This is a genomic window from Pseudalkalibacillus decolorationis, assembly GCF_024609785.1.
In the GTDB taxonomy this organism is placed as follows: domain Bacteria; phylum Bacillota; class Bacilli; order Bacillales; family Fictibacillaceae; genus Pseudalkalibacillus; species Pseudalkalibacillus decolorationis.
Genome location: NZ_JANHJQ010000028.1, coordinates 1 through 57671 on the forward strand (window position 1 = coordinate 1; position 57671 = coordinate 57671).

Genomic DNA, 57671 nt, shown 5'->3' on the forward strand with positions numbered 1-57671 from the left:
GACGGGATAAGTGCTGAAAGCATCTAAGCATGAAGCCCCCCTCAAGATGAGATTTCCCATCGCGTAAGCGAGTAAGATCCCTCAGAGATGATGAGGTTGATAGGTCTGGTGTGGAAGCGTGGCAACACGTGGAGCTGACAGATACTAATCGATCGAGGACTTAACCATAAGTAACATCTTCGATGTTTCAATTCAAGAATGACGTTATCTAGTTTTGAAGGAATGTGGTTTTTCCACAACTTCATATGTCTGGTGACGAAGGCGAAGAGGTCACACCCGTTCCCATGCCGAACACGGAAGTTAAGCTCTTCAGCGCCAATGGTAATTGGGGGCTTCCCCCTGTGAGAGTAGGACGTCGCCGGGCCTCAAAGAGGTGAAACGAATAGTAATCGTTTCATCTCTTTTTTCTTGCGAAGAAAAGATCCGACTACCTAGCATACGAGGGCTGAGAGGAACGAAGAGGTCAAGGAAACAAAGGAGTGACGCCCGCAGCGTATGATATACGCGAGGACCGAAGCGAGTGCAGATGACGCCGAAATCTGACGTTCATCGCAGTCCGAAGGCGAACAAGGTAGAAACAAGCTACACTCGTTTCCACCAAGCTTATTTTAGAGTGAAAAGAACACGTAAGAGTTAGAATGGGGCAAAAAAATGAATAATCACTCTTTTTATTTGATTGGAGGCTAATTACTCCAACCAAAAACAGCCCTAACCACCTTAGTTAAGGAGGAAACGAGATAAACTCGTTTCTATCTTATACCTCATCAATGGCAAGGGTTGATACAAAGTAAAGCACCCAATATAATGGGTGCTTTACAGTCAATGAATAAGTTTTTCTTTTACCTTTGTTGGTATTTCTACTGGCTGGACTTCTTCCCATGTTTCCACATAAGCGCCTTTTGCTGCAACCCGCAAATAAGCATCCTTCCGAAGCTCTACCCGTATAGAAAGTTATTTGTTGAGTTTCTCCGTTTTCGGTATAACCTTCTAGTGTATAATAGTAGCCCCCAGGATTTTGCGGTTCCCCTTTTTCATTAATCTGCACATATACACCTTCTTTTTGAACAAGAGGGTTGATGCGATCGGATATTTCTTCTGGAAGGGTTAAAATTATAACACCCATAATTATGAACAGGAACACGATAGTTCCGATAATTTTTTTCATGCTTTTTCTCCTATCTCTTAGTAATTTGAGCTATAAAAGTATTTATATAAAAGAGAACAAGTGATAGGTATCTCATGCCTCTGTAAATTCTCGGTTACGTTTAAATTAATGAACTTGTTTATTTAAAATAGAAGCCATTCGTTTTCCATCGATGAAAGATTCAACAATGGCGGCTAACACTTGGACTGCTTTTTTCATATCCTCTTATCACTCCTTTATTTATGTCTTAATTTTATTGTAAAAAAATAAGGAGGTTGTAGCCATCGAATAGGGTTACAAGGGAATTACATTTTTGTAAGATAAGAAACTGTTCCCTAGCTTAGTTTTCTTTACACGTTAAGAAGTATAAAAATACTTTCTAGTGCAACTAAGGCTCAGCCGACGCCAAAGGCTTGGCCTCGCCAAGTTTTCTTTAGGTAGACATACACAATTTTTACAGTGTTATCATACATTTACGTTAGTAACTGTTTTCTAAAAATTAAATCATTTATGTATATTTTAAATCGTTTCTGGCCATACTTGTGATGGAGGTGGGAGAAGTGGAAGCTGCAAAGCAGTCTTTGGAAACATGTATGGTTTGTGATAAGAAGGCGGAAAAGGGGATCCATATCTTTCAACATTTTCTGTGCTGCAACTGTGAACAGAGGATGATTTCAACGGAAACAGATGATGATGAGTATCAATATTTTATAGAAAAGCTTCGAAAAATTAATCATGTATCATGTTAGACAGGTGAACCAACACCTGTTTTTTATTTGCATATAAAAGGTTAATCCATACAGGTTCGGTAACTAGAATTCAATAAATTCAATCCTATTCTTAGATAAGGGGACGTGGGGAAGGATTTTCTGCTAAAATAAACATAGATCTTTTTACACGTTAAGAAGGTATAAAGATACTTTCTATAGTATAAGCTCAGCCGGCGCCAAAGGCTTGGCTGAGCCAAGTTTTCTTTACACGTTAAGAAAGTATAAAAATACTTTCTATAGTATAAGTGCAACTAAGGCGATCGCCAGCGCTAAGGCTTGGCGCTAACCAAGTTTTCTTTAGAATTGGGATGGTTAGATGAAGTACGTAGAAACACCTCTGATCGATAGGCTTTGGCAGCATAATAAAGACGAGGCCTATTCCTTTCATGTGCCAGGTCACAAAAACGGTCAGCTTTGGCCTAAAACAGAGTGGGCACAAAATCTTCTTTCTCTTGATGTGACGGAATTGAGTGGACTCGATGATTTACATGATCCAACAAGTGTCATTAAAGATGCGGAGGATATGACTGCAAGATTATATGGTGCGGATTACAGTTACTTTTTAGTTAACGGGACGACCGTTGGTAACCTCGCGATGATTATGACTGCTTGTCCACAGGGGTCAAAAGTACTCGTCCAGCGAAACTGTCATAAATCAGTTATAAACGGGATTAACCTTTCTGGGGCAAAACCTGTGTACATAACCCCAGAAGTTGATCATAAAACAGGGGTTGCCACCGGGGTTACATATGAGCGAATAAAGTCTGCTTTTGAGCAGCACGGTTCTTTTAGTGCGGTTATATTAACGAATCCGAATTATTATGGGATGACGATTGATTTAACTAGTATCATTAAATATGTTCATCAAAAGGACATCCCAGTTTTAGTAGATGAAGCACATGGGGCCCATTTTGGAATTGGGGAACCCTTTCCACCGTCTGCACTAGAAATGGGAGCAGATGTGGTCGTCCAATCAGCGCACAAAACATTACCTGCGATGACGATGGCTTCGTTTTTACATATACATTCAAGCCGAATCAATCGTATGAGTCTTGAAAAGTATTTAAACATCCTTCAATCAAGCAGTCCATCCTACCCATTGATGGCTTCACTTGATTTTGCCAGAGCGTATCGGGAATCCATCGAAAAAGACGACCGAAAAGTCATTTTAAGAAGCATTGATACTTTTAGCGAATTGTTAAAAGGTATTCCACAATTAGAAGTGATACAAGGAAAGTCTCGCTATGATTGGTTAGACCCATTGAAGCTGATAATACAATCGAAGACTCACTTGTCTGGGTTTAAGCTACAAACCGTTTTGGAGGAGCAAGGAATTTATACTGAACTCGCAGATCCCTATAATGTGTTATTCGTATTACCATTAGCGCCTTTAAGAGAAGTTAGTGAGATCGTTGCACGGATGACTTGGGCTGTGAAAAATTATGATGTGATTGAATCTAAAACATGTAATGCTACTATTATGAACGGTTTTCCACATGTAACGGAGCAAATTCTAACTGAGCACCAGATTCGACAAAGGCGTAAAACCTACGTATCTCTTAAGGAAGCAACTGGAAAAATTTGCGCCGAAACCATTATCCCTTACCCACCAGGTATACCAATTCTTTTAGCGGGGGAGCGAATCATGAAAGCTCAGGTGGAGTACTTTCAATTACTTATAGAGAATGGCGCTCGATTTCAAGGAGCTAGTGTTCAGGGAAGGAAACTCCAAATTGTTGAATAAGTATATACGAATCATCAAGAAGTACACGGGAGGAACGAGATATGAACAAACCCTTATTTATAACGTTTGAAGGTCCTGAGGGAGCTGGAAAAACGACGATCATACAACAACTTAACAAGGAGTTGAAAAATCATTCCATTCCGTTTGTTTCAACACGGGAACCTGGTGGAATCGATATTGCTGAACAGATTCGCTCGGTCATTTTGAATCCTAAGAATACTGAAATGGACGGTCGGACTGAGGCGTTACTCTATGCTGCAGCAAGAAGACAGCACCTTGTTGAGAGGGTACTGCCGGCACTTGAAGAGGGAAAAGTTGTATTATGCGATCGATTTATAGATAGTAGTCTTGCTTATCAAGGGTTTGCACGAGGGCTTGGTATTGAAGAGGTATTCTCGATAAATCAATTTGCAACAGAAGATCGGATGCCTGACATGACGTTTTATTTTGATCTTTCACCAAAGGTTGGCCTCGAGCGAATTGAAAAGAATAACTTGCGGGAGAAGAACCGACTTGATCTTGAGAAATTGGACTTTCATCAAAAGGTTCAGCAAGGCTACCGGCAAGTATTAGACAGGTTTCCAGAGCGAATTGTTGTCATAAATGCAGAGCAACCGATCGATATGGTATATAACGATGTTTTGCAAGTGCTCAAAGAAAGGCTGTTCAAAGATTAACTAATAAAAAACCGTGCATATTTATGGATTTCAGTTCAGCGATCCATAGAACCAATATTCGTCACCTGTTATAATAGAAGAAAAAAGTTTTTTGAAAAAGAAGGATAATGAGTGAAAAAGGAAAAAGTTATAGTTATAGATGGAAATTTTGAAAGGAGCTATCGCTTATGAAGCTTGTGGTGGCGGTCGTACAGGATAAAGATAGCAGTCGTTTATCGGATGCTCTTGTGAAAAGTAATTTTCGGGCTACGAAACTTGCAAGTACAGGGGGTTTCTTAAAAGCGGGCAATACGACCTTCATGATGGGGGTTGAAGATCTACATGTTCAACGTGTTCTTGATATTATTAAGGAAAATTGTCAGAGTCGAGACCAGCTAGTAGCCCCAGTATCACCGATGGGTGGAAATGCTGATTCCTACGTTCCTTATCCAGTCGAAGTCGAAGTTGGAGGTGCTACTGTATTCGTCCTGCCGATTGAGCAATTTATGCAGTATTAGAGGGGGATCCTTATGAAAATCGGTCAAGAAATTAGGACGATGGCAGAGCAGAAGTTACAGGACGGAACGAAACCTTCTGTAAAAGCAGGACAGTTTAATTCAGTCGTGCAAGCTCAACATCAAAGGCTGCAAAATGAACAGTTAACGGCGTTATTGGTAAAGGTCGATCAACAGGGGCAACGACTATTGAAATCCCAGACACTTAGTGATCTTAGGGAATACAAACGCATAGTGAAACGGTTCATGAAAGAGGTAGTTGATTTTGGTATCCATTTAAAGAAATCCAGAGGCTGGAACGGACATGGCCATTTAGAGACACACCACTTGATTGAACGTATTGATGAGGAGCTTCTTTCTATTACAGATGACTTGATGAACAAAGAGACTAAAGCCATTGATCTGTTAGGGCGTATTGGAGAGGTCAAAGGGTTACTCGTGAATTTGTATACGTAGAAAAGAGTCGATATAGATGAATTGGAACACACTTTCCGAGAAACAACCGTATGTAACAAGACTTTTAACGAACAGCATGGATAAGCATCGTCTAGCTCATGCGTATCTATTTAAAGGAAATAAGGGGACGGGGAAGAAGCAAATTGCGCTTCATTTAACAAAGGGTTATTTTTGTAAAGTACGTGAATCTAGCGAGCCATGTGGTGAATGTCCTGATTGTAAACGTATTGATTCAGGCAACCACCCAGATGTTCATCTTATTGAACCAGATGGCCAATCGATTAAAATTGAGCAAATTCGTAAGCTTCAAAAGGAATTTTCCTACCTTGGTCTAGAATCGAAGGCAAAGGCATATATTCTCGAACATGCTGATCGGATGACGAACCAGGCTGCGAATAGTTTACTTAAATTTCTAGAAGAACCTGGGCAAAAAACCATCGCTTTGTTATTAACAGAAAACCCGCAACAGTTACTTGATACAATTATCTCTCGTTGCCAGGTACTCACGTTTGCTCCACAGTCACAAGGGCAATTGATCGATACCTTAATAAAGGATGAACACCCAGAACATCTTGTTCGTATAGCCTCAGCTTTAACAAATGATCAAAAAGAGGCAGTAGAATTGCTGCAAGATGAGTGGTTTGTACAAGCGAGAAAGAACGTGTTAAACTTGATGGAAGAGCTTGTTAAACGTCCACAGCGTGCCTTGCTCGTTCTTCAGGATTATTGGTACCCTCATTTCAAAGAAAAACAACAGATCGAGGTTGGTTTGGATCTGTTGTTGATTTGGTATAAAGATGTTTTCCTAACCCAATTGGATGAAAAACAATCGATTGTGTTTAAAGATCAAGAAAAGTTATTATCCGACCAAGCACTAAAAAGCTCACAAAATCGGGTTCGTGATCAGATGGTGCTCTTGTTAGAAGCCAAGCGGCGTCTTCAGGCAAATATGAACCTGCAATTGTTGATTGAGCAATTAGTGCTTAAATTGCAGGAGGGATAAACCTGTGTATGAAGTAATTGGTGTCCGCTTTAAAAAGGCGGGTAAAATATACTATTTCGATCCCGGGGATCTAGAAATCGAAGTCAATGCATTCGTGATTGTCGAAACAGCTAGAGGGATTGAGTTTGGAAAGACGGTTCTCGCGAAAAAACAAGTAGACGAGAATGATGTTGTTCTTCCACTGAAGAAAGTAGTCCGAATTGCCAACCCGAAAGATCAATTAGCGGTAGAAGAAAACAAGGAAGCCTCGAAGGAAGCTTTTGATGTATGTATAAGGAAAATTGAGGAACACGAGCTAGATATGAAGTTAGTTGATGTGGAATACACATTTGATCGAAATAAAGTCATATTTTATTTTACAGCAGATGGACGTGTAGACTTCCGGGAACTTGTTAAGGATCTAGCCTCTATTTTTCGTACTCGTATTGAATTACGGCAGATTGGTGTAAGAGACGAGGCAAAAATGCTTGGTGGGATAGGACCATGCGGCCGTTTACTATGCTGCTCAACTTTCTTAGGTGACTTTGAACCTGTATCGATTAAGATGGCAAAAGACCAAAATCTATCGTTAAACCCTGCAAAAATTTCAGGTTTATGCGGTCGGTTGATGTGTTGTCTGAAATATGAGAACGATGATTATGAGACAGCTAAAAAGGAGCTTCCGGACATCGGAGAAATTATTCACACACCTCATGGAAAAGGAAAAGTGGTTGGGCTGAATATTCTTGAACGCTTGGTCCAAGTAGATCTTTATGAGCAAGAACGCGTAATAGAATATACGCTGGATGAGCTCATGAATGAAGGCTCCGTTTCACAAGCTATAGAATAACGGGGTGAAACCGTGGACAAAAAAGAAATCTTCTCAAGAGTTAGTGAAATGGAAGAGCAGATTGGAAGTTTGTATAAACAGCTTGGAGATCTTAAGAGTCAGTTGGCTGCTCTTCTAGAGGAAAATCATCATTTAGATATCGAGAACCGGAATCTTCGAAGCCGATTAGATGGCGAAAAGAAGAGTATACCGACAAATGGCAATTCCGAAGGTTCTTTTGATGATTCCAGGCCGACACCAGATGTCGGTGAAGGGTATGATAATCTTGCTCGTTTATATCAAGAGGGCTTCCATATTTGTAATCTGCACTATGGAAGCATCCGAACAGAAGGAGATTGCTTGTTCTGTTTGTCATTTCTGAACAAAAAATAACCTGGACTGACTCACAAGGACCTGGCTCCTTCCATCGTAACCACATTTAGTAAAGAGTGTACACTTACTACGTGGTATAGGAATGCCGACTCCTTACATAAGAGTCAGTCTTTTTTTATGCTACTACACCACCTAGGAAGGAAATTAATCACTATGATTGATTTGTATGAGGACGAACGTATTGATTATATAGTGAAAAATAAGCTGAGAATTATTCAAAGTCCATCTGTGTTTACGTTTTCGTTAGATGCTGTATTACTGGCGAACTTTGTTTATGTCCCCATTCAGAAGGGTATGTTGCTGGATCTTTGCACAGGTACTGGAGCGGTTCCTCTGATCCTAAGTACACGGACCAAAGGGGTTATTAAAGGAGTCGAAATTCAAGAGAGACTTGCAAATATGGCAAAGCGAAGTGTGTCCTTAAACCAGCTGGATGAACGCATTCATGTTAAACAAATGGATATACTTGAATTTGAACAAGAAAACTCGGTTCAGTATGATGTTGTGACTTGTAATCCACCTTATTTTAATTCGAATGACCCGAAGGACCATAATGATAATCAACACTTAGCGATTGCCAGGCATGAGTTGTTCTGTACGCTTGAGGATGTGATTCGAATTTCTGGGAAAAAGCTTCGTGAAGGCGGAAAAGCAGCCTTCGTTCATCGTCCTGAACGTTTAATGGATCTTTTATCACTGATGCGTATTCATCGCCTTGAGCCCAAACGACTGCAGTTTGTTTATCCTAGGTATGGTCGTGATGCGAATATGGTTCTTGTTGAAGGGACAAAAGGCGGAAAACCAGAATTACGCTTGCTTCCACCGATCACCGTGTATAATGAGAAGAATCAATATACGGAAGAGGTACAGAGGTTATATGATGGAATATGAGCACTGTGTTTACATATTAGAATGTAATGATGGCAGCTTATATACAGGCTATACGAACAATTTAAAAAGACGAATTGATACTCATCAACAAGGAAAAGGAGCCAAATATACAAGAGGTCGTACTCCTGTTGAACTCGTATACGTTGAACGTTTTGAAACGAAAACGGAAGCGATGCAAGCAGAGTATCAGATTAAAAAGCTTCCAAGAGTAAATAAATTGGAAATAATTAATGTAAAGGAAAAGGAGGGAAAAGTCAATGTGGAGGCAGTCAAGCTATCAATCAAATGAGGAGTGTGGCACTCTCTATGTGATCCCGACCCCAGTTGGTAACTTAGAGGATATGACATTTCGGGCTATTAACTTATTAAAAACTGTACATTTAATTGCAGCCGAAGATACACGGCAAACGAAAAAGCTATGTAACCATTTCGAAATCTCGACACACCTACAAAGTTACCATGACCATAATAAATTAAAAAGTGGTGAGAAATTAATAAAGGTTTTGCAAGATGGCAATGACGTTGCCCTTGTTAGCGATGCGGGAATGCCGGGAATATCGGATCCAGGCTATGAGTTAATTGAGACATGTGTGAGTAGTGAAATCCCTGTTGTACCATTGCCTGGTGCGAATGCCGCCATACCCTCATTGGTTGCTTCGGGGCTTCCAACTGAGCATTTTTATTTTTACGGTTTCTTACCTAGGGATAAAAAGACGCGGAAGGGAGAATTGGAGTATTTGGCTAGGCTTCGAGATACGTTCATTCTTTATGAATCCCCTCATCGCATCAAAGAGACATTGAAGGAGTTAGTAACTGTTCTTGGGCCTGAGAGAAAAGCCTCAATAACTAGGGAATTAACGAAAAAGTATGAGGAAATCATTCGTGGTTGCTTGGAAGAGTTAAAGCAATGGTGTGAAACAGAAATGATTCGAGGAGAATTCTGTCTTGTAATTGAAGGCACTAGTGAAAATCAGAGTCAATCGAATATACTCTGGTGGGGTTCGCTCTCTGTTGAAGATCACGTCAAGCATTATATTGTTGAGAAAGAGATGTCAAGTAAAGCAGCGATCAAACAGACATCCGTTGATCGTAATCTTCCCAAGCGCGAAGTTTACCAAGCTTTTCATATCAAAGATTTATAACAAACTTTTATACTTTCTTTACTCACAAAAAAGTGGGCAACCCTTTCGGAAGCCCACTTTTAAATATGTTATTTTGTTTTCGCAACGTAGTCATTTAATTCGTTCATGATTTGTTCTGCACCTTCGCGGCTAAGGATAATCTTTCCACCAGCGATTGTCAGGTTGTCATCAGAAACTTCTCCAGTTACTTGGCAAGTCATATTAGGCTTGTACTTTTTAAGAACGATACGATCATCATCCACATAAATTTCAAGTGCATCCTTCTCTGCGATTCCAAGTGTACGGCGGAGTTCAATTGGAATCACCACACGACCTAGTTCATCAACTTTACGGACAATACCTGTAGATTTCATTTATAAAATTCTCCTCTCGTGATTTCATTGCCTTTGTCTTATCTCTATGTTATCGTCATTATTCGACAAAAACTATTATGACCTTATAATACCAGCGATTCCCAAACACGTCAATCATTTTCTTTTAACTGAAAACAATTGTAAAATTTGTAACAACCCACAACCCCTTTGTACTAAAGGTTTTACATATTAGTAGGGGGTTATCATTTGACGTAATAAAAATAAACAACAGTAAATATTACCCATTTAAATTACTATACAAAAACCAGGAAAGTTACATTTATTGACACGAATTCGTCATAATTCGACAAGTTTTTGTCGGATTATGAATCGACCATTAGGTATATTTCTAGGATAGCATAGTTATCCTGTAGGTATTTACATATATTGTTTTTCGTAGCATTATGTCATTTTATGTCTATGGAAAGAAAAAGATTGAACAAGGTTCGAATGTAAAATCGGATAACTTTTTTGAACACATAGTTTAGTTAATGATAAAATAAAGTCGGATTAAACGAATTGTAGAACAAATACCCTTTTAGGGTTAAACAATAAATGGAAAATTAAGGAGGCTTTTTTATGCCTAAGGAGAGCAAGTCGTTTTATATTACCACCCCAATCTATTATCCAAGTGGAAAGCTACATATTGGCCATGCCTATACGACGGTAGCAGGAGATGCGATGGCTCGCTACAAACGTCTTCGTGGATATAATGTCATGTATTTAACCGGAACAGATGAGCATGGGCAAAAAATCCAGGATAAAGCAGAGGAAAAAGGAGTACCACCAATTGAATATGTTGATGAAATCGTCGAAAGCATTCAGGAACTATGGAACAAACTAGATATCTCATATGATGACTTTATCCGAACAACAGAAGAGCGCCATAAGACCGTCGTTGAAAAAATCTTTCAGCGACTCATGGATCAGGGTGATATTTATCTTGATGAGTATGAAGGATGGTATTGTACACCTTGTGAATCTTTCTTTACAGACCTTCAGCTTGAGGATGGAAATTGTCCGGATTGTGGGCGACCTGTGCAAAAGGTAAAAGAAGAGTCTTATTTCTTTAAAATGAGTAAGTACGCGGACCGTTTATTGGAGTTTTACGAGGAGAACCCTCATTTTATTTTACCCGAGACTCGTAAAAATGAGATGGTTAATAACTTTATTAAACCAGGTCTAGAAGATTTGGCTGTATCCAGAACTTCATTCGACTGGGGGGTTAAGGTTCCGGAAAATCCAAAGCATGTAATATATGTGTGGATTGACGCCTTATCAAACTATATAACAGCGTTAGGTTATGGAACTAATCAGGATGAAAAATATCGTAAATACTGGCCAGCCGATGTACATCTCGTTGGAAAGGAAATAACAAGGTTCCATACGATCTATTGGCCAATTATCCTTATGGCACTGGACCTCCCTCTTCCAAAGCAAGTGTTTGCACACGGATGGCTCCTTATGAAGGACGGCAAAATGTCTAAATCAAAAGGAAACGTCGTAGATCCCGTAACATTAATTGATCGTTATGGACTAGATTCTTTACGTTATTACCTTTTGCGAGAGGTACCTTTTGGTTCCGATGGGGTTTTCACTCCAGAAAGCTTTGTTGACCGAGTGAACCATGACCTTGCAAATGATTTAGGGAATCTATTAAATCGAACAGTTGCGATGATTAATAAGTACTTTGATGGAAAGATACCTAGGCACGCGGGAACTGTTACATCATTCGATGCCTATCTTGAAGACCTTGTCGATTCAACCTTAACTAAAGTGGAAAATGAGATGGATCATATGGAGTTCTCCGTAGCGTTATCATCTATCTGGCAGCTTGTAAGCAGAACGAATAAATACATTGATGAAACGCAGCCATGGATACTAGCAAAGAATGAGGATCAGCGTGATCAACTGGCATCTGTTATGTCTCACCTTGCTGAAGCGCTGCGATATATTTCGGTCATGATCCAGCCTTTTATGACAAAGGCACCAGCAAAAATGTGGGAACAGCTCGGTATTTCCGGTGAAACTCTAACAAGTTGGGAGAGTCTTAAGCAATTCGGTCAAATCCCTGATGGTACGGAGGTTAAGAAGGGAAATCCGATCTTCCCGCGTCTTGAAAATGAAGACGAAATTGACTATATCAAATCATCAATGAGCGGAGGATCTGAGCCGCAGCAGGATTTGAAAGATAGCACCGAATCTGATCCAACCAACGAGATAATGATTGATGATTTTTCGAAGGTTGAACTTCGAGTAGCAGAAATCATAAACGCTGAAAAGGTTAAAAAGGCAGACAAGTTATTAAAACTTCAGCTTGATCTTGGTTCAGAAAAAAGACAAGTAGTATCTGGTATTGCTAAATTCTACGAGGTGGACGAGCTTATTGGTAAAAAGGTTATTTGTGTAACGAATTTAAAGCCTGTCAAACTACGTGGGGAACTTTCACAAGGGATGATTCTTGCTGGTAGTGAAAGGGATCAATTAAAGCTTGCAACAATTGATCGTTCACTGCCGAATGGCGCAATCGTTAAGTAAAGAGCAGATTCACAGGTTGTATAATAAGAAGGTAGAGTTGACTGAATAGCGGGGCTTTTATCGCTGATCAGTCGGCTCTTTTTTTGGAAGTAAAGTATAAAACTTTGCTGTGTAGATGCGATGTCTAGCTGCAGCGCCCAGGTGCTCGAGGTCGCTTCGATTCTTACACAAACACAAAAAGCGTGTTATGTTGCAGAATCTCCAGCGCTTGCACTAAAGCATAAGTGCAACTAAGGTAATCGCCTAAAAGCTTGGCGTTTACCAAGTTTTCTTTATCACACCTAAACAGGGCGCTTCCGCTTTTCTTACATAAGAACCATTTTTCTTTGTAACTGATTTGTAATGAGAATGACAAGTAAATGAATTAGAAACGCCCAGTTTATATGATAAACTAGGAAAGTATTTTCAGATATGGGTGCAATATAGACCATAAAACAAATACAAATTGTAGGTGTTCAGGACTATGTTATTCGATACACACGCACATTTAAATGCTACTCAATTTGATGTAGATAGAGAAGAAGTCATCCAGCGAGCAAAGGATGAAGGGGTTTCCCACATCGTCGTCGTAGGATTTGATCGACCAACGATTGAAGGTGCGATGAACTTAGCAAACAACTATGAATTTATATACGCAGCAGTTGGATGGCATCCAGTTGATGCGATCGATATGACGGTGGAAGATCTGAACTGGATCGAGGAATTGGCATCACATCCGAAAGTAGTAGCAATTGGTGAGATGGGCCTTGACTACCATTGGGATAAGTCACCAAAAGAAGTTCAAAAGGATGTATTCCGTCAACAAATTCGTCTCGCGAAAAAGGTAAAGCTCCCGATTGTTATACATAACAGAGATGCAACAGAAGATGTGGTCTCTATTCTTCAAGAGGAGAAGGCTGAAGAGGTAGGCGGTATCATGCATTGCTTTAGCGGTAGTCTTGAAATTGCACGAGAATGTATGGCTATGAATTTCTACATTTCCTTCGGAGGACCGGTAACATTTAAGAACGCGAAGCGACCTAAAGAAGTAGCTCAAGAAATTCCACTGGATCGCATGTTGATTGAAACCGATTGCCCTTATCTAAGTCCACACCCGTTGCGTGGGAAAAGGAATGAATCCTCATACGTTAAATATGTTGCAGAACAGATTGCCGAGTTAAAAAGGATTTCTTTTGAAGAACTCGCACAAAAAACATCCGACAATGCCTTCCGCTTATTCGGCATCAAACGCTGAGGATGTTTGTCGAAATAAGATTAGATAAAGCGAAATGAGCAATTTTTTACAAAGTTCGCTATGAACGGACAGATCTGCTGTCGAGCGGTTTTTCTTCCTTTTTGGAAAATCCCCTTGCATAATGGGGTCTATGAGAAAGGAGGCTTGCTTGACGCAGAGGATATAAGTGTTATATATTCAGACCTTGTAAAGGAGGGGTCGGATGATTATCCGCCTAAAAACTTTAATGACTAGGATGTTTCAGGGAAAGTGGCTCCTGGTTACCATCGCAGCGTTTCTCGTTATGGGATCTGCCGTAAGTGTTGGTGCTTATGAAATGACTAAGAACACGGTGATGCTCTCAATTGATGGGAAAGAGAGACAGGTGAATTCTCACGCCGAAACAGTCAAGGAAGTATTGAAAGCTGAAAACATTACGGTGAGTGCTCATGATATTGTGAAACCATCGTTGGATACTAAAATAACAAACCAGATGAAAATCACCTGGACACCGTCGTATCAAGTAAGGGTTAATATCGATGGGAAAGAAGAAAAGATATGGACGACTGCGGATACTGTAAAAGATTTATTGGCATCTGAAAAAATTAAGGTTTCTGAACATGATAAAGTCAAACCTAGTATGGACGCCCAAATAAAAGAAGGATTAACAGTCGAACTCCAAAAAGCGTTCCAAGTAAAATTGAACGATGGAGGAAAAGATAAAAGTGTTTGGACCACTTCGATTACTGTCGCTGACCTTTTAAAGCAACATAAGATTCAATTGTCGGAATTGGATCGAGTAGAACCTGGAATGGATGCTCTCGTAAAAACAGGAGACCAGGTTAATGTCATTCGAGTTGAAAAGGTCACCGATGTAGTGGAAGAAGCTGTTGACTATGCCGTTGTTAAACGGAAGGATAACAATCTTGCAAAAGGAAAAGAAAAGGTAGTTTCCAAAGGGCAAGAAGGTAAAGTGAAAAAGCACTTTGAAGTCTTTCTTGAAAACGGGAAGGAAGTATCTAGAGAACTCGTTAAAACGGAAAAAGTAACGGAAAGCGAAGATAAGATTGTCGCTGTCGGTACGAAAGAGATTCAACAAACGGTTTCTCGTAGTAAGCCTTCCTCATCTTCCCCATCATCGAGTCGTGAATTTTACGTATCGAGTACGGCTTATACTGCTCTTTGTAGCGGTTGCTCAGGTTTAACAGCAACTGGCTATAATCTTAAAGCCAATCCGAATGCGAAAGTAATTGCAGTAGATCCGAATGTTATTCCGCTCGGATCACGTGTATGGGTTGAAGGATATGGCTATGCGGTGGCTGCAGATACAGGTGGCGCAATTAATGGTAACAAAATTGATGTATTCTTCGGTAGTAAGTCCGAAGCATATGGCTGGGGCCGACAAACAGTACGTATTAAAGTTTTAGACTGATATAATGGGACTGACTCATTGGGTGCGAATCTCCTAGTAAGATTCAATAGCCCGGGGTCGGTCTTTTTTCCCGTTAAGAAAGTATAAGGGACTAAGGCGATCGCCAAGTTTTCTTTAACTTTTAACGTTAGGGTATACTATGAAAAGAATCTCTTTATATATAGACGCATTATGGATCAAAAAGGTTTCATTGTTTTGGAGGTTTTTTTGTGAAAATGAAAGAAATAATTGTTGTTGAAGGAAAAAGTGATACGATTGCGATAAAACGAGCAATCGGTGCAGATACAATTGAAACGAATGGTTCTGAAATTAGCGATAGTACGATCGAACAAATTCGTCTTGCTCAGGATCGAAGAGGTGTAATTGTTCTCACAGATCCTGACTACCCGGGAGAACGAATTCGAAGAATCATAACAGAAATGGTTCCTGGCTGCAAGCATGCCTTCTTACCAAAGACGGAAGCTCTAGCGGTAAACAATAAAGGAGTCGGTATTGAACATGCAACCGATGAGTCCATTCGAAAAGCGTTACGAAGTGTCCGTGAGGAATTTGTGGATGAAGCAGCAAAGGTTACCTGGCAAGACCTTGTTGATGCCGGTTTAGTTGGCGGTACAAATGCAAAGTCAAGACGAGAACAACTTGGAATCCTTTTAAAGATTGGATACAGTAATGGCAAACAACTACATCATAAGCTTAAAATGTTTCAAATTACCTATGAAGAATTTCAACGAGCGATGCAATGTGTATTTCAGGAGGAAGAAAATGAATGAATAAGGATATCGCGACACCACACCATACAAAAACAATTTTAGATAAATTTAAATTTACCTTTAAAAAAAGCCTCGGTCAAAATTTCTTAGTCGATCAAAATATACTCAAAAAAATCGTTGGCGTAGCAGGTGTTACCCATGATAGTGGAGTCATTGAAATTGGCCCGGGGATCGGTGCTTTGACAGAGCAGCTCGCTAAACAAGCGCAAAAGGTAGTTGCCTTCGAAATTGACCAACGTCTTATTCCGATTTTGAATGAGACCCTCGAGAATTATGAAAATGTTAAAGTGATTCATTCTGATGTTCTTGAAGCAGATGTACATCATGTTATTAAAGAGGAGTTTGAGAATGTACAGGATTTGATGGTGGTAGCTAATCTTCCTTATTATGTTACCACACCGATCATCATGAAGCTGTTAACGGAGCAGCTTCCGATCCGTGGAATTGTTGTAATGATTCAAAAGGAAGTCGCTGAGCGAATGGCTGCACAGCCTGGAACAAAGGATTATGGTTCTCTCTCAATTGCTGTTCAATATTATGCTCAGCCCAAAACAGAAGTCAAGGTACCAAAAACGGTTTTCGTTCCACAGCCGAATGTGGACTCATCGGTTATTTCATTAACATTAAGGCAAACACCCCCTGTAGAAGTAATAGACGAGGAGTTCTTTTTCACTCTCGTCCGGGCTAGTTTTGCACAAAGGAGAAAAACCCTTCTTAATAATTTGCAAAACAACCTTTTCACAAAAAGCGAAAAGCCATTGATTGAAAAAATCCTAGATGATGTAGAGATTGATGGAATACGCAGAGGCGAGTCACTCTCCATCGAAGAATTTGCACGTTTATCAAATGCCCTCCTGTCCTTGCGGAAATGACAATCATTTTTTCCTATCTCGTTACATAGGTTAAAGAGAAGTGTTGGTTTTCACTCTCGGTCGAGGGGGAAGAGATTATGTCCATAAAAGTGGGAGATATCGTCGGAAGACACTCCTATCAATGTGACCTGTTATTTCGGGTTACAGCATTATCAGACGATCATCAACTCGCGGAGCTAGCGGGGGAAGATATGAGGTTAGTCGCCGATGCCCCCATAGTAGATCTTGTCGTAATGGATGGAGATCAGCAACAGGAACGCAGGAAGAAGATTAAAGAGAGAGAAAAGACCTCTTACCGTTTATTTAGGCAGGATTACCAGCTGCTGCGACACAAAATGGAATATACCGCAACAGGTGGTTATGATAAGAATCAGTCGTATTTTCGCCTCCCCGGGAAGGTGCTCCACATCGACGGTGATCCTTATTATTTAAGCAAATGCTTAGAGCTTTATAAGAAGCTCAACGTGCCTGTATATGGGATTCACATGAAAGAAGAGGATATGCCTGAAAAAGTCTTACCCTTACTTGAAGAGGTATCGCCTGACATCCTTGTGATAACCGGCCACGATGCCTATATTCGTGCGAAAGGCGGTATGCAAGACCTACAGGCGTATCGAAACTCGAAGCACTTTGTAAGAACGGTTCGTGATGTACGGAAGAAATACCCTTATTTAGATCAATTAATGATTTTTGCTGGGGCATGTCAGTCTCATTTTGAATCACTAGTCCGGGCAGGTGCTAATTTTGCAAGCTCCCCAGGTCGAGTAAACATCCATGCGCTTGATCCTGTTTATATTGTATCTAAGGTTAGTTTTACTTCATTTGTGGACCGGATTAATGTCTGGGAAGTATTACGTAATACAATTACAGGAGAAGATGGAATCGGCGGTGTTGAAACAACGGGCTTTCTCCGGACCGGTATGCCGATCAAGTCCTCTGAGGACGACGAGTCTAAAACAATTAACGTCTAAGAGGGTATTCAGTACAAATAAATAAGTAGATCACTCGGTATCATTCATATGGGGTCAGACATCTCCGTTATTGCAGCTTTCGGTATGGAGAAGTCTGGCTCTGTTACTTATTTGAATTAAAATCAAGAAAAGCGTAAGCGCCCTGCTCAGCCACGAAGGTCACTGGAAGACCGACGAGGAGGCTGTTGCCGCCGCAGGAGGCCTGAAGTGATCCAAGTGGTTGGGCGCTGAAGCTGGACATTACATCCATGCCGCAAACTTTTATACTTTCTTTACTAACAAGAAATACGGTTACAAAGTGTACAGTTTGCCAAAAACCTGTTTAAATTTTGTACAGGTTTACATAAAAACTAGTGCAAACGTACAAACTAACGGCAAATTTCAAAAAAATAGGCGAAATACCATTGACAATTATAAAGGAGGATTGCTATAATTTTAGTTTTATTTTGACAAAATGCATCAAATGATGTTATAATTTGTCTAAGTGAGGTGTATTAGAATGGGTAAAACGATTCCGGATATAAAACGTGTGTTGGACGGTCAAGTTGGCAAGAAACTTACGCTGAAAGCAAATGGTGGACGACGTAAGACGATCGAACGAAGCGGCACCTTAGAAGAAACATATCCTTCTGTATTTATTGTTAAGTTGGATCAGGATACAAATGCATTCGAACGTGTTTCCTACAGTTATGCTGATGTACTTACTGAAACTGTAGAGTTAACATTTCTTGAAGATACAACAAAAGGTATGATGGTAAGCGGGCAGTAAGGCATTCGTGTCTAACTGCTTTTTTACTTTTTATAGAGGATTTCCGCCTCCTTTCTTACAAGGAAAGAAAGTATAAAAATTTGCTGCATAGATGCAATGTCTAGCTCCAGCGCCTAGGTGCTCGAGGTCGCTTTAATTCTTCCACAAACACAAAAGGCGTGTTATGTTGCAGAATCTCCAGCGCTTGTCGCACCTGAACAAGGCGCTTCCGCTTTTATTAATTACTGGATACATAAGGTTATTATAATTCCCGTTCAAGCAACCATACTAAACATATCGTGGTAGTGATTACTCTTGAAAGGGGCTAGCATCCATGAGCAGAAGACGAGGTATGATGTCCGATCGCTTGAAAGAAGAAATCGCAAAAGAACTAGGCTTCTATGATACTGTACAACAAGAAGGTTGGGGAGCAATACGTGCGAAAGATGCTGGAAACATGGTCAAGCGTGCAATTGAAAAAGCACAAGAACAAATGACAAATGATCAATAACTACTACGATATAGGAGTTGGCACAAAGGAATGTATATCTTTTGGGCCAGCTTCTTTTTTACACGTTAAGAAGTATAAAAATACTTTCTATAGTATAAGTAACTAAGACGATCGCCAGCGCTAAGGCTTGGCGCTAGCCAAGTTTTCTTTAATACGTCAATTATCCGTTGATCTATGGTAAAATACTAGCGGAAGTTATGACAAGTAGGTGATGAGTATGAAGATTTCAGTAAAAGCCCCCGCGAAAATAAATCTAACGCTAGATGTATTACATAAAAGAATAGATGGTTATCATGAAATCGAAATGGTGATGACAACCATTGACTTAGCTGATCGTATTGAACTAACGACAACCGATGAAAATGTTATAACGGTAGAATCATCTGGTGGATTTGTCCCTTCTGATAGTAGAAACCTTGCTCATCAGGCGGCGGATTTGCTTCGAAGAAAGTTCGGTCGTAAAGATGGGGTTCATATATATATTGACAAACAAATCCCTGTTTCTGCAGGATTGGCAGGTGGGAGTAGTGATGCAGCTGCGACATTAAAAGGCTTGAATGAATTATGGAGCTTAGACTTAAGTACAGAGCAGTTAGCGAAACTTGGGGCTGAAATTGGTTCCGACGTTTCATTCTGTGTATATGGAGGTACAGCTGTTGCTAAGGGACGAGGTGAGATTATTAAGCCTATTTCGTGTCCGCCACCTTGCTGGATTGTATTAGCAAAACCAACCATCGGTGTTTCGACAGCAGATGTGTACCGTCAGTTGAAGCTTGATAATGTTAATCATCCTGATACGAGAAAGATGATAAGCGCGATAGAACGGAAAGATTATAGACAAATAAATCGAACACTTCAAAATGTCCTTGAGTCTGTAACGTTACAACAGTATCCAGAAGTAAGACATATTAAAGAACAGATGGAGCGACTTGGTGCGGACGGTGTATTGATGAGTGGAAGTGGCCCGACTGTATTTGGTTTGACGATGTATGAAACAAGGGCTAAAAGTATCTACAACGGTCTCCGTGGCTTTTGTAATGAAGTGTTTATGGTGCGGATGCTTGGAGAGTCGGAATAGTTTGGTTGAAAAAACACGTACAAAAATGGTATATTATCCTTAAAACATTCGGTTTTTGGAGGAGAACGTATGAAATTAAAACGTAGTGGCAGACTTGTCGACTTAACAAGGTACCTCCTCCAGCATCCTCATCAATTGATTTCTCTTTCATTTTTTAGTGAGCGGTATGGTGCAGCAAAATCCTCCATTAGTGAAGACTTGCTGATTATAAAAGAAAACTTTGAAGAGCAGGGTGCTGGTTGGTTGGTAACTGTGCCAGGCGCCGCCGGCGGGGTCAAGTACATTCCTCAAGTGTCTAAGGCAGAAGCAAAGCAGGTTATCAAGGAATTGCAAACTCTATTAAGTTCATCGGAACGGGTCCTTCCTGGAGGTTACCTATATATGACTGATATTATTGGGAACCCTTCGATCGTAGATAAGGTTGGTCGTATGTTTGCATCAATATTTTCCTCTCGTGACATTGATGTGGTAATGACCGTTGCAACAAAAGGTATTCCTTTAGCTTATGCAGTTGCATCTTATCTAAATGTTCCGGTTGTCATCGTTCGTAGTAATAGTCGTGTAACGGAAGGTTCAACCGTGAGCATCAATTATGTTTCTGGCTCGACAAAACGGATTCAATCTATGGCTCTGGCGAAAAGAAGTCTAAAATCTGGATCAAACGTTTTGATCGTGGATGATTTTATGAAGGCTGGCGGAACAATTAAAGGAATGATGGATCTTCTTCAGGAATTTGAGGCGAACATGGCGGGAATTGGAGTGCTAGTTGAATCTGAAGAAGTACAGGAGCGTCTAGTGGACGATTATCTTTCTGTAGCTAGACTATCTCATGTAGATGCACGAGAAAAACGAATTCAAGTTGAAGCAGGTAATTACCTGGATCGGATGGAGGGATAACGAATGGAAACAGTTTACACAAAAAATGCACCTGAAGCAATTGGACCTTACTCTCAAGGAGTGGTTGTAAACAATATGTTTTACAGTTCAGGCCAGATTGCATTAACACCAGAGGGAAGCCTAGCTGGTGAGGATGTCGAAACGCAAACACATCAAGTATTTGCAAACGTAAAGGCAGTTCTTGAAGAAGCGGGAGCATCACTAGACACTGTAGTTAAAACAACAGTATTTCTCAAAAACATGGAAAATTTCCCGCAAGTTAATGAGATTTATGCAAGTTATTTCGGTGACCATAAACCAGCGAGATCATGTGTGGAAGTTTCAAGGCTTCCTAAAGATGTTCTTGTTGAAATTGAGGTACTTGCAATTGTAGAAGGCGTTTAAAAGGTCCGGGAAAATTAGCTGTCGAATTTCTTCCTTGGCTCTTTTATCTTCTTTTTTGACACGTTAAGAAAGTATAAAAGTTTGCGGCATGGATGTAATGTCCAGCTTCAGCGCCCAACCACTTGGATCACTTCAGGCCTCCTGTGGCGGTAACAGCCTCCTCGTCGGTCTTCCAGTGACCTTCGTGGCTAAGCAGGGCGCTTGCGCTTTTCTTTAACATTCATTTGTAAGCGAAGGAAAATAACCACTTAGTTGATGCTGTTTTGTTTCTAGTTGGATCACCTAAAATAATAGACGTCAAAACCATCACCAACCGACAAAAATTTCATTATTTTGCAAAATATAAAATATTTTAATTATTTTTTATATTTTGAGCAGGAAAATGTTACTAGTGTGTAGAAACTACGTATTACGCTGGTATTATAAAAAAGGTGGTGTGTTTTACAAAATGGAAGTAACAGATGTAAGGCTTCGTCGAGTGAACACAGATGGACGTATGAAAGCCATCGCTTCAATCACCATCGATCATGAATTTGTTGTTCATGATATCCGGGTGATTGATGGAAATAATGGAATGTTTGTTGCCATGCCAAGCAAACGGACACCAGATGGAGAGTTCCGGGATATTGCGCATCCAATAACTTCTAATACTCGTGAAAAAATTCAGACAGCAGTATTGACCGAATACCATCGTGTAGGTGAACTGGAGTCCGCTTTGGAAGAAGCAGGCGCATCCTAAACCGCGCAACTAAGAACCTGATCATTCGATTAGGTTCTTTTATTTTGCTTAATTGCCTACAAAAAGGGAAATTTCCTCGTTTATAGAAAATATTAGAATGTTTCAATCTGGCGACAAATGCCTGAATTCCTTGAATAAACAAGAATTTTAAGATATATTCATAATGGAATAATAGAGCAAACACTGATTTAAGACAAAATATTTATAAGAACAAACCGAGCATTGGAGGTTTATTATGTTGAATCGATTTGCGGTGATTTTAGCCGCTGGTCAAGGAACTAGAATGAAATCCCATTTATATAAAGTGCTGCACCCTGTGTGTGGTAAGCCAATGGTGCAGCATGTAGTTGACCAAATTGAACTAGTCCAAGCGGATAAAATTGTGACAGTAATTGGTCATGGAGCAGATTTAGTGAAATCTCAGCTTGGAGATAAGATTGACTATGTCCTTCAAGAAAAACAGCTTGGGACAGGACATGCTGTCATGCAAGCGGAGGAGCAGCTTGGGAAACAAGATGGAACGACGCTAGTTGTGTGTGGGGACACCCCTCTTATTACAGCTGAAACAATAGAAGCGCTCATTAAACAACATGAGGAAGAACATGCAAAGGTAACATTGCTAACTGCCCATGCAGAAGATCCTTCAGGTTATGGAAGGGTTCTTCGTAATGACGATGGAACGGTTGCCAAGGTCGTAGAGCATAAAGACGCTACGGATAAAGAACGTTTAGTAAAAGAAATTAATACAGGAACATACTGTTTTGACAATAAAACACTATTTCAAGCACTGAAGCGAGTAAATAATAACAATGTACAAGGTGAATATTACCTCCCGGATGTCATTGAAATTGTAAAAAACAATGCAGAAACGGTTGCTGCCTATCAAACTCCGTCCTTTGAAGAAACGATTGGAGTCAATGATCGTGTTGCACTATCGGAAGCGGAACGAATTATGAAAAGTCGAATTAACACGGCGCATATGAAAAATGGCGTAACATTAATAGATCCTAAACAAACGTACATTGGTGCTGACGTACAGATTGGGCAGGATACAGTTATTAAGCCCGGAACGGTAATCTCAGGGTCTACTACGATTGGTGCAAATTGTGAAATCGGTCCAAACGTTGAGATAATTAATAGTAGGATTGGTGATAACACAATCATTCGACAATCCGTGGTAAGTGATAGTGGGATTGGCGAGCAAGCAGTAATCGGTCCGTATGCCCATATTCGGCCACAATCCGAGCTCGGAGACAATATTAAAGTCGGAAATTTTGTTGAAGTGAAGAAATCTAAAATGGGTGATGGAAGCAAAGCCTCCCATTTAAGCTACATCGGGGATGCAGAAATTGGTCAAGATGTTAACCTCGGCTGCGGTTCAATCACCGTCAACTACGATGGAAAGAACAAGCACCTCACTAAAGTAGAGGACGGAGCATTTATCGGTTGTAATTCTAACTTAATTGCACCGGTAACCGTAGGGAAAAATGCATATGTAGCTGCTGGATCTACGATAACAGATAATGTACCGGGTGAAGCACTATCAATTGCGCGTGCCCGTCAAACGAATAAAGAAAATTATGTTGCGCGAATCCAAGAAAAACAAAACAACCACGGGAGGAAAGATTGATGACCAAGTATGAAGATTCCAAGCTAAAAGTGTTCACCCTAAACTCCAATGAAGGTTTAGCAGAAGAAATAACAGAACATATTGGTGTGAATATGGGGAAATGTTCTGTTACAAGGTTCAGCGATGGTGAGATTCAAATCAACATTGAAGAAAGCATTCGTGGCGGAGAAGTGTATATTATTCAATCTACTTCAAGTCCTGTAAATGAACACATCATGGAGCTCCTCATTATGATTGATGCTCTGAAGCGGGCATCTGCAAAAACGATCAATGTTGTAATCCCTTATTACGGGTATGCGCGTCAGGACCGTAAAGCTCGATCTAGAGAGCCAATAACCTCAAAGCTTGTAGCAAACCTTTTAGAAACTGCAGGGGCAACACGTGTCATTACAATGGATCTTCATGCACCTCAGATTCAAGGATTCTTTGATATTCCTGTGGACCAACTTCTAGGTGTTCCAATTCTAGCAAACTTTTTTGAAGGCAAACATTTAGATGACATTGTTGTTGTTTCACCAGATCACGGTGGAGTAACACGTGCTAGAAAGATGGCTGACCGTCTTAAAGCACCGATTGCGATTATCGACAAAAGACGTCCTCGGCCGAATGTTGCAGAGGTTATGAATATTGTAGGTAACATTGAAGGAAAAACAGCAATCATAATTGATGATATTATCGATACTGCTGGAACAATTACTCTTGCAGCGAATGCATTAATTGAAAGTGGGGCAACCGATGTTTATGCGTGTTGTACCCACCCAGTATTGTCTGGACCAGCCATTGAGCGTATTGAGAATTCTAAAATTAAAGAACTCGTTGTAACAAACACAATCTCCCTATCTGAAGAAAAAATGAGTGAAAAAATAACTCAGCTTTCAGTAGCTCAACTTCTTGGTGAGGCGATTATTCGTGTCCATGAACAACAATCTGTTAGTAAGCTATTTGATTAATTCTTACATCAATGTTTGAACCATTCTGTTTTCGGGTATAGTTTATAAATAGCAACCGATACAGGAAGGTGATTATGTTATGGCTATAAAATTAAATGCACAAAAAAGAGATGACTTTACTCGTTCTACTACAAGAAAACTTCGTGAACAAGGACAGCTTCCGGCGGTGTTTTATGGAAATGGTAGCAGTCAACCGATTACATTAGACCGTATTGATTTTGTGAAAACAATACGTGAAGGTGGAATCAATGGAGTTATTACACTAACTGTTGAGAGCAATAAGCATTCTGTTATGGTGCAAGATGTACAGATGGACCACCTTAAAGACTTGATTGTCCATGCCGATTTCAGAGAAATTGACCTAAATGAAGAAACAGATGCAGATGTTCCAGTACATCTGGTTGGAGAATCTGTAGGCGTGAAGGAAGGTGGAGTTGTTCAACACTTCCTACATGATATTAATGTACGTGCATTACCAGCAGAGATACCAAGTGAACTTGAAGTAAACATTGAAGAGCTTAACGTTGGAGATGCATTTACTGTTGCAGATCTAATTGAAAACTCTTCATATAATATTTTGACAGACCCTGAAGAAGTTGTCGTTTCCGTTACGCCACCAACTGAAGAACCAGAGGAAGATGCAGCTGAGGAAACAGATGAAGAACCTGAGGTCATCAACCAAGGTGATAAAGACGATAACGATGAAGAAGATCAGAATTAAGAGTATTATAATAGTATTACTTTTAGAAATAAGGGGCGTAGCCGTTTGGGTTGCGCCTTTTTGTACGTTCCATCATACTAGTGCTAAAAGAGGATGTTCAAAAAGTCCGGGAAACATTGCTTTCGAATTTCTTCGTTGAGTTGTCACTTCGGTCCTCACGTAGTAATGATCTACGTTCCGGTCCTCGTGACTGCCGCGCCTCGAACTTCTCGGCCCTGTTTGTCCTCCTTTTTTGAACAGACACTTAAAGGTTATATTTAAAAAGGATGTTCAATGAACACACTTTAAAGGAGTATCACAGTATGTTAAATAAAATTTTGCGGCGGTGGAAAAAGGAAGGGTTCGAGGATATGAAAGTGATTGTAGGTCTTGGAAATCCAGGTTCTAAATTTGAAAACACAAAACATAATGTTGGTTTTAAAGTGATCGATCAATTATCAGAGCAACTTTCAATTCCGCTAAATAAGCAGAAGTTTAATGGATTGTTTGGCATAGGGAACATTGATGGGCATAAAATATGCTTATTAAAGCCATTAACCTACATGAACCGTTCTGGTGACTCTGTCATTCCTTTGATGAATTATTATAATGTAGAAGTTGATAATCTTTTAGTCATTTATGATGACCTAGATCTAGTTCCTGGAAAGCTACGGTTAAGGGAAAAAGGTAGCGCGGGTGGACACAATGGGATGAAATCGATTATACAACATCTTGGTATACAGAACTTCAAAAGGGTTCGAATTGGCATTGGCAGACCTGAGGGAGGCGAAGCAGTCCCAGATTATGTACTAAAAGCGTTCCGTCCTGACCAGAGGCCGCATATTGATGAAGTAGTGCAACGTTCAACAAAAGCATGTGAAGAGTGGATAAAGAGTCCGTTTATACAAGTAATGAATAAGTATAATGGTTGAATAGAAATGGAACTTCACGACCATAATGGTAGTAATGAGTCGTGGAGGTGGAGCAGCTGTTGAATATTTATTACAAATGTAAGCACTGTCATGTTCCGATAGGGAAGATTGGTGTGGACTCTGTCAATACAGTAAACTTGGGTTTTGAAGATCTTTCTGAGCTTGAGCGACAGGAATATTTATCATATGATGAAGAGGGACATTTACATGTAACGTCCATATGTGAGGATTGTTATGAGATGCTAATAAAACACCCGGATTATCATGCACTTGATACATTTATTCAATAATGAGCTTTGGTTGAGGAACCAAGGCCTTTTGTATTGACGATTTAAAAAATTTCAAAACGTACAAAACAATAAATAGTTGATTTTGTAAGGGGAGGAGAGAATGTGATGCAAGGTTTGCTTCATCACTTTTGTGAACAAGACGACTTCAAATCGCTTGTTTCAGGGATGAAAGAAGGTTTAAAGGAACAACTTGTTTCAGGCTTATCAGGTTCTGCAAGGACAATGATGATGGCCTGCCTATATCATACGAATCAATCACCTCAATTAATTGTGACACATAATCTTTTTCAAGCACAAAAGCTTTATGAAGATCTTGTTGCATTAGTCGGTGAGGATCATGTTTCGTTATATCCCGTTAATGAATTAACATCTGCAGAGATTGCGATTGCTAGTCCTGAATTGAAGTCTCAACGGATCGATGTGTTAAATAAATTAAGTAAACAGACGAAAGGAATAATTGTAACACCAATCGCAGGGCTTAGAAGGATGATCCCTCCGCGCTCTGTTTGGAAAAGTAGTCAGATTACCTTCGAGGTAGGTACAGATATCGACCTGGGTCAACTGAAAGATAGATTGGTTGCCATCGGCTATGAGCGGTCAGATATGATTTCTTCACAAGGAGAATTCAGTTTGAGGGGTGGGATCCTTGATATTTTTCCATTTACAGAACCTCAGCCTATACGAATAGAGCTCTTTGATACAGAAGTGGACTCCATTCGTTCTTTTGATGTGGAAACACAACGCTCCGAGAAACAGGTGGATCAAATCTCTATTGGTCCTGCAGCAGAGGTTTTACTCTATGAAGAGCATTTCCAAAATGGAATCACAAAAGTTGAACAAGGCCTAGCTCAATCTTTAAAAAAGGTAAAAGATGAACGAGTAAAGGAAAAGCTTTCTGAGCATATCGGTTACGAGCTTGAACAACTCAGACAAAAACAAACATTTCAAGGGACTTATAAATACATTGCTTATTATTATGATGAACCAGCTAGTTTACTAGATTATTTACCTGAAAAAACGGTCGTTATCATGGACGAGATTAGCCGTATCCAGGAAACTTCTACTCAGTTGGAGAAAGAGGAAGCGGAATGGCAAATAGCGCTACTTAATCAAGGCGAGATCCTGTCTGGTGTAACTTTGTCCCATCAATATGAGGAGTTGTTACAACATAGCAACAAGAGTTTTGTTTATTTATCCCTTTTTCTAAGACATGCGCCACATACAAACCCACAAAATATTATTAATATGAGCTGTAAAGCGATGCAAAATTTTCATGGTCAGCTTAATGTTCTTAAAACAGAGATCGATCGTTGGCATAAAAGCAAGGATTCTGTTGTATTTCTTGCAGCTAACCAAGAGCGGGGGAAAAGGTTAGAACGAGTGTTAGCCGATTACAGTATTCGGGCGGAAGTTGTTGAAGGTAAGACACCGCTTGCTCCAATGAAAAACCATATTATGATTGGCGACTTGAATGGTGGATTTGAGCTCCCAATGCAAAAGCTTGTTGTGTTAACAGAGGAAGAGGTTTTCACCAAGAAGGCACAGAAGTCCCGTCGGCCCCAAAAAATGTCCAATGCTGAACGAATTAAGAGTTATTCTGAATTGAAGGTTGGCGACTATGTCGTTCATATTAACCATGGGATTGGGAAGTACCTTGGTATTGAAACGCTTGAAATTAATGGAGTCCATAAAGATTACCTACACTTAAGATATGCAGGTGACGATAAGCTTTACGTTCCAGTTGAACAAATTGACCAGGTACAAAAGTATGTCGGATCAGAAGCAAATGAACCGAAAGTCTACAAGCTTGGTGGAAATGATTGGAAGAAGGTCAAAAGTAAAGTCCAATCCTCTGTTCAGGATATTGCTGATGATTTGATTAAGCTTTATGCCGAACGTGAGGCAGCAAAAGGATTTGCCTTTTCACGAGACGGTGGACTGCAGCAAGAGTTTGAAAGTATTTTTCCATATGAAGAAACAGAAGATCAGTTAAGGGCCATTGAAGAAATTAAAGAAGATATGGAAAAAGAACGACCGATGGATCGCTTGCTATGCGGGGATGTTGGATATGGAAAAACCGAGGTTGCCATTCGTTCAGCCTTTAAAGCTGTCCACGATGGAAAACAGGTAGCTTTGCTTGTTCCAACGACAATCCTTGCCCAACAGCATTACGAAACTCTCCAAGAACGTTTCGCAGACTTCCCAGTTACAATCAATTCTCTAAGTCGATTCCGTTCTCGCAAAGAACAAACAGAAACATTGAAAGGGCTTAAACAAGGAACAGTTGATATTGTCATCGGGACTCATCGCCTGCTGTCCAAAGATATTCAATTTCGGGAGCTCGGGTTATTAATCATTGATGAGGAACAACGATTCGGCGTTACTCATAAAGAAAAAATAAAGCGGATGAAGACCAATGTTGATGTGCTTACGTTGACGGCTACACCCATTCCGCGTACTCTCCATATGTCGATGCTTGGGGTTCGAGACCTTTCTGTAATCGAAACTCCGCCTGAAAATCGCTTTCCTGTGCAGACTTATGTAGTTGAATATAGTGGAAGTATGATTCGTGAGGCCATTGAAAGGGAACTTTCAAGAGGCGGTCAAGTGTATTTCTTATATAATAAAGTCGGATCCATACAACGGATGGCTGAGCAAATTTCGCAGCTTGTTCCAGATGCTCGTGTAGCCTTTGCTCATGGACAAATGAGAGAAAATGAACTTGAAGCTGTCATGATTGACTTTTTAGAGGGAAATTACGATGTTCTTGTTAGTACGACGATTATTGAAACAGGGGTGGATATTCCGAATGTAAATACCCTCATTGTTCATGACGCAGATAAAATGGGGTTGTCACAGTTGTATCAGCTTCGAGGGCGTGTGGGCCGATCGAATCGAGTTGCGTATTCCTACTTTATGTATCAACGCGATAAAGTACTTACCGAAGTGGCTGAAAAACGGTTGCAGTCGATTAAAGAATTCACAGAATTAGGTTCTGGGTTCAAAATTGCAATGCGTGACCTATCTATTCGAGGGGCAGGAAATCTTCTTGGAGCACAACAACATGGATTTATCGATTCAGTTGGATTTGACCTTTATTCTCAAATGCTTAAAGAAGCGATTGAAGAACGGAAAGGTGATGTACCTAAACAGGAAACCATTCAATTAGAAATGGACCTAGAAGTAGATGCATACCTCCCTACATCCTATATAAGTGATGAAAAACAAAAGATAGATATGTACAAACGTTTTAAAGCAATACAGAACTTAGAGGATGTTATGGATTTAAAAGACGAGATGATAGACCGTTTTGGGGACTACCCAGAACAGGTTGCCCATTTATTTTCCGTTTCGCGGATAAAGATGCGAGCACAAAGCGAAAAAGTAGAGAAGCTAGAAAAGGTTAAAAACCAGCAAATCCAAATTCTATTATCAAAAGAAGCAACGGCACGAATCGATGGTAGTAAGTTGTTTGAAATTGTAAACAAGATCGGTCGCCATGTTAATCTTGGTATGGATAAAGAACAAATCAAAGTCCTGATTAAACAACGCCAATTAACAGATGCAGAGCTTCTAGATGTGATCGAAGGGGTTTTAAAGGAATTTCCTAACGCAAAAAAGGAACCGATTCAAGCATAGAGGTTTAAAGGAAGTACCGTGATGTTTGCGCTTTTCTTACAAGTAAAGAAAGGTATAAAAATTTGCTGCATAGATGCGATTTCTAGCTCCAGCGCCCAGGTGCGCAGATCGTCGCTGGTTCCTCACAAACACAAAAAATGTGTTATGTTGCAGAATCATCAGCGCTTGCACTTTTCACCATATTAGAGAAAATTTCCGTTTTCTGTGAATAGATTGGCTTAACGTACGGATACTAAAGGAAAATGAATGGTATTTTTCTGCTGCAATACCATAAATGCCATTGTTTCTCCATAATAATGCAACGATAGAAAGTGAGGGCATCTACGAATGAAAGCCACAGGTATCGTACGTCGAATTGATGATCTTGGAAGGGTCGTCATCCCAAAGGAAATACGGAGAACCTTGCGGATACGGGAGGGAGATCCGCTTGAAATCTTCGTGGATCGAGAAGGGGAGGTCATCTTAAAGAAGTATTCTCCTATTAGTGAACTTGGAGATTTCGCACAGGAATATGCAGAGTCATTATACGAGCATTCCAAGCATATCGCATTAATATCTGATCGAGATGTATTTATCGCAGTAACCGGTGGGGGTAAGAAGGATTACCTGAACAAGAATATCGGAAAGGTAATCGAAACTTCAATGAACGATCGAAAAAGTGTCATTTCAACACCGGCTATATCAGTTGAAATGGTTGATGGTAATAGCGAATCTGTATCACATGTCATCGCGCCCATTGTAGCGAACGGTGACCCGATTGGGGCAGTTGTGTTGCTCTCAAAAACGGACAAGCAGGTCGGTGAAGTTGAACAAAAGCTAGCTGAAACTGCTGCTGGATTTTTAGCAAAACAAATGGAACAGTAGATGAAACATTTGAAGAATGATCCAAAGGGAGCGATTGATCTCTTTTTGGATCATTTTTTTCTGATTAGGTGCTATAAAAACCTTTAAGTTCTTATCTAATGAGTCATCCCTTAGTTTATCCCGTAGTTTTTTCGGTTATATTTCATGGTATAATGTGGCTATTATTGTCGAGTTTTGAGGCGGTGTTTGAACTGAATCATACAGAAATACAAAAATCATTTTGGAGAGGAACCTTAATTGTTTCGGGTGCAGCTCTAATTGTTAAGATATTAAGTGCTTTCTATCGAATTCCGTATCAGAATATTGCAGGCGACCTCGGACTTTATGTATATCAGCAAGTTTATCCTTTTTATGCAATTGCTTTTGCCCTGAGCATGTACGGCTTTCCGTTAATGCTTTCAAAAATTCTGTCAGAGCGAGAAGAGAGTGAGGATGTAAAAGGAATCTTGACTCATTCGTTTATAGGGTTAAGCCTCGCCTTTATTATTTTATTTTTGATCCTATATAGTTTTGTTCCAGTTATCGCCGAGTTTATGCGTGATCCAATGCTCGCTACACCATTAAAGATCGCATCGTACTCCTTCTTGTTTGTCCCCCTTCTTTCAATAACTCGTGGATACTTTCAAGGGGAAGGTGAAATGATGCCAACTGCTGTTTCGCAGGTAATTGAGCAACTTGTACGTGTGGGTTTAATCTTAATTTTAACAGTATGGTTAGTTTCTCAAGGTTTCGACCATTATGCTGTGGGAAGCGCTGCTATATTTGGTGGATTAATTGGCAGTTTCACATCTGTAATTGTGCTGTTGTTCTACATAAAGAAGCAGGGTGGTAAACAAGTTAACATACAAATCTCGGTTCATAAGGTGTTACCGATCCTTTGGGTGCTCGTTAAGGGAGGATTTGCAATCTGTGTAACCACTGTGCTGCTTGCACTTTTCCAACTGATTGATGCGTTTCAAGTCGTTCCCGCACTAGCGGAAGCAGGTATGGATATTCAGGAGGCGAAAGTGAGTAAGGGAATTTTCGACCGTGGACAGCCTCTTCTGCAATTAGGGACCGTGCTAGCAACAGCAATGGCTTTACCGCTCATTCCTTTCATAGCAAGGGCAAAACGAAGCCATCATATTGAGCAGATCAGAAAGTTTACTGGGATATCACTTAAATTCAGCTTCATCTTTGGCGGTGCTGCATCAGTTGGACTTGCAGTAATCATCGTCCCAACAAATGTGTTCCTGTATCAGGATACGAGTGGTTCCTTTGCATTAGGGATTCTAAGTGCAGCTATTTTATTTGGTTCACTTGCAATTACATCCTCTGCCGTTTTGCAAGGACTTGGGAAGATCGGATACCCTGTGTTGTTTATTTTAATTGCATTGGTCGTTAAGGGACTGCTGAATACCATCTTGCTTCCGTTATTTGGAATCGTTGGAGGCGCAATCTCAACTGTTATAGCTGCCGCATTTGTAACGATTTTGAATATCGTGACAATCGACCGTTTGACAGACGTGTTTAAAGCCCAACGTTTCTATAGCTGGAAGGTGATTCGTGCCCTTCTTTTAATGGCACTTGCTACGTTTTTGTGGAAGGAGCTTTTAATGGAGATTTACACTATTGAAAATCGGATATATGCAGGATGCGTGGCACTGTCGAGCGTATTGATTGGAGCAATCGTATTCGTAGCAGCACTTGTGTATCAAAAGGTTTGGAAAGAGGAAGAAATTAAAATGCTTCCAAAGGGACAAATATTGTTACGCTTGCTATACAGAGAAAGGAGCGAAGAAAGTGGATAATACAATTACGGTGATCGGACTTGGTGCAGGAGATCTTGATCAGATGCCCCTTGGCGTTTATAAGCAATTGAAAGAAACGCATCATTTATTTCTAAGAACAAAAGAGCATCCTGTAATAAACGAGCTCCAGAATGAGGGGGTCACCTTTAAGAGCTTTGATCATTTATATGAAAATTCCTCGGACTTTAGCAGTGTGTACCGGGAAATTGTAAAACAACTATGGATGGAATCGGAAACGAACAGCATCGTGTATGCAGTACCCGGACACCCACTTGTTGCGGAACAGACAGTCCAAATGCTTTTACAGGAAAAACCCGATCATAACGTAGATGTTGTTCTGAAGGGCGGACAAAGCTTTCTTGACGGGATGTTTCAAGCATTGCAAATCGACCCAATTGATGGATTCCAGCTCTTAGACGGCGTATCTTTAGCTATTGATCAGCCGAACTTACAACAGCATATTATTATTGCTCAGGTTTACGATTCTTTTACGGCTTCTCATGTAAAGCTCTTACTAATGGAGCGTTACCCTGATGAATATCCGGTTACTGTTGTTATGGGAGCTGGGACGAAGAAGGAAACGCTAGTAACTGTACCTCTATATGAACTTGATCGACATGTGGAAGTAAACAATTTAACAGCTCTTTATTTACCACCAATAAACGAGGAATCTCTTCTGAATCGAGAGTTCACAAGACTAAGAAACGTCATTCAAATATTACGTGGACCAGACGGCTGTCCGTGGGATAGGAAACAAACACATAAAAGCTTACGGAAATATCTTCTTGAAGAAGCATATGAAGTCATTGAGGCGATTGAAGAACAAGATGATCTTCACCTGATAGAAGAGCTCGGTGATGTTCTATTACAGGTTATGCTTCATGCCCAAATAGGCGAAGATGAAGGTTACTTTAATATCGGTGATGTTATTGAATCAATTACTGAAAAAATGATTCGCCGCCATCCCCACGTCTTTGGTGACGAAAAGCTTAACTCAGCTGAAGAAGTAAAGGAAGTATGGGATGAAATTAAAAAGAACGAACAAACCTCAAATGATCAAGAAAAATGCAAATCGATCCTTGATTCTGTCCATACGAACATTCCGGCGTTAACCCGTGCGGATAAACTGCAACAGAAAGCAGCGAAAGTAGGTTTTGATTGGAACAAGGTAGAACCGATCCACCAAAAAATCCAGGAAGAACTACAAGAGTTCCAAGAGGCTGTGGATAATAAAGATGTAGACGGAATGGAAGCGGAGTTTGGAGACTGTTTATTTGCACTTGTCAACCTTGCTCGTTATTATAATGTTGATCCTGAGCTTGCTCTAGGACGTACAAACCGTAAGTTTTACAGTCGATTCCGTTATATTGAACAAGAATTGCAAAAAGAAGGGGTTCCGATTGAAGAAGCATCACTAGAAAAAATGGATGTATACTGGGAAGAAGCAAAAAAATTGCACAAAAAGAAGGAATCTACAGATTTTTAGAGAAATTTATCGGTGGAATGGACAGAGACGCAGCTCCGTATGCGAATCAGTCTATCAAACAAAGCAAGAAATCTAGAGGAGGTACATACAAATGAACAAAAACGATTTGATTAATAATATCGCTGAGAAGTCTGGTATGACAAAGAAAGATGTAGAGACAGTTGTAAATGGCGTACTTTCGGAAATTACCGATACTCTAAAAGAGGGGAACAAGGTTCAGTTCGTCGGATTTGGTACGTTTGAAACAAGAGAACGCTCAAGCCGTTCTGGTCGTAATCCTCAAACTGGCGAAACAATTGATATTCCAGCATCTACTGTTCCGGCTTTCCGTGCAGGAAACAAGCTGAAAGAAGCTGTTAAATAAATGCGTCTAGATAAATTTTTGAAGGTTTCTCGCTTGATCAAACGACGTACAGTTGCAAAGGAAATCTCTGATCAAGGAAGAATCCAAATTAACGGGACAGCCAGTAAGGCCTCCTCCGTTGTTCAACCCGGAGATGAACTTCAAATTCGTTTCGGGCAAAAAGTCGTAACGGTTAAGGTTGAACAACTTAAAGAAACAACCAAAAAAGAGGATGCTGCCGGGATGTATACCATCCTCAAAGAGACGCGCACTCAAGAGGAAAATTAATTTCCCGCAGAATATTTGTAACAATGGAAATTGAATTAAAAGGGGTTATGAAGACACCGGGAAAACCGGTGTCTTTTTTGAGAGAAAGTATAAAATTTTGCTGCACAGATGCGGTGTCTAGTTGCAGCGCCCAGGTGTTCGAGGTCGCTTCAGTCCCCTTCCAGTGACCTTCGTGGTTACCCATGGCACTTGCGCTTTTCTTATCGTATCAGAATTCATAAGTTGAACTGGCTTGACGCTTTAAGTGTTGTCTTTTTGAGATTTGTAGTGGGCATATTGATGACGTATTGGACTATTAAGAGAAATAAATCGAAGGAACGTCAACTTAACGATGTAAAGTTCATCCGTTGCAACCCATTTAGGCGGGAAAGTCAAATAACGTTTGAGTTGAGATGCCTTTTTAGGGGATTTATAAGCTTTAACCTCCACCCCAAACATTAAATCAAGCACGGAATCTGTTATATCAACCACGAATCCTGTTAAATCGATCACGGATGGAATTATATCGACCACGCACAGTAAAATGGCCCCGACTTCACTTTCCCCCTGATGAAAAAATTTTAAATCCTAATGAACGGATCTCCACACGATGGCCGATCCGTTCGTTCTTAGATGGTTATAGGTGAGAAAGTATGAAACTTTGTTGTATAGATTAAGGGCGGTTCCGCCTTTCGGTATTTGTTCTAAAATCCCCTTGGGTCTCATACATTGGTACAAACCATGAGGAGGGGAGTCTCTATGGAACAATACTATGATTATAATGGACAGTCCTACGACAAATCTTCCACAGCCCCAGATCACGATGTTAAAATGCGTGGAAGGAAAGCATTGGATATAACAGGCGTTAAACAAGTTGAAAGCTTCGACAATGAAGAATTTCTGTTGGAAACCTCAATGGGTTTTCTTGCTATAAGAGGTTACAACTTAAAAATGAAAAATCTCAATCTGGAACAGGGCCTTGTCTCCATTGAGGGTAAGGTTTACGATCTCGTATACCTGGATCAACAACAGGGAGATAAATCTAAAGGATTTTTAAACAAACTATTCAAATGACGCTTACGGTTCAGTTCTACACAATACTTGCAATGATTGGAAGCGGAATATGGATCGGTGCATCACTAGATACCTACCATCGGTTTCAAACACGGAGAACACGTTGGAACTGGCTTCGCTTCATTAATGACATGTTGTTTTGGGTCTTACAAGCACTAATTATTTTTTACATTTTGCTCCAGGTTAATAAAGGCGAGGTCCGTGTTATCATCTTTTTAGCGTTACTTTGTGGCTTTGCCTGCTACAAAGGTGTCCTACAATCTTTTTTTAAGCGGTTTTTGGAACTTATTATAAATGTGGTCGTCCATATTTTCCGTTTCGGACAGAGAACCTTCACCATTCTAATTTTTAATCCGATAAAAGTAATATTGAATCTTATCGTTGGCTTCAGTAAAATGATAGGTAAGTCCTTATTATCGGTGCTCCTTTTCCTATGTGGAATCCTATTTTACCCGATTCGGCTTATAGGCAGATTGCTCCTATGGTTAATTCCGGAAAAAATGTGGACAAAACTACAAAGGGTAGCAGGAATTATAAGGAAGTCAACGAATAAAGTGAAGAGTTGGATTAGAATAAAGAGAAGGTAAAGGAGGTTCAGGATGGTTCAGCGTAACGGAAAAGTGACGGCTCTTAATGAAAATTATGTAAAAGAGGAAAAACTTAAACAACAACGGGCATCCAGAAGAAAAAAGGGATTGATCCGCCGTTTAACTGTGTTTGGTGTATTTATTGTCATCATCTCCACCGTCATGATATCTACGATTACCTCTCAGGCGACTGTAATCGCGGAGAAAAGAGATGAGCAACAAAAAGCTGAACAAAAATTGCAGCAAGTCAAAAAGGAAAAGACACAACTTAAAGAAGAAGTGAATAGACTACAAGACCCGGAATATATTGGAGAAGTTGCACGAAGAGACTATAACATGTCCAAGCGTGGGGAAACGATCTTTAAAGTTCCAGAAGAGGATGAAGACACTCGTTGACACTTGATTTTTAAGGCATGTATAATATAGAGGTGTTCAAATATTATCCAACATAAAATGTGTATGTTTGAGCACTGAGTAAATTAGAGCTTTTTTATTATTTAAGGAGGAGCAATTTTTACATGACAATTGAAGTAGGCAGCAAATTACAGGGAAAAGTATCAGGTATTACCCATTTTGGAGCATTTGTAGAGCTGCCAGATGGTATCACCGGATTGGTTCACATCAGCGAGGTTGCCGATCGTTACGTAAAGGATATCAACGAACATCTATCAGTCGGAGATGAGGTTGAGGTAAAAGTCATTAATGTGGATCCGAAGGGTAAGATCGGACTTTCGATTAAGAAAGCGAAAGAACAACCGAAACAATACAAGCCTAGAACAGATCGCCCACGTGGTCGAGGAGGAAAGCCATCGAGAAGGCCGAACAATGAATTCGTATCGTTTGAAGACAAATTGAATCGTTTTTTAAAGGATAGTGAAGAAAGTTTATCTACTCTCAAAAGGCAAACCGAATCCAAACGAGGGGGGCGCGGCGCCCGCCGGGGTTAACTAATATCTGCTGCTTACCGATTGTAGTAAAAATTTGCATTATATATCGGAGACGCAAGCACTATAATTAAGAAGAGGCTGATTCCAGATCAGCCTCTTTTTTATTGTTTAGCGAAACTATAAAATTCTTAAGCTATGGATAACTATTGATTCAAAATGTGCTTCAGTTCGGAGTTTGTACATAAGATTCTCTGAGGCAAATTAGCGTTAAGTATCAATGACTCTTCTTTAAGAGTGTAAGAAGATCATATTTAATGAAATACATGTATAGTTAACAGCTATTTTCAAAAGAATTCATCCGTATTGTGAATAATACATTTGGAAAACATGAAATTCGTCCGCACTGAGACTAATTCATCCGAAAAATAGGCAATTCATCCGTATCGAATAATTCAACTAAACGACAGGATAATAAGGAAAATTGGAGTTTTTGGGAAGATAAGAACCACAATATTTTTTAGTGTGGTTCATGTTTCAGAATCTCAAGCGTCTGAACTAAAGCATATGTGCAGATTAGACAAATGCCTTCGTGAAATTTGGTGCTGTTCTAGTTGTCCTTATTGTTACTGACCAAGGCGCTTCAGCTTTTCTAATATTGTCTAACCCCTTGGGGATCACTTCAGTCCTCTTGTAGCGGCGGCAGCCTTCTTGTTGGCCTTCCGGTGACCTTCGGGGTTACCCGGAGTGCTAGTGTTTTTCTTTTAATGTCGAAAAAAACTATTGACGTAAATCTGATAATCTTGTATTATTCTTGTTGTGTCTTTTATAAGCTCATTCTTATGGCGGTGTAGCTCAGCTGGCTAGAGCGTACGGTTCATACCCGTGAGGTCGGGGGTTCGATCCCCTTCGCCGCTACCACTTTTTTTGAAAATAATTACTAATATACTTTTGAAATCTCTATTAGAATGGCCCCTTGGTCAAGCGGTTAAGACACCGCCCTTTCACGGCGGTAACACGGGTTCGAATCCCGTAGGGGTCACCATTACATACTTTAATGAACAAGGTAGCTCTTTAGAGGGTTACCTTTTTTGGACCTGATTTCGGTATGTTTAGAAATTGTTTTAGCCCCCATAAGCAAATAGCTACTTGTAGAGAAATTAAAGCTATCTCCTTTTTATCCGACTTTTGTAGATGCTTCGTCATAATTTTCCCTTTGTTCTGTTTTTTATCTAAAACAGTTTCGAACCCTCTGATTTCCACGTATAGATGTATGAACTATTACCCATTAGTATACTTGCATCTAAGGTTCAGCCTTTATTTGATTCTAATGTTCCTCATTCAGAAAACAAGTTCATTATCATCCAATAGACCTATCTGAAATATGAGTTTTAATGGCGTCCAACCTCAAAACCCGTCGAGAAGTTTTGAAGGTGTGGACTGATGGTTTGACAAATTATGTATCACCTCTGTGTTTTAATAGAGAACACAAATCTATTAACGGGTGGTGCAACGGATGTTCGAAAAGGTAGGAACGATAGGAAGCGATATATTGAATAGGATTGTAGTCGTGGAAAAAATGAAAAGAAACGTAACATTTCAAACAAAAAGCGTAAAGCAAAGGATAGAACGTTTTTTCCTTCACTGGGGGGTGCTAATGTTCTGCACTGGTTTTTTGCTTGGTCGAGCCCTTATCCTATCTGAAATTTCCCCATTTGCGTTACCGTTTTTTGGAGCCGTACTAATGCTTAAGTCAGAACGAGCTGGTGTGGCAGCGGTAGCTCTACTGGCTGGGGCTTTAACAACATTTGATAAGACCGGATTATTTGTTTCAATAGGCTTAATTGTATTTATGATTCTCCATTCAATACTTACAAATCTATTAAAAAGCAATTACAAGATTTTACCGATTACAGTGTTTGCCGCGAGTTTTATAACGAGAATGAGTTTGCAGTCGTTTGCCTCAGAACCGATCACGACAGGGGCGTTGTTGATGGTTGTAATCGAGGCGGGCCTTGGCAGTATACTGACAATGATTTTTCTGCAAAGCATCCCACTGCTCTCTCTTAAGAAAATCCAACACTCTTTAAAAAATGAAGAAATCGTATGTTTCATCATATTGTTGGCCTCAGTTATGACAGGCACGATCGGATGGCAAATCTATGATCTATCAATTGAACATATATTATCTCGTTACCTAGTCCTTGTGTTTGCGATTGTAGGCGGTGCAGCTATCGGCGCTACTGTAGGAGTTGTTACAGGGCTTATCCTTGGGCTTGCGAATATAGACAGCCTTTATCAAATGAGTCTACTCGCATTTTCTGGTTTATTAGGGGGTCTTCTAAAAGAGGGGAGAAAAATCGGTGTAAGCATCGGATTACTAATCGGCACACTATTACTCGGTCTGTATGGAGAAGAAAATGTAGTGTTAACACAAACCCTATTGGAGTCGGGTGCTGCAATGGCTTTGTTCCTGTTAACACCGAACAGTGCGATTTCTAAAGTATCCCGCTACATACCTGGTACAAAGGAATATACGCAGGAGCAACAACAATATTTACGGAAAATACGTGATGTAACAGCAAATCGGGTCGAGCAGTTTTCTACTTTGTTCCAGGCTCTTTCCCATAGTTTTTCAACAGCCGGATCGGTTGGAATAAAAGAGGAAGAAGGAACCAGGGAGCTTGATATGTTTCTTAGTAATATCACTGAAAAGACGTGTCAAACGTGTTTTAAAAAACGGCATTGCTGGGCAAATAATTTTGATACGACCTACAATTTGATGACACAAATAATGGCTGACACTACTCCGCAAGGCAAGCTAAAGGACAGAGGATTACAAATGGAATGGGAGCGCCATTGTGTCCGTTCAAAGAAGGTTGCTGAAACGATACAGTATGAGCTTGGACAATACCATGCCAATATAAAACTAAAACAACAGGTTAAGGAGAGTAGAAGGTTAGTAGCAGAACAGCTACATGGAGTTTCCCAGGTAATGGACAACTTTGCTAAGGAAATTCAGAGAGAACGTGAAAACCATCAAATACAAGAGGAGCAAATTAAAGAGTCGCTTGATGACATTGGGCTTGAGGTTGGAAACGTTGAAATCTACTCTCTTGATAGAGGGTGTGTTGATATAGAAATGAGTATACCTTACTGCAACGGACGAGGGGAATCAGAAAAGGTCATTGCCCCTTTATTGTCGGATATTCTAGAGGAAACAGTAATTGTCAAAAGTGAGGAGTGCGCTGTATATCCAAACGGGTATTGTCATGTAGTGTTTAGCTCAGCCCAAAACTTTGTCGTGGAAACAGGTGTTTCAAGTGCAGCAAAGGGTGGCGCCTGGATTTCAGGGGATAGTCATTCAATGATTGAACTTGGCGTAGGTAAATATGCAGTTGCAATCAGTGATGGGATGGGCAATGGGGAAAGGGCACATCTTGAAAGTAATGAAACCTTGAAGTTATTACAGAAAATTCTACAATCAGGGATCGATGAAACAACCGCAATTAAATCAGTGAACTCTGTCCTCTCGTTAAGAACGACAGACGAGGTGTTCTCAACGCTGGACTTGGCCATGATTGACCTCCAAGCTGCATCTGTTCGATTTTTGAAAATCGGCTCCAGTCCGAGCTTTGTAAAGCGCGGGGACCAAGTTAGAATGATTGAAGGAAGTAATCTTCCGATGGGGATCATTGAAGAGTTTGACGTAGAAGTCGTGAATGATCAATTGAAATCGGGTGACCTTCTTGTAATGATGAGCGATGGCATTTTTGAGGGGCCAAAACACGTCGAAAACACCGAGCTGTGGATGAAACGGAAAATTCGCGAGATAGACTCTGATGATCCTCAGATAATTGCTGACTTGTTACTCGAAGAAGTGATTCGAACGGATAGTGGTCAAATTGAGGATGATATGACAGTTGTCGTTACGAAGATTGAACGAAACATACCTAAGTGGTCGACGATTCCACAACGTAAAAAGGCATACCGAAAGCAGGCATGACAAGCCTTCATTAACGTATAAATCCCCTTTACCTTGTCCATGATGGTAATAATCATTGACGAGAGGGGATTTTTTGTATGAGGAAGGGAACGTTGAGGCAAATACTTTTGATAACGGACGGATGCTCGAATCACGGTGAAGACCCAGTAGCCATTGCTGCACTCGCAAAGGAAAAAGGGATTACTGTTAATGTCATCGGTATATTATCCCGGAACGAAGCCTACGGTGAACATGGTTTAAAAGAAGTCGAAGATATTGCTATGAGCGGTGGAGGAATTAGTCAAATTGTGTACGCAAATCAACTGGCTCAAACGGTTAAGATGGTCACCCAAAAAGCAATGACCCAGACGATACATGGGATGATCAACAAGGAGCTTACTCACATTCTTGGTGAAGGTCAACAAATGGAGGACCTTCCTCCCGAGAAACGTGGTCAGGTTATGGAGGTTGTCGATGAATTTGGTGAAATGGTTGATCTAGAAGTGCTTATCCTAGTTGATATCTCTGCCAGTATGGATGATAAACTTCCAACCGTGCAAGAATCGTTGATCGACCTTTCTATTTCATTAAATTCAAGAACCGGAAACAACTTATTTGCAATTTATGCATTTCCCGGAAAACGTCAACCTATTGATCGGCTAATTGATTGGGACCCACAGCTTGATTCACTTGTAAAAACGTTTAAAAAGATTTCCACAGGTGGCATTACACCGACAGGTCCAGCATTGAGGGAAGCACTTGAACTTTTTTCAGAAAAACGATCGAAACAAGAGCTGCTAGGTGGCGATGATGAATACATCGAAGAATCCGGAAGCTAATATCACCCCAGGTTCTATTATCCTCGGAAAGTGGAGCCAGAATCAATATACCATCCTTCGAGAGCTCGGATCGGGGGCAACTGGGACCGTTTATCTCGCACGTGGGAATGGAACAAAGGTCGCCTTAAAGGTGAGCAGCGATAGCCTTTCGATAACATCGGAAGTAAATGTCCTTAAGTACCTATCGAAGGTCCAGGGGAAAAAGCTTGGGCCTTCTTTTATCGAAATGGACGACTGGGTTCATACAGGCCGCTCAATTCCTTTTTATGTAATGGAATATGTTCAAGGTGATACATTGTTTTCTTTCATGAAGCAGCGAAAGGATGAATGGTTTGGGATTATCCTTATTCAACTGCTTGGAGACTTGCATGATTTGCATAATGCGGGATGGGTCTTTGGAGACTTAAAGCCTGACAACCTTCTCATTTCGGGGCCACCGCCGAAAATACGCTGGCTTGATGTTGGAGGAACTACGATGGTTGGAAGAGCGATTAAGGAATATACGGAGTTTTTTGATAGAGGATTCTGGGGACTTGGATCAAGGCGAGCAGAACCATCATACGATCTTTTTGCGGTTGCAATGATTATCATTAACTTTGCTTATCCGTCCCGATTTGAAAAGAAAGAAGGGGGATGGGAGCAACTTAAACGATATATTGATAAGGAACGTTGGCTACGAAAATATAGTAGGTTCCTTGATAAAGCGATCAACGGTCAATATCAATCTGCTTTAGAGATGAAACAAGATCTCCTTTCTTATTATTCAAAAAAGACCTCTCCAACCATTCATAAACGAACAAAATCAATTAGCTATCATAAGAAGCCAAATCCACAAATGCGATATCAGAAAAAGAAGGTTCAGAAGCGCCGTGGGTATTTGGAAACGATCCTGATTGTCCTAATAATGTTCGCCTTTTATGTCATTTATCTCATAGGTCACATGTAAATTGAACGAATAAATTGACATTGTCTGATGGTTCTTCTATGATGGCATAGATTTCTTTTGAACTTGTTTATAAGGGGATAGGGACATGCTTGAAGCGGTGGATGCTTTCGTAAAACGTCATCAGCTATTGTGTGAGAAAACAACAATTGTAATAGGAGTTTCAGGAGGTCCGGATTCGATGGCACTTTTGGATTACTTCATACAAAAGAAAAGTTCTATGGGATTGATGCTTATAGCTGCACACGTCGATCACATGTTTCGTGGTGATGAATCTGCTGAAGATGCAACATTCGTGCAAACATACTGCATCAGCCATGACATCCCGTTTGAATCTGCTCAAATAAATGTACCATTATATATAAAAGAAACAGGTGAATCACCACAGCAAGCTGCGCGTAACGTAAGATATAAGTTCTTTGAATCTGTAATGAAACAGTATGGGGCAAATTCTCTTGCTCTTGCCCATCACGGCGACGATCAGATTGAAACGATGCTCATGGGTATTGTACGCGGTGCAGGTCGGTCTAGTCTCACTGGAATTCCTGTTCGCCGCTCTTTTTCAACGGGTTCCATTATCCGCCCGTTTCTAGGAATAACGAAAGAGGAAATTGTGCACTATTGTAAGGATAGAGGGATTGAGTACAAAGTCGATCCTAGTAATTCCAGTCACCGTTACACTCGAAACCGTTATCGAACACAGGTTCTCCCCTTTCTTAAGAAGGAAGAAGAGGATGTTCATTTAAAGTTTCAACGCTTAAGCGAACGGTCAACAGAAGATGAAGAGCTGTTACAATCAATCTGTAAACAGAAGATGGAAGATGTCATTTTGCAAAAATGTGACAAACGAATGACATTGTCGGTAGGGCGTTTTCTGGAGCTGGCAAATCCTTTACAAAGGAGAGGGATTCATCTAATATTAAACTATCTTTATCGCTCGGATTCTTCCATTATTTCATCAACACATATCGAGGATTGCAGGCATCTTTTACAATCTCAAAGGCCATCTGGATTGTTAAGTTTTCCAAAAGGGTTAACCGTGAAGCGAAATTATGATGAGTGTTTGTTTTCATTTGAGAACAAAGAACGAATAAATCGCTATACTCACCGTCTCGAGATTGGAGAGGTTTATGACCTACCTGTAGGCAATCTATCATTGATGAACGTTCAACAAAATGCTAGCGAGCAAATGTATCTTGGAAGGGAGCACTTTCTCCTTCATCCTTCACAGGTACATTGGCCTTTAGTCGTTCGAACGCGAAAAAAAGGGGATCGAATCCAGCCTAAAGGAATGCAAGGGACCCAAAAGGTTAAAGATATTTTTATTGATGCAAAGCTCAATCGAGAGTTAAGAGACATTTGGCCGATTGTAGTGGATTCATCTGGCACAATTGTATGGATCCCATTAATGAAACATGCAGAACTGCCGAATGCAGAAAATCGAGATCAAACAAAGATGATTCTGCACTTTGAAAATTACAGGCATCAGGTCTAGGAGGAATACATACTAATGAAGAACGATATGCAGGAGATCTTGATTTCAGAGGATGAAATTCAAGTAAAGGTGAAGGAGCTTGCAGAACAGCTTTCAAATGAATATAGGGATCGTTTTCCACTCGTGATCGGGGTTTTAAAAGGTGCATTACCCTTTATGGCAGATCTGGTCAAACGTATGGATGTCCACGTTGAGCTCGATTTTATGGATGTTTCAAGCTATGGGAATTCTACCGTTTCCTCAGGAGAGGTTAAGATCATTAAGGATTTAAATACGTCAATTGAAGGTCGAGATGTGCTAATTGTAGAAGATATCATTGACAGCGGACTTACATTGAATTACCTCGTAGAATTGTTTAAACACCGGAAGGCGAAATCGATTAAGATCGTCACGCTTCTCGATAAGCCTACTGGACGTAAGGTGAATCTAAAGCCTGATGTTACAGGCTTCAGTGTTCCAGATGCCTTTGTTGTTGGATATGGATTGGACTTTGCAGAACGTTATCGGAACTTACCTTTTATCGGGGTTTTGAAGCCAGAGATTTACCAGAACTAGTAAGGGCAATTTGTTGTGAAGTAATGAACAGTTATGATACTATAAATTATGATTTTCTTTATACGCGAGAGGAGGTAAGGGATGAATCGCATCTTTAGAAATACAATTTTTTATTTACTGATATTCCTTGTTGTTGTTGGGGTTGTTAGCTTTTTTAACGGCAACAATAACGACGTTCGAGAATTGCGATATGATGAATTTATTAGTGCTTTAGAAAATGATGAAGTCGAATCATTATCCATGCAGCCGAAAAATATGGTGTATGTTGTACAGGGGCAGCTAAAGTCCTATGAGGATGAGACTACTTTCGTAACGAACATACCACCCGACATGAGTAATGAAGTCCTTGCTCAGGTAAAAGAGGCTGATGTTGACGTCGAGGTGAAACAGGCTGAAGGAACGAGTGGCTGGGTAACCTTCTTTACTTCTATCATTCCTTTTGTCATTATCTTTATTTTGTTCTTCTTCCTTCTAAACCAAGCCCAAGGTGGCGGAAGCCGGGTTATGAACTTCGGGAAGAGCAAGGCAAAGCTTTATAGCGAAGAAAAGAAAAAGGTCACCTTTAAAGATGTAGCAGGTGCGGATGAGGAGAAACAAGAACTTGTTGAGGTCGTTGAGTTTCTTAAAGATCCTCGTAAGTTCGCAGCACTTGGTGCACGTATTCCGAAAGGGGTCTTGCTTGTTGGACCACCGGGAACTGGTAAAACCTTACTAGCGAGAGCTGTTGCAGGTGAGGCTGGAGTACCATTCTTCTCAATCAGTGGTTCTGACTTCGTGGAGATGTTTGTCGGGGTTGGTGCATCCCGTGTACGTGATTTATTTGAAAACGCGAAGAAAAATGCTCCATGTATTATCTTTATTGATGAAATTGATGCAGTTGGTCGTCAACGTGGTGCTGGACTTGGCGGAGGACACGATGAGCGTGAACAAACCTTGAACCAGTTACTCGTTGAAATGGATGGATTCAGTGCTAACGAAGGTATTATTATCGTTGCCGCAACAAACCGACCTGATATACTCGACCCAGCCTTGTTACGTCCGGGTCGTTTCGACAGACAGATTCCTGTAGGCCGTCCAGATGTTAAGGGACGTGAAGCAGTATTACGTGTTCACGCACGAAATAAACCACTTGCTGAAGAGGTTGATTTAAAAACAGTTGCAATGCGGACACCTGGATTTTCTGGTGCGGACCTCGAGAACCTATTAAATGAGGCTGCCCTTGTTGCTGCTAGACGGAATAAAAAGAAAGTCGATATGGAAGACATCGACGAAGCCACGGATAGAGTTATTGCAGGTCCAGCTAAGAAGAGTAGGGTTATTTCTAAGAAAGAAAAAGACATCGTTGCTTATCATGAAGCGGGCCATACGATAATCGGACTTGTTCTTGATGATGCAGAGATCGTCCATAAAGTTACGATTGTGCCTCGTGGTCAAGCAGGTGGATATGCGGTAACACTTCCTAAAGAAGACCGTTACTTTATGACTAAACCGGAATTGGTTGATAAGATTACAGGCCTTTTAGGTGGACGCGTCGCTGAAGAGATCTCATTCGGCGAAGCCAGCACTGGTGCAAGTAACGACTTCCAACGTGCCACTAGTATTGCGCGCAAGATGGTCACAGAGTTTGGAATGAGTGAAAAGCTTGGTCCGATGCAATTCGGACAAGGTTCGGGGGGCAATGTCTTCCTCGGACGCGATATCCAAAATGAGCAAAACTACAGTGATGCAATTGCTCATGATATTGATCTTGAAGTACAAAAGATCATTAAGGGAGCATATAACAACTGTAAGGAGATTCTTGTTCAAAATCAGGATAAATTGAATCTTATTGCCGAAACGTTAAAAGAAGTTGAAACACTTGATGGTGAACAAATTAAGTCACTTTATGAAACCGGAAAAATGCCGGAGGGGTATGAAACTCCAAAGAAAAAAGCTGACGAAGAAGATGTTAAGGTAACGATTACGAAAAAAGAAGAAAATGCTAATGATGTAAGTGATGATGCATCTTCAACTGAAGAACCACCATCTGACGAAAACAAAAAAGATTAATGATAAAGAGATTGACTCTACGTTGAGTCAGTCTCTTTTTTTATGAGTAAAGAAAGTATAAAAGTTTGCGGCATGGATGTAATGTCCAGCTTCAGCGCCCAGCCACTTGGATCACTTCAGTCCTCCTGCGGCGGCAACAGCCTCCTCGTCGGTCTTCCAGTGACCTTCGTGGCTAAGCAGGGCGCTTGCGCTTTTCTTAAAAGGTAAGAAAGTATAAAATTTTGATGCAGAGAGGCAATGTCTAGCTCCAGCGCCCAGCCACTCGGATCACTTCAGTCCCTTCCGGCGGCAACAGCCTCCTCAGTGGCCTTCCAGTGACCTTCGTGGCTACCCAAGGCGCTTGCGCTTTTCTTAATGATAAGTATGACGTGTTTTCAGAGGTTGTTTGTGATATAACTAAAGAGAGAAAATGGCATAGATAGTGGGGATTTGAATGATTCTTGTAATGGATGTAGGAAATACTAATATCGTTCTTGGCGTTTATGATGGGGACGAATTAAAATATCATTGGCGTGTCGGAACAAGCCGTAAGAAATCTGAAGATGAATACGGAATGTTTATTTCTAACCTTTTAACTCATGTTGGATTACAATTTAAGGATATTGATGGCATTATAATTTCGTCTGTTGTTCCACCGATCATGTTTCCGCTTGAAAAGATGTGTGAAAAGTACTTTGGAATACAGCCGATGGTAATTGGTCCTGGAATAAAGACGGGGCTCAATATTAAGACTGAAAATCCTAGAGAGGTAGGAGCAGACCGTATTGTTAATGCAGTTGCAGCAATAAATGAGTACGGAAGTCCGCTAATCATTGTTGATTTCGGAACAGCGACTACGTATTGTTTTGTTGATGAACAGAGAAATTATTTGGGTGGAGCGATTTCACCAGGTATAGGAATCTCGACCGAAGCCTTATATACACATGCGGCTAAATTGCCGAGGATTGAAATTAACAGTCCCGATAGCGTAATCGGAAAAAATACAGTGAGTGCAATGCAGGCAGGAATTTTCTATGGCTACATAGGCCAAGTCGAGGGAATTGTACAGCGAATGAAAGCTAAGGTGAGTGCCAGTCCGAAAGTAATTGCTACTGGCGGACTTGCTCGTTTAATTGGTAAGGAATCTCCTTTAATTGATGTGGTTGATCCATTCCTTACACTTAAAGGTCTTCAACTTATCTATCGCAAAAATATGGAATTAAATTAAAGAAATATTGAATAGGACAGTTATTTTTAAGGAGGAAAGTCCCTCATGTCAGACTACTTAGTAAAAGCATTAGCTTTTGACGGGAATGTCAGAGCATATGCGGTAAACACAACAGAAATGATTAAAGAAGCCCAGCGCAGACAGCAAACTTTGCCAACAGCATCTGCTGCATTAGGAAGAGCGATGACCGCATCGACAATGATGGCTTCTATGTTAAAGGGGGAAAAAAATAAACTTACCGTGAAAATTGAAGGCGGTGGTCCAATTGGTGCAATTATCGTCGATTCAAATTCAAAAGGCGGGACGCGCGGATATGTATCCAACCCTGAGGTCCACTTTGATTTAAATGAGAAAGGAAAGCTCGATGTCGCACGAGCTGTTGGAAAAGATGGTTTTCTTTCTGTTGTTAAGGATCTAGGTCTTCGGGAAAACTTTACTGGCCAAGTCCCGCTTATTTCAGGCGAGCTGGGAGAAGACTTTACCTACTATTTTGTTTCCTCCGAACAGATCCCATCAGCAGTTGCTGTTGGAGTACTTGTGAATCCGGACAATTCGATTCTCGCATCTGGTGGATTCATCATTCAAATAATGCCGGGTGCAGCAGATGAAATGATTACGTTTATTGAAAAGCGCCTTGAAAACATTGATCCTGTATCGAAGCTTATTGAAAAAGGATTGACTCCTGAGGAATTGTTATACAACGCTCTAGGTCAGGAGAATGTCAAGATCTTGGATAAATCCGATGTTCAATTTTCATGTAGCTGTTCCAAGGAACGAATTGCAGATGCGATTATAAGTATTGGAGAAGAAGAGATCCAAAATATGATTGATGAGGATGGTCAAGCAGAAGCGAATTGTCATTTTTGCAATGAATCTTACCATTTCACGAAAGAAAATTTGATTCATTTAAAAGATGAAGCAATTAAAGGGAAAAGGTAATGCTTTGTGTCGATTGAACATATGACTTTAGGAGGTTGTTAAAAAAGTCCGGGGGCTCACAGGATGTGAGTCAGTTCAACGTTGTCACAGGACGTGACGATTTTTAGTTGAACCTCATTAATCTCGGCTCTTTTTATCCTCCTTTTTGAACATGCACTTAAAATAATTGAAAAAATTTTCTTCCGATGATATTATTGAAACATATTATTCCGATAAAAATACTCAGCATTGAGGAGTGAAAGGTATGAGAGTGGGAAAGTCAATTGTAGATTTGATTGGTCAAACACCTATTGTTAAGCTGAACCGGTTGACAGATTCAGAGGATGCGGAGGTTTATTTAAAGCTTGAATTTATGAACCCCGGAAGTAGTGTTAAAGATCGTATTGCTGCAGCGATGATTGAGGCTGCTGAGCGAGAGGGTAAGCTGAAAGAGGGAGATACGATCATTGAACCGACAAGTGGAAATACTGGAATTGGTTTAGCAATGGTTGCAGCTGCGAAAGGGCTGCGTACGGTTCTTGTTATGCCTGATACCATGAGTATGGAGCGTCGCAATCTTTTACGTGCTTACGGTGCTGAACTCATACTTACACCAGGACCTGAAGGGATGAAGGGTGCGATCGCTAAAGCGGAGGAGCTTGTAAACGAGAAGGGCTATTTTATGCCGCAACAATTCCAAAACGAAGCAAATCCAATCGTTCATAGGGATACGACAGGGAAAGAAATTGTCGAGCAAATGGGAGATCAACTAGATGCGTTCGTTTCCGGTATTGGTACGGGTGGAACGATTACAGGTGCAGGTGAAGTTTTAAAAGAAAAGTATCCATCGATCAAAATTTATGCCATTGAGCCTGCTGACTCTGCTATTCTATCTGGTGGAAAACCTGGTCCGCATAAAATCCAAGGACTTGGTGCAGGGTTTATTCCATCTATCCTAAGTACTACTGTCTATGACGAAGTGTTAACGGTTACGACTGAAGAATCATTTGAATATGCAAGAAGAGCGGCAAGAGAAGAAGGAATTCTTGGTGGGATTTCTTCCGGAGCAGCAATATCGGCAGCTGTTAGAGTCGCGAAGAAACTAGGTAAAGGTAAGAAAGTACTTGCTGTCCTTCCAAGCAACGGTGAACGCTACTTAAGTACACCGCTTTATCAATTTGATGAAGAATAAATGAATGATCGAGGAAAGGCATGGACATGAAAGTCAACCACAGTGTTTTTTTATACTGTGGTTTTTTTATATGAAGGTAAGATAGTGTAAAATTTGCTGCATAGATGCGATGTCTAGCTTCAGCGCCCAGGTGTTCGAGGTCGCTTCGATTCTTCCACAAACACGAAAAAGCGTGTTGTGTTACAGAATCTCCAGCGCTTGCACTAAAGCATAAGTGCAACTAAGGTAATCGCCTAAAAAGCTTGGCGCTTACCAAGTTTTCTTTATCACACCTGAACAGGGCGCTTCCGCTTTTCTTTACGTTAAGGATGCATCAGAATAAAACTGTTAAGAACTGGTGTGTACTTTTTCGTGTCAGACCTTCTCGCTTCATGTACAATAAAAGAGGAAAAAAGCACGGCCAGGAGTGGACAAATATGCAACCAACAACAAAAAAACGTTTCCTACGAACAAAACCATTTAATCGAACCGATTGGTTTGAACGATACAAAGCCTTAACGAGTAACGAACGGCATCATGTTCTGCTTGAGAGTGGCAGGGGCGGGAACTTTCATATAATTGGCCTCACCCCAACAGCTATTTTAAAAGGGAAAAAGGATCAATTAGAAATACAGAGCACTAATGGTACAACAACAGAAACCGGCGATTTACTAGACCTTGTCCAGAGTTATTTACAAACAACGGACATTGTTTTTAATGACTCGATTTCGCAAGAACTTCCTGATTTTAAAGGTGGGGCGGTTGGCTATATCAGTTATGATGTAGCAAGACAAATCGAACGATTACCCGAAGAGACCGCTGATGATCTAAATATGCCGGATGTTTATTTTATGGTATTTGAAGAACTAATCATACTTGATATAAATACGAACCGACTAACGTTCATCACTCATATTGAAGAAGGGGATGACGAACTTGGTGTGGCCCAATTGGATTCCCTAGAAAATAAATGGCTTGGTGCAGATGAAGTAGTCAGGGAAGAACAATTTATACTTCCTACACCTACTAAGCCCTATAAACCTTACTCGATGGATGAAGCTGCATTTCATTCAGCGGTTGAACAAATACAGGAATATATCCGAGACGGGGATGTTTTTCAAGTTAACTTATCTGTTCGTCAATCACAGCTACTTCATACAAATCCTAAGCAGATCTATGAACAGCTAAGAGAATTTAACCCGTCACCCTACATGGGTTACTTTCATACACCTGACTTTCAACTTGTAAACGGATCACCAGAGCTTCTTGTAAAGAAAAAAGGAAATGAAGTAAGTACCCGTCCGATAGCCGGAACGAGGTCACGGGGTCGGGATGAAGTTGAGGATGATATACTGGCAAAAACGTTAATTGAGAATGAGAAGGAACGTGCAGAACATGTTATGCTTGTAGATTTAGAACGTAATGATCTCGGACGTGTCTGTCAATATGGCTCTGTAGACGTAAATGAGTTCATGGTCATTGAAAAATACTCACACGTTATGCATATCGTATCAAATGTTCAAGGGATCCTTCATCACGATCACGATGCAATGGATGTTATTCGTGCTACATTCCCTGGTGGAACAATAACAGGAGCCCCAAAAGTTCGTACGATGGAAATCATTGAAGAATTGGAATCGGTTCGCCGCGGAGTTTATACAGGCTCCATTGGTTGGATTGGGTTTGATGGAGATATGGAAATGAATATTGCGATACGGACAATGATTTGTCAGGACGGTTGGGCTCATGTTCAGGCAGGGGCGGGCATTGTAATTGACTCAAACCCTCCAGCAGAATATAAAGAGAGCTTGAAAAAGGCGAAAGCACTTTGGCATGCAAAGGAATTGAGTGAACAAGCTAAGGAAGGGATGATTCAACGATGATTATAATGATCGATAATTACGATTCTTTTACTTATAATCTCGTACAGTATCTTGGGGAGCTTGGCGAGGAAATATATGTGAAACGGAACGATGAGATAACCATACAGGAGATTGAACAACTGAATCCAAGTTATTTGATGATTTCACCAGGTCCGTGTAGTCCGAACGAAGCTGGAATAAGTCTTGAAGCCATACATTACTTTGCTGGCAAGATTCCTATTCTGGGAGTATGTCTTGGTCACCAGTCCATTGCCCAGGTGTTTGGTGGCAACATTGAGAGATCTCATCGTTTAATGCATGGCAAAACATCGTTGATTCATCATGATCAAAAAACCTTGTTTCAAGATCTTGATGGACCGTTTGTCGCAACACGGTACCATTCATTGATCGTCAATCGGGAAAGCCTCCCGGATTGCTTTGAGATTTCAGCTGAAACCGCTGAAGGAGAGATTATGGCTATTCGTCACAAATCTCTCCCTGTCGAAGGTGTCCAGTTCCATCCAGAGTCGATCATGACCTCAAGCGGCAAGCAGCTATTACAAAATTTTATACATTCGTATGGACGTGACAAGCAATGTATCTCTATTTAAACGGCTCTTATGTAAGAAAAGAAGAAGCGCAAATTTCCCCTTTTGATTACGGGTTTCTATATGGATTGGGTGTTTTTGAAACGTTTCGGTTGTATGATGGACACCCATTTTTACTGGATGATCACCTTGATCGTTTAAACAGAGCACTAGAAGATTTAAAGATTAGAAAGCTAATAACCAAACAAGAAATTATTGCTTGTTTGGCAAAATTAATGCAAATGAATGGTTGGGCAGATGCGAGTATTCGTCTTAATATTTCAGCAGGTATTGGAAAGCCTGGCTTACAAACGATTGAATACACGGATCCGACAGTGTTCATATACGGCGGCGAACTCCAACCAGCTCCAAGTACAATGAACTCGAAGGAAGGGACGATTCTAACCATCCGTCGTAATACACCAGAAGGAAATGAGCGCTGGAAGTCTCATCACTTTTTAAATAACATTTTGGCTAAACAAGAATTAGGTGGAGATCCACTAACAGAGGGGATTTTCTTAACCGATGATGGACATGTAGCAGAAGGGATTACCTCAAATATCTTCTGGGTAAAAGCGGGTACCGTTTATACACCTTCGATTGATACGGGCATTTTAAATGGGATAACGAGGCAATATGTTCTCTCTTTATGTGAGAAACTACAAATACCTTTTTGTATAGGTGAATTTCCAAAAGAGGCTTTAATGGATGCAGATGAATGCTTTGTGACCAATTCTGTTCAGGAAATCGTTGGGCTCTCCCGAATAGGGGAGCACCAATTCGCTGGGACGAAAGGCAAACTTACAACTACATTATTTTCTCAATACGTAGAAAGCCGACATAAGCTCTGGACGAGAAGAATTTAGAAAGGAACATTATCATGCAATATAACCCGGTATTTATTTATCCGAAAAATGAAGCAGACGCAATGAATGAACTGTTATCAATCGAGGCAAGAATTGATACAGTTAGCCGTGAACAGCTACTCCAAAGCAAAACGATCATCCGCATAGAAGGACTTACAATTAAAACGGCATGGAAGCTCAAGCAGTGTCTACTACAATGTGGACAAAATTGCCTTTTAAATGAGCGTGCTGAAGAGCTTGAAGCAGGTGAAACTCATGGGTTAATTGTTGGACATACACCTGGTATTCATAAAGCGATGGAAGCGCTAGAATCGTTTGAAAGCAATAACGCCAATCTATTGAGTGTTGAAATCAGGCAACTGCTTGACGGTGAAAAACGAATGGATCAGCCTTGGAACATACAGCTCGCAGATAGAATGATTGATTTGAACGAAAGGACATGGATCATGGGTATCTTAAACATAACCCCAGATTCATTTTCGGATGGAGGTCAATATAACGAATCGGTTGACCTAGCCGTCGAGCATGTAAGAAAAATGGTCGATGCAGGTGCAGATTTCATTGATATAGGTGGCGAATCAACTCGACCAGGTGCGGAAACGGTTAGTCTTGAAGATGAATTGAGTCGAGTCATCCCGATTATAAAAGCAATCAAGCAAGAGGTTAACGTTCCCATTTCGATTGATACGTATAAAGCAGAGGTTGCCAAACAAGCGGTTGGAGCTGGTGCGGACATCATTAACGATATCTGGGGGGCAAAAGCTGACACAAGAATGGCAAAAGTAGCAGCTGAATTACAAGTACCGATTATCTTGATGCACAATAGGGACAACCGAGCCTACGATCATCTCATGGCAGACATCGTAAAGGATTTACGTGAGAGTATTAATCTTGTTAAGAGTGCTGGTGTAAAAGAGGAAAACATCATCCTCGATCCGGGCATCGGGTTTGCGAAGACGTACGAAGATAACCTTGAGGTGATGAATAAGCTTGAGACGATTACAGCAATGGGATTCCCGGTTCTGCTCGGTACGTCGCGTAAATCGTTTATTGGTCGCGTGCTTGATACCGAAACAAATGAACGCATTGAAGGCACAGGAGCAACAACATGCCTTGGAATCCAAAAGGGTTGTCAGATCATACGTATCCATGATGTGCTCGAGAACAAACGAATGGCAATGATGATGGACGCAATGCTAACAAGGAGGACGATTTTGAATGGATAAAATTTATATTACCAACATGAAATTTTATGGTTATCACGGTGTCTATCCAGAAGAGCAGAAACTTGGGCAGCGGTTTAATGTTGACCTTGTCTTAGGATGTGATCTCATAAATGCGTCTAACTCGGACAATATCGAACATACAGTTCATTATGGACAAGCTTATGAGATAACAAAAGAAATTGTTGAAGGTGAGCCGCGAAAGCTCGTAGAAACCGTAGCGGAGCAAATTTCACACGCATTATTACAACAATTCACGATTCTTACTTCATGTACTGTAAAAGTGATTAAGCCAGATCCCCCAATTCCAGGCCATTATGATTCTGTTGCGATCGAGATAACAAGGACCCGGTCATGAATTACGTTTATCTTGCCTTAGGATCCAATATTGGTAAACGGGATGCTTATTTAAGACGCGCCCTACAAACGATCGATCAATTGCACGAAACAAAAGTAAAACGTGTGAGCTCAATTTATGAAACGGAACCTATCGGATACACTGATCAGGATGCTTTTCTAAATATGGTTGCTTATATAGAAACTACCTATTCATCGAGTACTTTACTTGAGGAGCTCCAAAGAATTGAGAAGCAATTAGATCGAAAACGCAATATTCATTGGGGCCCGAGAACATTAGACCTTGACATTTTGTTATATAATCAAGAGAATATACAAACAGAAGAACTAAAGGTACCACACCCTAGAATGCTGGAACGAGGATTTGTTATGATTCCTTTATATGAGTTGCAACCAGACTTGCAATTTCCACATACGAATGAACATTTTTCGACGATCATGGAAGAACGAATCAATCATGAAGGAGTATACGTATGGAAGCGGAACAATGGGGCAGGAGAATTCGGGCTTTTCGAAAATTGAAAGGCTACACACAAGAAGAGTTGGCAAGGGCAATGACAATATCCGTTTCGATCCTCGGAGAAATTGAACGGGGAATACGACTCCCGACTCAAGATCAAATAAACAAAGTAACTGAAGTTCTTAATATATCGTTAGAAGAGTTGTCACCTAAGGACGACTCAACTTATTTGCAGAGAGGTGAAAGAGATGTTTCAAATCGGTGATATTCAACTAAAAAACCGTGTCGTTCTTGCTCCAATGGCAGGTGTTTGTAACCCTGCATTTCGCTTGATAGCAAAAGAGTTCGGCGCAGGTCTTGTATGTGCAGAAATGGTTAGTGATAAAGCAATTCTGCATAGAAATGACAAAACGATGCGGATGTTATATGTCGATGAAAGAGAAAAGCCTTTAAGCCTTCAAATCTTCGGTGGTGAAAAAGAGACTCTCGTCGAAGCTGCTAAACACGTAGATGATTATACGAATGCAGACATTATTGACATTAACATGGGCTGTCCCGTTCCTAAAATTACAAAATGTGATGCAGGGGCTAAATGGCTCTTAGATCCACAAAAGATCCATGATATGGTGGCGGCTGTCGTACCAGAAGTCAAAAAGCCGGTTACTGTTAAAATGCGTATGGGCTGGGACGAAGATCATATTTTAGCTGTTGAAAATGCAAAGGCTATAGAGGAAGCAGGCGGTAAAGCGGTTGCCCTCCATGGTCGTACACGTGTGCAAATGTATGAAGGAAAAGCGAACTGGGATATTATACGTCAAGTAAAGGAATCGGTATCAATCCCTGTTATAGGCAACGGTGACGTGACTGTTCCTCAAGATGCGAAGCGGATGCTTGAAACAACTGGATGTGATGCAGTTATGATAGGGCGCGGCGCACTCGGAAATCCATGGATGCTATACCGTACCGTTCAGTATCTTGAAACAGAAGAACTGCTTGGCGATCCAACTCCAAGTGAAAAAATCAAGGTGTGTATGCTGCACTATGATCGCTTGATTGAACTAAAAGGCGAAGACATCGCAATGAAAGAAATGAGGAAGCATGCTGCATGGTACCTGAAAGGTCTACCTAAAAATGCAAAGATACGTAATAAAATTAACGAGCTCGACTCTAAAGAAGAATTAGAGCAAGTATTATTTAATTATGTTCAAGAAGTGGAAGCAAAGCAAAAACAGGTAGGATAATGTAAGTAGTATAGCGAATAGTAGTTCTATACCTCTTGGTGTCTGCACAATGAACCGAACGTTTAGGAGGATGACTATGAGTGTAAATCCAACCAGACTAACGAGTGAAGGCATCAAGGCGCTGGCAACGGAACTAATGGACGTATACGACAGACGAAACAAGCCTCAGTTCAATACAGAGGAAATGCTTACGCAGGAAAGTCGATTTTCGGTCAAACGAATACAGGAGCTAGAACACCTCTTGTATTCTGCTGAACTATTGCCCGATGAACAGAATGAAATTATCTCGATTGGTGCAACGGTTAAACTTTTGGATGTGTATTTGAAAGAAATAGACACATATCGCCTCGTACATCCTGTAGAAGCTTCCCCGGTAAAGAAGCTGCTTTCTGTTGAATCGTTGCTCGGAAAAGAACTGCTTTCAAAGAAAAAGGGAGATGTGGTCACCA

The 57671-nt window shown here is 40.6% G+C and carries 58 protein-coding genes, 2 tRNA genes and 2 rRNA genes (1 of these 62 running past the window's edge); 60 read left to right on the forward strand and 2 right to left on the reverse strand.

Annotated features, from left to right (window positions below):
* Together NON16_RS20430 and rrf are read left to right on the forward strand one after the other, a co-directional pair.
* Positions 1-168: ribosomal RNA gene (locus NON16_RS20430) — 23S ribosomal RNA — on the forward strand; the annotation flags it as partial.
* 80 nt (positions 169-248) lie between these two features.
* Positions 249-364, forward strand: a 5S ribosomal RNA gene (gene rrf / locus NON16_RS20435).
* 390 nt (positions 365-754) lie between these two features.
* Here the strand turns inward: rrf and NON16_RS20440 are convergent.
* Complete coding sequence (locus NON16_RS20440) at positions 755-1165, reverse strand: YxeA family protein (RefSeq protein ID WP_257351272.1); 411 nt, start codon at positions 1163-1165, stop codon at positions 755-757.
* A gap of 539 nt (positions 1166-1704) precedes the next feature.
* Here NON16_RS20440 and NON16_RS20445 point away from each other — a divergent pair.
* From NON16_RS20445 to rsmI, 11 genes are all read left to right on the forward strand, one after another.
* Positions 1705-1893, forward strand: a complete 189-nt coding sequence (locus NON16_RS20445) for a sigma factor G inhibitor Gin (protein WP_257351273.1) — start codon at positions 1705-1707, stop codon at positions 1891-1893.
* Between the two features lie 337 nt (positions 1894-2230).
* Entirely contained in the window at positions 2231-3658 is a 1428-nt protein-coding gene (locus NON16_RS20450) for an aminotransferase class I/II-fold pyridoxal phosphate-dependent enzyme (protein WP_257351274.1), read from the forward strand.
* Positions 3659-3699: 41 nt separating this feature from the next.
* Positions 3700-4335: a dTMP kinase gene (gene tmk, locus NON16_RS20455; RefSeq protein ID WP_257351275.1), complete on the forward strand. Its 636-nt coding sequence runs from the start codon at positions 3700-3702 to the stop codon at positions 4333-4335.
* Positions 4336-4502: 167 nt separating this feature from the next.
* Complete coding sequence (locus NON16_RS20460) at positions 4503-4832, forward strand: cyclic-di-AMP receptor (RefSeq protein WP_257351276.1); 330 nt, start codon at positions 4503-4505, stop codon at positions 4830-4832.
* 12 nt (positions 4833-4844) lie between these two features.
* Entirely contained in the window at positions 4845-5285 is a 441-nt protein-coding gene (locus NON16_RS20465) for a YaaR family protein (protein ID WP_257351277.1), read from the forward strand.
* Positions 5286-5301: 16 nt separating this feature from the next.
* On the forward strand, positions 5302-6288 hold the full coding sequence (gene holB / locus NON16_RS20470) for a DNA polymerase III subunit delta' (RefSeq protein WP_257351278.1): 987 nt from the start codon (positions 5302-5304) through the stop codon (positions 6286-6288).
* Positions 6289-6292: 4 nt separating this feature from the next.
* Positions 6293-7117 (forward strand): PSP1 domain-containing protein, encoded by an 825-nt coding sequence (locus tag NON16_RS20475; protein ID WP_257351279.1) that lies wholly within the window; start codon positions 6293-6295, stop codon positions 7115-7117.
* A gap of 12 nt (positions 7118-7129) precedes the next feature.
* A complete protein-coding gene (gene yabA, locus NON16_RS20480) occupies positions 7130-7489 on the forward strand; it encodes a DNA replication initiation control protein YabA (RefSeq protein WP_257351280.1) in 360 nt (119 codons plus the stop codon).
* A gap of 153 nt (positions 7490-7642) precedes the next feature.
* Positions 7643-8380, forward strand: coding sequence for a tRNA1(Val) (adenine(37)-N6)-methyltransferase (locus NON16_RS20485; protein WP_257351281.1), 738 nt, complete (start codon positions 7643-7645; stop codon positions 8378-8380).
* Complete coding sequence (locus tag NON16_RS20490) at positions 8370-8669, forward strand: GIY-YIG nuclease family protein (protein WP_257351282.1); 300 nt, start codon at positions 8370-8372, stop codon at positions 8667-8669. Before NON16_RS20485 ends, NON16_RS20490 begins: the two co-directional genes overlap by 11 nt.
* Entirely contained in the window at positions 8638-9522 is an 885-nt protein-coding gene (rsmI, locus tag NON16_RS20495) for a 16S rRNA (cytidine(1402)-2'-O)-methyltransferase (protein WP_257351283.1), read from the forward strand. The genes NON16_RS20490 and rsmI overlap by 32 nt, the downstream gene beginning before the upstream one ends.
* A gap of 68 nt (positions 9523-9590) precedes the next feature.
* On the opposite strand, the gene abrB is transcribed toward rsmI, so the two are convergent.
* A complete protein-coding gene (abrB, locus tag NON16_RS20500) occupies positions 9591-9875 on the reverse strand; it encodes a transition state genes transcriptional regulator AbrB (protein ID WP_257351284.1) in 285 nt (94 codons plus the stop codon).
* A gap of 579 nt (positions 9876-10454) precedes the next feature.
* Between abrB and metG the strand changes: the two genes are divergently transcribed.
* The 47 genes from metG to NON16_RS20730 form a co-directional block, all read left to right on the forward strand.
* On the forward strand, positions 10455-12413 hold the full coding sequence (gene metG / locus NON16_RS20505) for a methionine--tRNA ligase (RefSeq protein ID WP_257351285.1): 1959 nt from the start codon (positions 10455-10457) through the stop codon (positions 12411-12413).
* 463 nt (positions 12414-12876) lie between these two features.
* Positions 12877-13647 carry a TatD family hydrolase gene (locus NON16_RS20510; RefSeq protein WP_257351286.1) on the forward strand — a complete coding sequence of 257 codons (771 nt, stop codon included), beginning with the start codon at positions 12877-12879 and terminating at the stop codon, positions 13645-13647.
* Positions 13648-13849: 202 nt separating this feature from the next.
* The gene (locus NON16_RS20515; protein WP_257351287.1) at positions 13850-15058 is read left to right on the forward strand and encodes a G5 and 3D domain-containing protein; all 1209 of its coding nucleotides are present in this window, start codon (positions 13850-13852) and stop codon (positions 15056-15058) included.
* A gap of 209 nt (positions 15059-15267) precedes the next feature.
* The gene (rnmV, locus tag NON16_RS20520) at positions 15268-15828 is read left to right on the forward strand and encodes a ribonuclease M5 (RefSeq protein WP_257351288.1); all 561 of its coding nucleotides are present in this window, start codon (positions 15268-15270) and stop codon (positions 15826-15828) included.
* Positions 15825-16700 carry a 16S rRNA (adenine(1518)-N(6)/adenine(1519)-N(6))-dimethyltransferase RsmA gene (rsmA, locus tag NON16_RS20525; protein WP_257351289.1) on the forward strand — a complete coding sequence of 292 codons (876 nt, stop codon included), beginning with the start codon at positions 15825-15827 and terminating at the stop codon, positions 16698-16700. Before rnmV ends, rsmA begins: the two co-directional genes overlap by 4 nt.
* A gap of 77 nt (positions 16701-16777) precedes the next feature.
* Positions 16778-17671, forward strand: a complete 894-nt coding sequence (yabG, locus tag NON16_RS20530) for a sporulation peptidase YabG (RefSeq protein ID WP_257351290.1) — start codon at positions 16778-16780, stop codon at positions 17669-17671.
* Positions 17672-18170: 499 nt separating this feature from the next.
* The gene (gene veg, locus NON16_RS20535; protein WP_257351291.1) at positions 18171-18440 is read left to right on the forward strand and encodes a biofilm formation stimulator Veg; all 270 of its coding nucleotides are present in this window, start codon (positions 18171-18173) and stop codon (positions 18438-18440) included.
* Between the two features lie 313 nt (positions 18441-18753).
* Entirely contained in the window at positions 18754-18930 is a 177-nt protein-coding gene (locus NON16_RS20540) for an alpha/beta-type small acid-soluble spore protein (RefSeq protein ID WP_257351292.1), read from the forward strand.
* A gap of 217 nt (positions 18931-19147) precedes the next feature.
* Complete coding sequence (ispE, locus tag NON16_RS20545; RefSeq protein ID WP_257351293.1) at positions 19148-20008, forward strand: 4-(cytidine 5'-diphospho)-2-C-methyl-D-erythritol kinase; 861 nt, start codon at positions 19148-19150, stop codon at positions 20006-20008.
* Positions 20009-20077: 69 nt separating this feature from the next.
* The gene (gene purR / locus NON16_RS20550) at positions 20078-20905 is read left to right on the forward strand and encodes a pur operon repressor (protein WP_257351294.1); all 828 of its coding nucleotides are present in this window, start codon (positions 20078-20080) and stop codon (positions 20903-20905) included.
* Positions 20906-20908: 3 nt separating this feature from the next.
* Positions 20909-21289, forward strand: coding sequence for a RidA family protein (locus NON16_RS20555; protein WP_257351295.1), 381 nt, complete (start codon positions 20909-20911; stop codon positions 21287-21289).
* Positions 21290-21737: 448 nt separating this feature from the next.
* A complete protein-coding gene (spoVG, locus tag NON16_RS20560; RefSeq protein ID WP_221569249.1) occupies positions 21738-22028 on the forward strand; it encodes a septation regulator SpoVG in 291 nt (96 codons plus the stop codon).
* Between the two features lie 235 nt (positions 22029-22263).
* Entirely contained in the window at positions 22264-23658 is a 1395-nt protein-coding gene (gene glmU, locus NON16_RS20565; protein ID WP_257351296.1) for a bifunctional UDP-N-acetylglucosamine diphosphorylase/glucosamine-1-phosphate N-acetyltransferase GlmU, read from the forward strand.
* Entirely contained in the window at positions 23658-24608 is a 951-nt protein-coding gene (locus NON16_RS20570; RefSeq protein WP_372508853.1) for a ribose-phosphate diphosphokinase, read from the forward strand. The genes glmU and NON16_RS20570 overlap by 1 nt, the downstream gene beginning before the upstream one ends.
* Before the next feature lie 79 nt (positions 24609-24687).
* The gene (locus NON16_RS20575) at positions 24688-25329 is read left to right on the forward strand and encodes a 50S ribosomal protein L25/general stress protein Ctc (protein ID WP_257351298.1); all 642 of its coding nucleotides are present in this window, start codon (positions 24688-24690) and stop codon (positions 25327-25329) included.
* A gap of 350 nt (positions 25330-25679) precedes the next feature.
* Positions 25680-26240: an aminoacyl-tRNA hydrolase gene (gene pth, locus NON16_RS20580; RefSeq protein WP_257351326.1), complete on the forward strand. Its 561-nt coding sequence runs from the start codon at positions 25680-25682 to the stop codon at positions 26238-26240.
* 59 nt (positions 26241-26299) lie between these two features.
* Positions 26300-26530: an anti-sigma-F factor Fin gene (fin, locus tag NON16_RS20585; RefSeq protein ID WP_257351299.1), complete on the forward strand. Its 231-nt coding sequence runs from the start codon at positions 26300-26302 to the stop codon at positions 26528-26530.
* 105 nt (positions 26531-26635) lie between these two features.
* Positions 26636-30169 carry a transcription-repair coupling factor gene (gene mfd, locus NON16_RS20590; protein WP_257351327.1) on the forward strand — a complete coding sequence of 1178 codons (3534 nt, stop codon included), beginning with the start codon at positions 26636-26638 and terminating at the stop codon, positions 30167-30169.
* 327 nt (positions 30170-30496) lie between these two features.
* Entirely contained in the window at positions 30497-31033 is a 537-nt protein-coding gene (spoVT, locus tag NON16_RS20595; protein WP_257351300.1) for a stage V sporulation protein T, read from the forward strand.
* A gap of 164 nt (positions 31034-31197) precedes the next feature.
* A complete protein-coding gene (locus NON16_RS20600; protein WP_257351301.1) occupies positions 31198-32823 on the forward strand; it encodes a putative polysaccharide biosynthesis protein in 1626 nt (541 codons plus the stop codon).
* The gene (gene yabN, locus NON16_RS20605) at positions 32816-34309 is read left to right on the forward strand and encodes a bifunctional methyltransferase/pyrophosphohydrolase YabN (RefSeq protein ID WP_257351302.1); all 1494 of its coding nucleotides are present in this window, start codon (positions 32816-32818) and stop codon (positions 34307-34309) included. Before NON16_RS20600 ends, yabN begins: the two co-directional genes overlap by 8 nt.
* Positions 34310-34400: 91 nt before the next feature.
* Entirely contained in the window at positions 34401-34673 is a 273-nt protein-coding gene (locus NON16_RS20610) for an HU family DNA-binding protein (protein ID WP_257351303.1), read from the forward strand.
* On the forward strand, positions 34674-34940 hold the full coding sequence (locus NON16_RS20615) for an RNA-binding S4 domain-containing protein (protein ID WP_257351304.1): 267 nt from the start codon (positions 34674-34676) through the stop codon (positions 34938-34940).
* 738 nt (positions 34941-35678) lie between these two features.
* Positions 35679-35993 (forward strand): sporulation protein YabP, encoded by a 315-nt coding sequence (yabP, locus tag NON16_RS20620; protein ID WP_257351305.1) that lies wholly within the window; start codon positions 35679-35681, stop codon positions 35991-35993.
* Positions 35990-36580, forward strand: a complete 591-nt coding sequence (gene yabQ, locus NON16_RS25745; RefSeq protein ID WP_372508854.1) for a spore cortex biosynthesis protein YabQ — start codon at positions 35990-35992, stop codon at positions 36578-36580. Before yabP ends, yabQ begins: the two co-directional genes overlap by 4 nt.
* Positions 36581-36592: 12 nt before the next feature.
* Positions 36593-36976 carry an FtsB family cell division protein gene (locus tag NON16_RS20625; protein WP_257351306.1) on the forward strand — a complete coding sequence of 128 codons (384 nt, stop codon included), beginning with the start codon at positions 36593-36595 and terminating at the stop codon, positions 36974-36976.
* Between the two features lie 122 nt (positions 36977-37098).
* The gene (locus NON16_RS20630; RefSeq protein ID WP_257351307.1) at positions 37099-37527 is read left to right on the forward strand and encodes a S1 domain-containing RNA-binding protein; all 429 of its coding nucleotides are present in this window, start codon (positions 37099-37101) and stop codon (positions 37525-37527) included.
* Between the two features lie 781 nt (positions 37528-38308).
* Positions 38309-38385: transfer RNA gene (locus NON16_RS20635), tRNA-Met, on the forward strand.
* 49 nt (positions 38386-38434) lie between these two features.
* Positions 38435-38509 (forward strand) — tRNA-Glu (locus tag NON16_RS20640).
* Positions 38510-38980: 471 nt separating this feature from the next.
* Positions 38981-41470 carry a stage II sporulation protein E gene (spoIIE, locus tag NON16_RS20645; protein WP_257351308.1) on the forward strand — a complete coding sequence of 830 codons (2490 nt, stop codon included), beginning with the start codon at positions 38981-38983 and terminating at the stop codon, positions 41468-41470.
* Positions 41471-41547: 77 nt separating this feature from the next.
* Complete coding sequence (locus NON16_RS20650; RefSeq protein ID WP_257351309.1) at positions 41548-42288, forward strand: VWA domain-containing protein; 741 nt, start codon at positions 41548-41550, stop codon at positions 42286-42288.
* Positions 42260-43234, forward strand: a complete 975-nt coding sequence (locus NON16_RS20655) for a protein kinase domain-containing protein (RefSeq protein WP_308216642.1) — start codon at positions 42260-42262, stop codon at positions 43232-43234. Before NON16_RS20650 ends, NON16_RS20655 begins: the two co-directional genes overlap by 29 nt.
* Before the next feature lie 85 nt (positions 43235-43319).
* Entirely contained in the window at positions 43320-44726 is a 1407-nt protein-coding gene (gene tilS, locus NON16_RS20660; protein ID WP_257351311.1) for a tRNA lysidine(34) synthetase TilS, read from the forward strand.
* A 15-nt stretch (positions 44727-44741) separates the two neighbouring features.
* The gene (gene hpt / locus NON16_RS20665; RefSeq protein WP_257351312.1) at positions 44742-45281 is read left to right on the forward strand and encodes a hypoxanthine phosphoribosyltransferase; all 540 of its coding nucleotides are present in this window, start codon (positions 44742-44744) and stop codon (positions 45279-45281) included.
* Positions 45282-45362: 81 nt separating this feature from the next.
* Positions 45363-47330 (forward strand): ATP-dependent zinc metalloprotease FtsH, encoded by a 1968-nt coding sequence (gene ftsH / locus NON16_RS20670; RefSeq protein WP_257351313.1) that lies wholly within the window; start codon positions 45363-45365, stop codon positions 47328-47330.
* Positions 47331-47763: 433 nt separating this feature from the next.
* Positions 47764-48537 carry a type III pantothenate kinase gene (locus NON16_RS20675; protein WP_257351314.1) on the forward strand — a complete coding sequence of 258 codons (774 nt, stop codon included), beginning with the start codon at positions 47764-47766 and terminating at the stop codon, positions 48535-48537.
* Positions 48538-48582: 45 nt separating this feature from the next.
* On the forward strand, positions 48583-49476 hold the full coding sequence (hslO, locus tag NON16_RS20680) for an Hsp33 family molecular chaperone HslO (RefSeq protein WP_257351315.1): 894 nt from the start codon (positions 48583-48585) through the stop codon (positions 49474-49476).
* Positions 49477-49720: 244 nt separating this feature from the next.
* Entirely contained in the window at positions 49721-50647 is a 927-nt protein-coding gene (gene cysK, locus NON16_RS20685; RefSeq protein ID WP_257351316.1) for a cysteine synthase A, read from the forward strand.
* Between the two features lie 416 nt (positions 50648-51063).
* Entirely contained in the window at positions 51064-52509 is a 1446-nt protein-coding gene (gene pabB / locus NON16_RS20690) for an aminodeoxychorismate synthase, component I (protein WP_257351317.1), read from the forward strand.
* On the forward strand, positions 52506-53099 hold the full coding sequence (gene pabA, locus NON16_RS20695) for an aminodeoxychorismate/anthranilate synthase component II (protein WP_257351318.1): 594 nt from the start codon (positions 52506-52508) through the stop codon (positions 53097-53099). The genes pabB and pabA overlap by 4 nt, the downstream gene beginning before the upstream one ends.
* Positions 53084-53941, forward strand: a complete 858-nt coding sequence (gene pabC, locus NON16_RS20700; RefSeq protein ID WP_257351319.1) for an aminodeoxychorismate lyase — start codon at positions 53084-53086, stop codon at positions 53939-53941. Before pabA ends, pabC begins: the two co-directional genes overlap by 16 nt.
* Positions 53942-54321: 380 nt before the next feature.
* Positions 54322-55167 carry a dihydropteroate synthase gene (gene folP, locus NON16_RS20705; RefSeq protein WP_257351328.1) on the forward strand — a complete coding sequence of 282 codons (846 nt, stop codon included), beginning with the start codon at positions 54322-54324 and terminating at the stop codon, positions 55165-55167.
* Positions 55160-55522, forward strand: a complete 363-nt coding sequence (gene folB, locus NON16_RS20710; protein WP_257351320.1) for a dihydroneopterin aldolase — start codon at positions 55160-55162, stop codon at positions 55520-55522. The genes folP and folB overlap by 8 nt, the downstream gene beginning before the upstream one ends.
* A complete protein-coding gene (gene folK / locus NON16_RS20715) occupies positions 55519-56043 on the forward strand; it encodes a 2-amino-4-hydroxy-6-hydroxymethyldihydropteridine diphosphokinase (protein ID WP_257351321.1) in 525 nt (174 codons plus the stop codon). Before folB ends, folK begins: the two co-directional genes overlap by 4 nt.
* Positions 55995-56246 carry a helix-turn-helix domain-containing protein gene (locus NON16_RS20720; protein WP_257351322.1) on the forward strand — a complete coding sequence of 84 codons (252 nt, stop codon included), beginning with the start codon at positions 55995-55997 and terminating at the stop codon, positions 56244-56246. The genes folK and NON16_RS20720 overlap by 49 nt, the downstream gene beginning before the upstream one ends.
* Entirely contained in the window at positions 56230-57222 is a 993-nt protein-coding gene (gene dusB / locus NON16_RS20725; RefSeq protein ID WP_257351323.1) for a tRNA dihydrouridine synthase DusB, read from the forward strand. Before NON16_RS20720 ends, dusB begins: the two co-directional genes overlap by 17 nt.
* Before the next feature lie 76 nt (positions 57223-57298).
* A protein-coding gene (locus tag NON16_RS20730; protein ID WP_257351324.1) for a GreA/GreB family elongation factor crosses the window boundary here: on the forward strand, positions 57299-57671 show its 5' portion. Its footprint extends 50 nt past the window's final position; the window shows 373 of its 423 coding nt (coding positions 1-373); it begins with the start codon at positions 57299-57301; its stop codon lies beyond the right edge, outside the window.

What these genes read in the sequence shown, in the direction of transcription:
- NON16_RS20440 (WP_257351272.1), bottom strand. Translation starts at nt 1,165, where the DNA reads ATGAAAAAAATTATCGGAACTATCGTGTTCCTGTTCATAATTATGGGT.
- NON16_RS20450 (WP_257351274.1), top strand. Translation starts at nt 2,231, where the DNA reads ATGAAGTACGTAGAAACACCTCTGATCGATAGGCTTTGGCAGCATAAT.
- tmk (WP_257351275.1), top strand. Translation starts at nt 3,700, where the DNA reads ATGAACAAACCCTTATTTATAACGTTTGAAGGTCCTGAGGGAGCTGGA.
- NON16_RS20460 (WP_257351276.1), top strand. Translation starts at nt 4,503, where the DNA reads ATGAAGCTTGTGGTGGCGGTCGTACAGGATAAAGATAGCAGTCGTTTA.
- NON16_RS20465 (WP_257351277.1), top strand. Translation starts at nt 4,845, where the DNA reads ATGAAAATCGGTCAAGAAATTAGGACGATGGCAGAGCAGAAGTTACAG.
- holB (WP_257351278.1), top strand. Translation starts at nt 5,302, where the DNA reads ATGAATTGGAACACACTTTCCGAGAAACAACCGTATGTAACAAGACTT.
- NON16_RS20485 (WP_257351281.1), top strand. Translation starts at nt 7,643, where the DNA reads ATGATTGATTTGTATGAGGACGAACGTATTGATTATATAGTGAAAAAT.
- NON16_RS20490 (WP_257351282.1), top strand. Translation starts at nt 8,370, where the DNA reads ATGGAATATGAGCACTGTGTTTACATATTAGAATGTAATGATGGCAGC.
- rsmI (WP_257351283.1), top strand. Translation starts at nt 8,638, where the DNA reads ATGTGGAGGCAGTCAAGCTATCAATCAAATGAGGAGTGTGGCACTCTC.
- abrB (WP_257351284.1), bottom strand. Translation starts at nt 9,875, where the DNA reads ATGAAATCTACAGGTATTGTCCGTAAAGTTGATGAACTAGGTCGTGTG.
- metG (WP_257351285.1), top strand. Translation starts at nt 10,455, where the DNA reads ATGCCTAAGGAGAGCAAGTCGTTTTATATTACCACCCCAATCTATTAT.
- NON16_RS20510 (WP_257351286.1), top strand. Translation starts at nt 12,877, where the DNA reads ATGTTATTCGATACACACGCACATTTAAATGCTACTCAATTTGATGTA.
- NON16_RS20515 (WP_257351287.1), top strand. Translation starts at nt 13,850, where the DNA reads ATGATTATCCGCCTAAAAACTTTAATGACTAGGATGTTTCAGGGAAAG.
- rsmA (WP_257351289.1), top strand. Translation starts at nt 15,825, where the DNA reads ATGAATAAGGATATCGCGACACCACACCATACAAAAACAATTTTAGAT.
- yabG (WP_257351290.1), top strand. Translation starts at nt 16,778, where the DNA reads ATGTCCATAAAAGTGGGAGATATCGTCGGAAGACACTCCTATCAATGT.
- veg (WP_257351291.1), top strand. Translation starts at nt 18,171, where the DNA reads ATGGGTAAAACGATTCCGGATATAAAACGTGTGTTGGACGGTCAAGTT.
- NON16_RS20540 (WP_257351292.1), top strand. Translation starts at nt 18,754, where the DNA reads ATGAGCAGAAGACGAGGTATGATGTCCGATCGCTTGAAAGAAGAAATC.
- ispE (WP_257351293.1), top strand. Translation starts at nt 19,148, where the DNA reads ATGAAGATTTCAGTAAAAGCCCCCGCGAAAATAAATCTAACGCTAGAT.
- purR (WP_257351294.1), top strand. Translation starts at nt 20,078, where the DNA reads ATGAAATTAAAACGTAGTGGCAGACTTGTCGACTTAACAAGGTACCTC.
- NON16_RS20555 (WP_257351295.1), top strand. Translation starts at nt 20,909, where the DNA reads ATGGAAACAGTTTACACAAAAAATGCACCTGAAGCAATTGGACCTTAC.
- spoVG (WP_221569249.1), top strand. Translation starts at nt 21,738, where the DNA reads ATGGAAGTAACAGATGTAAGGCTTCGTCGAGTGAACACAGATGGACGT.
- glmU (WP_257351296.1), top strand. Translation starts at nt 22,264, where the DNA reads ATGTTGAATCGATTTGCGGTGATTTTAGCCGCTGGTCAAGGAACTAGA.
- NON16_RS20570 (WP_372508853.1), top strand. Translation starts at nt 23,658, where the DNA reads ATGACCAAGTATGAAGATTCCAAGCTAAAAGTGTTCACCCTAAACTCC.
- NON16_RS20575 (WP_257351298.1), top strand. Translation starts at nt 24,688, where the DNA reads ATGGCTATAAAATTAAATGCACAAAAAAGAGATGACTTTACTCGTTCT.
- pth (WP_257351326.1), top strand. Translation starts at nt 25,680, where the DNA reads ATGAAAGTGATTGTAGGTCTTGGAAATCCAGGTTCTAAATTTGAAAAC.
- mfd (WP_257351327.1), top strand. Translation starts at nt 26,636, where the DNA reads ATGCAAGGTTTGCTTCATCACTTTTGTGAACAAGACGACTTCAAATCG.
- spoVT (WP_257351300.1), top strand. Translation starts at nt 30,497, where the DNA reads ATGAAAGCCACAGGTATCGTACGTCGAATTGATGATCTTGGAAGGGTC.
- NON16_RS20610 (WP_257351303.1), top strand. Translation starts at nt 34,401, where the DNA reads ATGAACAAAAACGATTTGATTAATAATATCGCTGAGAAGTCTGGTATG.
- NON16_RS20615 (WP_257351304.1), top strand. Translation starts at nt 34,674, where the DNA reads ATGCGTCTAGATAAATTTTTGAAGGTTTCTCGCTTGATCAAACGACGT.
- yabP (WP_257351305.1), top strand. Translation starts at nt 35,679, where the DNA reads ATGGAACAATACTATGATTATAATGGACAGTCCTACGACAAATCTTCC.
- yabQ (WP_372508854.1), top strand. Translation starts at nt 35,990, where the DNA reads ATGACGCTTACGGTTCAGTTCTACACAATACTTGCAATGATTGGAAGC.
- NON16_RS20625 (WP_257351306.1), top strand. Translation starts at nt 36,593, where the DNA reads ATGGTTCAGCGTAACGGAAAAGTGACGGCTCTTAATGAAAATTATGTA.
- NON16_RS20630 (WP_257351307.1), top strand. Translation starts at nt 37,099, where the DNA reads ATGACAATTGAAGTAGGCAGCAAATTACAGGGAAAAGTATCAGGTATT.
- spoIIE (WP_257351308.1), top strand. Translation starts at nt 38,981, where the DNA reads ATGTTCGAAAAGGTAGGAACGATAGGAAGCGATATATTGAATAGGATT.
- NON16_RS20650 (WP_257351309.1), top strand. Translation starts at nt 41,548, where the DNA reads ATGAGGAAGGGAACGTTGAGGCAAATACTTTTGATAACGGACGGATGC.
- NON16_RS20655 (WP_308216642.1), top strand. Translation starts at nt 42,260, where the DNA reads ATGAATACATCGAAGAATCCGGAAGCTAATATCACCCCAGGTTCTATT.
- tilS (WP_257351311.1), top strand. Translation starts at nt 43,320, where the DNA reads ATGCTTGAAGCGGTGGATGCTTTCGTAAAACGTCATCAGCTATTGTGT.
- hpt (WP_257351312.1), top strand. Translation starts at nt 44,742, where the DNA reads ATGAAGAACGATATGCAGGAGATCTTGATTTCAGAGGATGAAATTCAA.
- ftsH (WP_257351313.1), top strand. Translation starts at nt 45,363, where the DNA reads ATGAATCGCATCTTTAGAAATACAATTTTTTATTTACTGATATTCCTT.
- NON16_RS20675 (WP_257351314.1), top strand. Translation starts at nt 47,764, where the DNA reads ATGATTCTTGTAATGGATGTAGGAAATACTAATATCGTTCTTGGCGTT.
- hslO (WP_257351315.1), top strand. Translation starts at nt 48,583, where the DNA reads ATGTCAGACTACTTAGTAAAAGCATTAGCTTTTGACGGGAATGTCAGA.
- cysK (WP_257351316.1), top strand. Translation starts at nt 49,721, where the DNA reads ATGAGAGTGGGAAAGTCAATTGTAGATTTGATTGGTCAAACACCTATT.
- pabB (WP_257351317.1), top strand. Translation starts at nt 51,064, where the DNA reads ATGCAACCAACAACAAAAAAACGTTTCCTACGAACAAAACCATTTAAT.
- pabA (WP_257351318.1), top strand. Translation starts at nt 52,506, where the DNA reads ATGATTATAATGATCGATAATTACGATTCTTTTACTTATAATCTCGTA.
- pabC (WP_257351319.1), top strand. Translation starts at nt 53,084, where the DNA reads ATGTATCTCTATTTAAACGGCTCTTATGTAAGAAAAGAAGAAGCGCAA.
- folP (WP_257351328.1), top strand. Translation starts at nt 54,322, where the DNA reads ATGGATCAGCCTTGGAACATACAGCTCGCAGATAGAATGATTGATTTG.
- folB (WP_257351320.1), top strand. Translation starts at nt 55,160, where the DNA reads ATGGATAAAATTTATATTACCAACATGAAATTTTATGGTTATCACGGT.
- folK (WP_257351321.1), top strand. Translation starts at nt 55,519, where the DNA reads ATGAATTACGTTTATCTTGCCTTAGGATCCAATATTGGTAAACGGGAT.
- NON16_RS20720 (WP_257351322.1), top strand. Translation starts at nt 55,995, where the DNA reads ATGGAAGCGGAACAATGGGGCAGGAGAATTCGGGCTTTTCGAAAATTG.
- dusB (WP_257351323.1), top strand. Translation starts at nt 56,230, where the DNA reads ATGTTTCAAATCGGTGATATTCAACTAAAAAACCGTGTCGTTCTTGCT.